52 protein-coding genes, 1 tRNA gene and 5 pseudogenes (2 of these 58 only partly in view) are annotated in these 56115 nt (G+C 68.8%); 32 read left to right on the top strand and 26 right to left on the bottom strand.

What is annotated here, in order from left to right:
• Both ACFVU3_RS29055 and ACFVU3_RS29050 read right to left on the bottom strand, forming a co-directional pair.
• Positions 1–408: the 5' portion of a hypothetical protein gene (locus ACFVU3_RS29055; RefSeq protein WP_390070778.1), read on the bottom strand. Its footprint begins 114 nt before the window's first position; the window shows 408 of its 522 coding nt (coding positions 1–408); the start codon lies at positions 406–408; its stop codon lies beyond the left edge, outside the window.
• Positions 409–892: 484 nt separating this feature from the next.
• Positions 893–2752: an FG-GAP repeat domain-containing protein gene (locus ACFVU3_RS29050; RefSeq protein WP_390070776.1), complete on the bottom strand. Its 1860-nt coding sequence runs from the start codon at positions 2750–2752 to the stop codon at positions 893–895.
• Positions 2753–4142: 1390 nt separating this feature from the next.
• Between ACFVU3_RS29050 and ACFVU3_RS29045 the strand changes: the two genes are divergently transcribed.
• From ACFVU3_RS29045 to ACFVU3_RS29035, 3 genes are all read left to right on the top strand, one after another.
• Positions 4143–5087: a S1 family peptidase gene (locus ACFVU3_RS29045; protein WP_390070774.1), complete on the top strand. Its 945-nt coding sequence runs from the start codon at positions 4143–4145 to the stop codon at positions 5085–5087.
• A gap of 102 nt (positions 5088–5189) precedes the next feature.
• Positions 5190–6083 carry a hypothetical protein gene (locus tag ACFVU3_RS29040; protein WP_390070772.1) on the top strand — a complete coding sequence of 298 codons (894 nt, stop codon included), beginning with the start codon at positions 5190–5192 and terminating at the stop codon, positions 6081–6083.
• Between the two features lie 879 nt (positions 6084–6962).
• Positions 6963–7226 carry a hypothetical protein gene (locus ACFVU3_RS29035; RefSeq protein ID WP_390070770.1) on the top strand — a complete coding sequence of 88 codons (264 nt, stop codon included), beginning with the start codon at positions 6963–6965 and terminating at the stop codon, positions 7224–7226.
• A 1223-nt stretch (positions 7227–8449) separates the two neighbouring features.
• Here the strand turns inward: ACFVU3_RS29035 and ACFVU3_RS29030 are convergent.
• The 4 genes and pseudogenes from ACFVU3_RS29030 to ACFVU3_RS29015 form a co-directional block, all read right to left on the bottom strand.
• Positions 8450–8947, bottom strand: coding sequence for a hypothetical protein (locus ACFVU3_RS29030; RefSeq protein WP_390070769.1), 498 nt, complete (start codon positions 8945–8947; stop codon positions 8450–8452).
• A gap of 504 nt (positions 8948–9451) precedes the next feature.
• Positions 9452–9566: pseudogene (locus ACFVU3_RS29025) on the bottom strand (IS5/IS1182 family transposase); the annotation flags it as partial.
• A gap of 277 nt (positions 9567–9843) precedes the next feature.
• Positions 9844–10842 (bottom strand): endonuclease/exonuclease/phosphatase family protein, encoded by a 999-nt coding sequence (locus ACFVU3_RS29020; RefSeq protein ID WP_390070767.1) that lies wholly within the window; start codon positions 10840–10842, stop codon positions 9844–9846.
• A 2344-nt stretch (positions 10843–13186) separates the two neighbouring features.
• Entirely contained in the window at positions 13187–14056 is an 870-nt protein-coding gene (locus ACFVU3_RS29015) for an alpha/beta fold hydrolase (RefSeq protein WP_390070765.1), read from the bottom strand.
• 122 nt (positions 14057–14178) lie between these two features.
• Between ACFVU3_RS29015 and ACFVU3_RS29010 the strand changes: the two genes are divergently transcribed.
• Together ACFVU3_RS29010 and ACFVU3_RS29005 are read left to right on the top strand one after the other, a co-directional pair.
• Positions 14179–14535 carry a TetR/AcrR family transcriptional regulator gene (locus ACFVU3_RS29010; RefSeq protein WP_390070763.1) on the top strand — a complete coding sequence of 119 codons (357 nt, stop codon included), beginning with the start codon at positions 14179–14181 and terminating at the stop codon, positions 14533–14535.
• On the top strand, positions 14495–14758 hold the full coding sequence (locus ACFVU3_RS29005) for a hypothetical protein (protein ID WP_390070803.1): 264 nt from the start codon (positions 14495–14497) through the stop codon (positions 14756–14758). Before ACFVU3_RS29010 ends, ACFVU3_RS29005 begins: the two co-directional genes overlap by 41 nt.
• Positions 14759–15801: 1043 nt before the next feature.
• Here ACFVU3_RS29005 and ACFVU3_RS29000 read toward each other — a convergent pair.
• A complete protein-coding gene (locus ACFVU3_RS29000) occupies positions 15802–16398 on the bottom strand; it encodes a TetR/AcrR family transcriptional regulator (protein ID WP_390070761.1) in 597 nt (198 codons plus the stop codon).
• A gap of 91 nt (positions 16399–16489) precedes the next feature.
• Between ACFVU3_RS29000 and ACFVU3_RS28995 the strand changes: the two genes are divergently transcribed.
• Positions 16490–17323, top strand: coding sequence for an NAD(P)H-binding protein (locus tag ACFVU3_RS28995; RefSeq protein WP_390070759.1), 834 nt, complete (start codon positions 16490–16492; stop codon positions 17321–17323).
• A 535-nt stretch (positions 17324–17858) separates the two neighbouring features.
• On the opposite strand, the gene ACFVU3_RS28990 is transcribed toward ACFVU3_RS28995, so the two are convergent.
• Positions 17859–18269 carry a hypothetical protein gene (locus ACFVU3_RS28990; RefSeq protein WP_390070757.1) on the bottom strand — a complete coding sequence of 137 codons (411 nt, stop codon included), beginning with the start codon at positions 18267–18269 and terminating at the stop codon, positions 17859–17861.
• Positions 18270–18707: 438 nt separating this feature from the next.
• On the opposite strand from ACFVU3_RS28990, the gene ACFVU3_RS28985 reads away from it, so the two are divergent.
• The 3 genes and pseudogenes from ACFVU3_RS28985 to ACFVU3_RS28975 form a co-directional block, all read left to right on the top strand.
• Positions 18708–19079, top strand: a complete 372-nt coding sequence (locus ACFVU3_RS28985; protein ID WP_390070755.1) for a hypothetical protein — start codon at positions 18708–18710, stop codon at positions 19077–19079.
• A 30-nt stretch (positions 19080–19109) separates the two neighbouring features.
• Complete coding sequence (locus tag ACFVU3_RS28980) at positions 19110–19802, top strand: hypothetical protein (RefSeq protein ID WP_390070754.1); 693 nt, start codon at positions 19110–19112, stop codon at positions 19800–19802.
• Positions 19803–20152: 350 nt separating this feature from the next.
• Positions 20153–20278, top strand: a pseudogene (locus ACFVU3_RS28975) (universal stress protein); the annotation flags it as partial.
• 161 nt (positions 20279–20439) lie between these two features.
• Here the strand turns inward: ACFVU3_RS28975 and ACFVU3_RS28970 are convergent.
• On the bottom strand, positions 20440–20643 hold the full coding sequence (locus ACFVU3_RS28970) for a hypothetical protein (RefSeq protein WP_390070752.1): 204 nt from the start codon (positions 20641–20643) through the stop codon (positions 20440–20442).
• A gap of 437 nt (positions 20644–21080) precedes the next feature.
• Here ACFVU3_RS28970 and ACFVU3_RS28965 point away from each other — a divergent pair, with 437 nt between their 5' ends.
• Positions 21081–21581 (top strand): hypothetical protein, encoded by a 501-nt coding sequence (locus tag ACFVU3_RS28965; RefSeq protein WP_390070750.1) that lies wholly within the window; start codon positions 21081–21083, stop codon positions 21579–21581.
• A 38-nt stretch (positions 21582–21619) separates the two neighbouring features.
• On the opposite strand, the gene ACFVU3_RS28960 is transcribed toward ACFVU3_RS28965, so the two are convergent.
• The 3 genes from ACFVU3_RS28960 to ACFVU3_RS28950 all read right to left on the bottom strand — a co-directional run bounded on the left by ACFVU3_RS28960 (position 21620) and on the right by ACFVU3_RS28950 (position 24015).
• Positions 21620–21693: transfer RNA gene (locus ACFVU3_RS28960), tRNA-Met, on the bottom strand.
• A 245-nt stretch (positions 21694–21938) separates the two neighbouring features.
• Complete coding sequence (locus ACFVU3_RS28955) at positions 21939–22298, bottom strand: hypothetical protein (protein WP_390070748.1); 360 nt, start codon at positions 22296–22298, stop codon at positions 21939–21941.
• Between the two features lie 1111 nt (positions 22299–23409).
• Positions 23410–24015, bottom strand: coding sequence for a helix-turn-helix domain-containing protein (locus tag ACFVU3_RS28950; protein WP_390070746.1), 606 nt, complete (start codon positions 24013–24015; stop codon positions 23410–23412).
• A 144-nt stretch (positions 24016–24159) separates the two neighbouring features.
• On the opposite strand from ACFVU3_RS28950, the gene ACFVU3_RS28945 reads away from it, so the two are divergent.
• From ACFVU3_RS28945 to ACFVU3_RS28930, 4 genes are all read left to right on the top strand, one after another.
• Entirely contained in the window at positions 24160–25146 is a 987-nt protein-coding gene (locus tag ACFVU3_RS28945) for an alpha/beta fold hydrolase (RefSeq protein WP_390070744.1), read from the top strand.
• A 49-nt stretch (positions 25147–25195) separates the two neighbouring features.
• Positions 25196–25501 (top strand): hypothetical protein, encoded by a 306-nt coding sequence (locus ACFVU3_RS28940; RefSeq protein WP_390070743.1) that lies wholly within the window; start codon positions 25196–25198, stop codon positions 25499–25501.
• 544 nt (positions 25502–26045) lie between these two features.
• The gene (locus ACFVU3_RS28935) at positions 26046–26396 is read left to right on the top strand and encodes a hypothetical protein (RefSeq protein ID WP_390070741.1); all 351 of its coding nucleotides are present in this window, start codon (positions 26046–26048) and stop codon (positions 26394–26396) included.
• 303 nt (positions 26397–26699) lie between these two features.
• Positions 26700–27218, top strand: a complete 519-nt coding sequence (locus tag ACFVU3_RS28930; protein WP_390070739.1) for a hypothetical protein — start codon at positions 26700–26702, stop codon at positions 27216–27218.
• A gap of 500 nt (positions 27219–27718) precedes the next feature.
• Here the strand turns inward: ACFVU3_RS28930 and ACFVU3_RS28925 are convergent, their stop codons facing one another.
• Positions 27719–28537, bottom strand: coding sequence for an MBL fold metallo-hydrolase (locus tag ACFVU3_RS28925; RefSeq protein WP_390070737.1), 819 nt, complete (start codon positions 28535–28537; stop codon positions 27719–27721).
• Positions 28538–28653: 116 nt separating this feature from the next.
• On the opposite strand from ACFVU3_RS28925, the gene ACFVU3_RS28920 reads away from it, so the two are divergent.
• Positions 28654–29262, top strand: coding sequence for a helix-turn-helix domain-containing protein (locus ACFVU3_RS28920; protein ID WP_390070736.1), 609 nt, complete (start codon positions 28654–28656; stop codon positions 29260–29262).
• Between the two features lie 449 nt (positions 29263–29711).
• Here the strand turns inward: ACFVU3_RS28920 and ACFVU3_RS28915 are convergent, their stop codons facing one another.
• On the bottom strand, positions 29712–30452 hold the full coding sequence (locus ACFVU3_RS28915) for an alpha/beta hydrolase (RefSeq protein ID WP_390070735.1): 741 nt from the start codon (positions 30450–30452) through the stop codon (positions 29712–29714).
• 240 nt (positions 30453–30692) lie between these two features.
• Entirely contained in the window at positions 30693–31250 is a 558-nt protein-coding gene (locus tag ACFVU3_RS28910) for a GNAT family N-acetyltransferase (RefSeq protein WP_390070733.1), read from the bottom strand.
• A 216-nt stretch (positions 31251–31466) separates the two neighbouring features.
• On the opposite strand from ACFVU3_RS28910, the gene ACFVU3_RS28905 reads away from it, so the two are divergent.
• Together ACFVU3_RS28905 and ACFVU3_RS28900 are read left to right on the top strand one after the other, a co-directional pair.
• Complete coding sequence (locus tag ACFVU3_RS28905; RefSeq protein ID WP_390070731.1) at positions 31467–31661, top strand: hypothetical protein; 195 nt, start codon at positions 31467–31469, stop codon at positions 31659–31661.
• Between the two features lie 713 nt (positions 31662–32374).
• Positions 32375–34126, top strand: a complete 1752-nt coding sequence (locus ACFVU3_RS28900; protein WP_390070729.1) for an FG-GAP repeat domain-containing protein — start codon at positions 32375–32377, stop codon at positions 34124–34126.
• A 125-nt stretch (positions 34127–34251) separates the two neighbouring features.
• Here ACFVU3_RS28900 and ACFVU3_RS28895 read toward each other — a convergent pair.
• A pseudogene (locus ACFVU3_RS28895) lies at positions 34252–34707 on the bottom strand (integrase core domain-containing protein); the annotation flags it as partial.
• A gap of 34 nt (positions 34708–34741) precedes the next feature.
• Here ACFVU3_RS28895 and ACFVU3_RS28890 point away from each other — a divergent pair.
• A complete protein-coding gene (locus tag ACFVU3_RS28890) occupies positions 34742–35650 on the top strand; it encodes an IS5 family transposase (protein ID WP_390070727.1) in 909 nt (302 codons plus the stop codon).
• 21 nt (positions 35651–35671) lie between these two features.
• Here ACFVU3_RS28890 and ACFVU3_RS28885 read toward each other — a convergent pair whose 3' ends face one another.
• Entirely contained in the window at positions 35672–36178 is a 507-nt protein-coding gene (locus ACFVU3_RS28885) for a DinB family protein (RefSeq protein WP_390070725.1), read from the bottom strand.
• Between the two features lie 774 nt (positions 36179–36952).
• Between ACFVU3_RS28885 and ACFVU3_RS28880 the strand changes: the two genes are divergently transcribed.
• From ACFVU3_RS28880 to ACFVU3_RS28865, 4 genes are all read left to right on the top strand, one after another.
• Complete coding sequence (locus ACFVU3_RS28880) at positions 36953–37204, top strand: hypothetical protein (RefSeq protein WP_390070723.1); 252 nt, start codon at positions 36953–36955, stop codon at positions 37202–37204.
• Positions 37205–37335: 131 nt separating this feature from the next.
• Complete coding sequence (locus ACFVU3_RS28875) at positions 37336–37761, top strand: hypothetical protein (protein ID WP_390070721.1); 426 nt, start codon at positions 37336–37338, stop codon at positions 37759–37761.
• 35 nt (positions 37762–37796) lie between these two features.
• A complete protein-coding gene (locus tag ACFVU3_RS28870; RefSeq protein WP_390070719.1) occupies positions 37797–38000 on the top strand; it encodes a hypothetical protein in 204 nt (67 codons plus the stop codon).
• Positions 37993–38250 (top strand): hypothetical protein, encoded by a 258-nt coding sequence (locus ACFVU3_RS28865; protein ID WP_390070717.1) that lies wholly within the window; start codon positions 37993–37995, stop codon positions 38248–38250. Before ACFVU3_RS28870 ends, ACFVU3_RS28865 begins: the two co-directional genes overlap by 8 nt.
• A gap of 202 nt (positions 38251–38452) precedes the next feature.
• Here the strand turns inward: ACFVU3_RS28865 and ACFVU3_RS28860 are convergent, their stop codons facing one another.
• Positions 38453–38974, bottom strand: coding sequence for a pyridoxamine 5'-phosphate oxidase family protein (locus ACFVU3_RS28860; protein WP_390070715.1), 522 nt, complete (start codon positions 38972–38974; stop codon positions 38453–38455).
• Positions 38975–39188: 214 nt separating this feature from the next.
• Here ACFVU3_RS28860 and ACFVU3_RS28855 point away from each other — a divergent pair, with 214 nt between their 5' ends.
• From ACFVU3_RS28855 to ACFVU3_RS28840, 4 genes and pseudogenes are all read left to right on the top strand, one after another.
• Entirely contained in the window at positions 39189–39626 is a 438-nt protein-coding gene (locus ACFVU3_RS28855; RefSeq protein WP_390070713.1) for an NUDIX domain-containing protein, read from the top strand.
• A 413-nt stretch (positions 39627–40039) separates the two neighbouring features.
• Positions 40040–40558 (top strand): hypothetical protein, encoded by a 519-nt coding sequence (locus tag ACFVU3_RS28850; protein WP_390070711.1) that lies wholly within the window; start codon positions 40040–40042, stop codon positions 40556–40558.
• Complete coding sequence (locus ACFVU3_RS28845; protein WP_390070709.1) at positions 40555–40806, top strand: hypothetical protein; 252 nt, start codon at positions 40555–40557, stop codon at positions 40804–40806. The genes ACFVU3_RS28850 and ACFVU3_RS28845 overlap by 4 nt, the downstream gene beginning before the upstream one ends.
• Before the next feature lie 91 nt (positions 40807–40897).
• Positions 40898–41385, top strand: a pseudogene (locus ACFVU3_RS28840) (transposase family protein); the annotation flags it as partial.
• A 55-nt stretch (positions 41386–41440) separates the two neighbouring features.
• On the opposite strand, the gene ACFVU3_RS28835 reads toward ACFVU3_RS28840, so the two are convergent.
• Entirely contained in the window at positions 41441–42010 is a 570-nt protein-coding gene (locus tag ACFVU3_RS28835) for an SMI1/KNR4 family protein (protein ID WP_390070707.1), read from the bottom strand.
• Between the two features lie 241 nt (positions 42011–42251).
• Between ACFVU3_RS28835 and ACFVU3_RS28830 the strand changes: the two genes are divergently transcribed.
• Positions 42252–43199, top strand: a complete 948-nt coding sequence (locus tag ACFVU3_RS28830) for a MerR family transcriptional regulator (RefSeq protein ID WP_390070706.1) — start codon at positions 42252–42254, stop codon at positions 43197–43199.
• Here the strand turns inward: ACFVU3_RS28830 and ACFVU3_RS28825 are convergent.
• The 7 genes and pseudogenes from ACFVU3_RS28825 to ACFVU3_RS28795 form a co-directional block, all read right to left on the bottom strand.
• Positions 43192–43329: pseudogene (locus ACFVU3_RS28825) on the bottom strand (IS256 family transposase); the annotation flags it as partial. The gene ACFVU3_RS28830 and the pseudogene ACFVU3_RS28825 sit on opposite strands and share 8 nt — an antisense overlap.
• A gap of 157 nt (positions 43330–43486) precedes the next feature.
• On the bottom strand, positions 43487–44251 hold the full coding sequence (locus ACFVU3_RS28820; RefSeq protein ID WP_390070704.1) for a DUF2993 domain-containing protein: 765 nt from the start codon (positions 44249–44251) through the stop codon (positions 43487–43489).
• Entirely contained in the window at positions 44248–45831 is a 1584-nt protein-coding gene (locus tag ACFVU3_RS28815; protein WP_390070702.1) for a protein kinase, read from the bottom strand. The genes ACFVU3_RS28820 and ACFVU3_RS28815 overlap by 4 nt, the downstream gene beginning before the upstream one ends.
• A 263-nt stretch (positions 45832–46094) precedes the next feature.
• Complete coding sequence (locus ACFVU3_RS28810) at positions 46095–47651, bottom strand: MFS transporter (protein ID WP_390070700.1); 1557 nt, start codon at positions 47649–47651, stop codon at positions 46095–46097.
• Positions 47652–47663: 12 nt separating this feature from the next.
• Positions 47664–48713: an amidohydrolase family protein gene (locus tag ACFVU3_RS28805; protein WP_390070699.1), complete on the bottom strand. Its 1050-nt coding sequence runs from the start codon at positions 48711–48713 to the stop codon at positions 47664–47666.
• Between the two features lie 230 nt (positions 48714–48943).
• The gene (locus tag ACFVU3_RS28800; RefSeq protein WP_390070697.1) at positions 48944–49735 is read right to left on the bottom strand and encodes a 2-keto-4-pentenoate hydratase; all 792 of its coding nucleotides are present in this window, start codon (positions 49733–49735) and stop codon (positions 48944–48946) included.
• A complete protein-coding gene (locus ACFVU3_RS28795; protein ID WP_390070695.1) occupies positions 49732–50364 on the bottom strand; it encodes a TetR family transcriptional regulator in 633 nt (210 codons plus the stop codon). The genes ACFVU3_RS28800 and ACFVU3_RS28795 overlap by 4 nt, the downstream gene beginning before the upstream one ends.
• A gap of 137 nt (positions 50365–50501) precedes the next feature.
• On the opposite strand from ACFVU3_RS28795, the gene ACFVU3_RS28790 reads away from it, so the two are divergent.
• The 5 genes from ACFVU3_RS28790 to ACFVU3_RS28770 all read left to right on the top strand — a co-directional run.
• Positions 50502–52103 carry a bifunctional 3-(3-hydroxy-phenyl)propionate/3-hydroxycinnamic acid hydroxylase gene (locus ACFVU3_RS28790; RefSeq protein WP_390070693.1) on the top strand — a complete coding sequence of 534 codons (1602 nt, stop codon included), beginning with the start codon at positions 50502–50504 and terminating at the stop codon, positions 52101–52103.
• Between the two features lie 8 nt (positions 52104–52111).
• Positions 52112–52975, top strand: a complete 864-nt coding sequence (locus ACFVU3_RS28785; RefSeq protein WP_390070691.1) for an alpha/beta fold hydrolase — start codon at positions 52112–52114, stop codon at positions 52973–52975.
• On the top strand, positions 52972–53979 hold the full coding sequence (locus ACFVU3_RS28780) for a VOC family protein (RefSeq protein ID WP_390070689.1): 1008 nt from the start codon (positions 52972–52974) through the stop codon (positions 53977–53979). Before ACFVU3_RS28785 ends, ACFVU3_RS28780 begins: the two co-directional genes overlap by 4 nt.
• A 331-nt stretch (positions 53980–54310) precedes the next feature.
• Positions 54311–54724 (top strand): DUF485 domain-containing protein, encoded by a 414-nt coding sequence (locus ACFVU3_RS28775; protein ID WP_390070688.1) that lies wholly within the window; start codon positions 54311–54313, stop codon positions 54722–54724.
• Positions 54721–56115, top strand: partial view of a cation acetate symporter gene (locus tag ACFVU3_RS28770; RefSeq protein ID WP_390070686.1) — the 5' portion only. Its footprint extends 246 nt past the window's final position; only the first 1395 of its 1641 coding nucleotides appear in the window; its start codon is at positions 54721–54723; the stop codon falls past the right edge of the window. The genes ACFVU3_RS28775 and ACFVU3_RS28770 overlap by 4 nt, the downstream gene beginning before the upstream one ends.

Below are 56115 nucleotides of genomic sequence, written 5' to 3'. Positions count from 1 at the left end.
GCGGTGCAGTGCTTTCGTCTCGGATGTCTTCACGAACAGATCGCACACCAGGGCCATGTGCATGCTCGTGTAGGTGCGCTCGTGGTGGGTGTAGTTCACCGACCAGGGCTCGTACGGGCGAATGATGCCTGACACGGAGCAGCCGCTGCGGCCGCCGTCCATGTAGCCGCCGCCGAGCTCGGTGAAGACCCCGCCGGCGCGTGTGGCCATCCACGGCCGCATGGTCGCCCTCAGCTCCAGGTGGATGAGCCTGTTCCACTTGATGACGCCCGGGGGCTGGGCGACTCCCTGCACATGGTGCTCGATGCCTTCCGTGGTCAGCACCAGGCACGAGCCCTCCCTGCGCTCCGGGTCCCCGATGACCCATCGGTCACCGACCCGTTCCAGCGGCCCCAGGTGTTGCGTCATGATCTCCCCGCCGGTCGTGTGTCCGCCTGAACCCGCGACCCATCATCCGGCATGCCTCGTCCGTGCTCCTGACCGGGTCAACACCCGCCGCCGAAGCCGCAGGCCAGGACTGCGCACCTGCTGCGCTCCCTCCCGGGGCATGTCCGTTCGCGCCGTGCATCGCTGTCAGGGTGCCCCGGCAACGGCCGGCCTGTCAGGGCACCCGTGGCACAGGCTGAGTGCGCCGGAGTCAAGGCACCAGGCTCGGTCACCGGGCTCCGCGAGTCCAGGGACGTGACCGGCGCCCCGCCGTCGGCGCGTTCGCCGGCTTCGTCTCGGTGCTCGACACCGGTGAGCTGTGGGCGGTGCGAAGGCAAGGTCCCGGCACCTGATCAACAGGTTCCGGGACCTCGTCGTGTCCGCCGCCCGGATCCGGCTCTGTGCGTGCGCATCAGGTGCTCAGCCGAGTTCGGCGGATCCATTGGTCTCCGGGGGAGCCTGTGGGTCAGCCGATCGCGGTGATCGAGTCCCAGCCGCTGTGGCTGACGACGGTCCCGGGCTTCGCCGGATCCGGGTACCAGTACAGGGCGCCGTACTGGTCGGTGGCCCACAGATCGGCGGCGCCGTCTACGTTCGCGTCTCCGCCGGCGATCAGCGGCCGGGTGCTCGTCTTGAAGCCGAAACCTCCCGTGTCCGATCGGCTGGCGAACGGGTTGCCGGTCGAGGGGTTGGTCTTGCCGCTGTATACGTAGACGACGCCGATGCGGCCCGTCTCATCGGTGCTGGAATTGCGGACGAAGAGGTCCGGGACACCGTCCTTGCCGAGCTCGGGGGCCTTGGTCGTGGCCGCGTCACCTGCGGCGGTGATGGTCATAGGGGTCCAACCGTTGAGTTCGATCGGCTCGGTCGGGATCTCGACGGCGGCGACACCGTTCTGGGGCGGCTTGCTCTTGTAGAGCCACAGCTTGTCGTCGGCGGTCACCACGGCGTCGGGCCACCCGTCGCCGTTCAGGTCACCGACACTGGCGACCTGCACCTTGCCGCCGTAGGGAATGTCGGCCAGTTTCTGTCCGCCCATCAGGTGACCGTCGGCCTTGGACGGGTACACACGCAGAACCGAGCCGGTCGTCCCGTTGGGGAACGCGGCGATCAGGTCCTCGCGGCCGTCCCCGGTCCAGTCGCCGCGGTGGCTGACCGAAGCCCCCTGCCAGCCGCCGCTGCCGATTTCGGTGCGTGCCGTGAAGCCGCCCGGGATCTCGTCCTCTCCGGCGGCCGCGCCGACGCCCGTGTAGGCGTACAGCTTGCCGTCGTCCGCGACGGCGACGAGATCCGGCTTGCCGTCGCCGTTGCGGATGTCGCCGGGCACCTGCTCGAGCGCCGGGACCTTCGCTGAGCCGAGGTATCCGATGACCGGGGCGTGATCGGACATCCCGTTCGGCGGAAGGGGAAGGTGTCTCTCTTCGGGAGCGTCGTTCGGGGTCGTGTCCATACGGGACTCGTCGATGTCGCATCCCGCGAACGTGTTGCCCTGGGCGGCCTTGGTGACCAGGATCTGGTCGCGCTCGGACCACAGGTGCTTCTTGTTGGCGATGTCGTACCCGTGGTGGGTGACACCGGAGATGCACTTGTCCCTGCCGGTCATGAGCTCTTGCATCTCGGGAACAGTGGTGGCGCGGTTCATGTCGCCGCCGAGCACCGTGGTGGTCGTTCCGTGCCTCTGCGCGTAGCCCTCGATGAACGTCTTGACCCTGCCGATCTGCCGGTAGACGTCATCACCCGGCGCGGTGGCCTTCCTCGGAAGCAGATGGGTGTTGCAGACGGCGGTGGAGCTTGCCACCACCGTGACGCACTGCACCGGAAGACGGGTCGGGTTCAGGGGATCCGCGGGCTCGTCGAGAGTCTGGACCCACTCCGGGTTGACTGTCTCGCCCTTGACGATGGTGAGGGTGCCGAGCCTGCCGTTGAGGACACCACGGCACCGGCTTCCCTCGCCGGGAGTCGCGGAGGTGTCACCGAGGTTCGTGGCCGGGGCGAAGTGGTAGCTCCAGGCCGGAGTCGGAAGCAGCTTCTTCAACGCGTACTCGTGCGTGCCGAAGTACTTCTTGCCGTCGGCACTGAGCGAAGGACCCTGATTCCCGCCGCAGACCTCCTGCAGCATGATCGCGTCCGCTGCCTGGTCGGCCGTGCTTGGTACACCGTCGTCGCCCGTGACCAGCTTGGCGATGTCCTTGACCTTCCTGGCGTTCTCCTCCACCGTGCCGCGGTTCGCGCAGAAGCCCTCTTCACCTCTCGGAGCTCCCGCTTCACCGCAGATGTTCCAGGAGATGACCTTCAGGGACGGGACCGCCGCCTCCGAGGAAGGCACGGCTACGCCGAGGATGCCTATCCCCCCGGCCAACGCCCCGGCCAAGATCCGGGTGAACTTCATTCACTGTCCTAGGTGTCGTGAAGGCCGTGCGTCTACGTCGTGTGCGCGTAGCCTGCCGGCCTTCTCTTGATCACTTGCCTGGCTTCATGACCCACGACGTCATCGAAAGGTTGTACGAGGTGGGTGTGTTGGAGAGAAGAGGCGCAGCACGGCAGGGCGAGGCCACGCAATGCATCTGGCCGAGGGGTGCCGGCGGGAGCTTCCCCGGCGGTCCGGTGAGCCGGGGCGCGGGCTCCGCGTCCGGATGAGGAGGACCGGTTGAGGAAGCTGTCCGTCGTCCCCGCAGCGCTGTTCGGACCGCCTTCGGTGCGGAGGCCCGCGACGTGCCCAGGCCCTTCGCGCCGGGTCAGGGGTGCCGGCGCATTCCCCGGGGCCGCGTGAGCCCCTGCGTCAGCGGGCTGAGCGGTCATGCACGGCCGCAACCTTGGTCTGATGCCTCAGGCCGGGATCGCCCGGGAGGGCGGCGGGAGAAGATGGCCCAAACGCCGTCAGGAGCCACCGGGCTGACGAGACTTCCGTGAGGAACCCGCTCGCAGTGCACGGTGTGGCCCAGGGCGTCTGTCTGTGACTGGAGCCGGTCGTGATCGCCTGACGCGCAGCGGACCGTGTTGCCTGGAGGGCCTGGCCTCAGTCATCAGCCGCTGGCGCTCCGGTTTCGTGTCCAGATGGGTCGGGCGTAGTACGCGCCGATCTGGCGTGCGTGGGTGGGGCCCGGCGTCCGGACGCGCTCTGGGGCAGCCTCGCCGGGCCGCTCTCTGCCGCCGTGGGCTCTCTCCTTCGCGCGAGCTGAGCCAGGACCAGGACTCGTGGTTCAAGCCCGCCGCAGTCTGTTCTCCCGTATCCGCATGCTTGCTGTGCGTGATGGAGCGCGCATCCGGACCTGACGGACTACCAGTGGAGCGGTCCTGAGCAGCGGGTGTCGTACGTGCGGTGTCGGCGTCGGTCTGAGTGGCGCATCGATGAGCCGCTGACCAGGGCACGTGGAGTCTGTGACGCGTCGGCGTCTCACTCTCTGAACTTCTCGTCCGGTCGGTTCGACCTCCGGCAACTCCCTTTCTTCTTCGGCTATTTGATCGATCGATGCCTTGTGGACACCTATGATTTCGCACGCCCTAATCGTGCAAGCGTTCCATTAGTATTCACTGAGTATGGGGGGTCCGAAATGCGTCACCGTAGGCAGAAACTCCTTTACATCCTTTCCTTCGTGCTTTTGGCGACCGTGCCTGCAACCGCCCCTGCGTCTGCTGAAGAAGCTCCAGGGCCACTCACCAGCCCGGCGCGGGCAGAGGCGCTGGCAGATTCGCTCGGCGATGACCGGTCTGCCGGCGTGTACTACGAGAACGGCCGACTTGTCGTCGCTGTCACCGACGAGGCGGCCGCGCGAGCCGTTCGGAGTGAGGGCGGCGTCGCGAAGGTAGTGGCCCGCAGTGCGGCTGAGCTCAAGACGGTTCACGGCAATCTTGACCAGTTGGGCAACGTTCCCAACACCACATGGGGTGTCGAAGCCAGCACCAACCAGGTGAATGTCGAGATCTTCGACGGAGCACCCGCCGACGCCCGTGCCCGGATCGAGAAGATCGCGGCGGCTCATCCGGGTGCTGTGCGCATCGACCGGGTCAACAGCGAGCTGGTGTTCAAGGACAAACTCCTCGGCCGCTTCGGCATCGTTTCCAACGGGTGGCTGTGCTCGACCGGATTCAACGCAAGGAACTCCGCCGGGGCGGAATACGTGCTCACCGCCGGCCACTGCGTGCCGGGCACCGGCAACGTCTGGTCCGTGAACTGGAACGGGGAGAGGATCGGCGTTCAGAACGCGTACGCCTACGGCAGCGGAACCAGCGGAGCGTGCGACGGCTCAAGCCGTGGCTGCGACTGGGCCTCGATCCGAGTGGACAGTGGAGCCCTCCAGCCGGTCGGAGGTGTGCAGTACTTCGACGGCACCATCAGGGACATCACCGGCTCCCGGTACGCGATGGAGAACGAGGACTCCGACCGCCTCGGGACCAGCAGTGAGGACACGACGGGCCACATCACCAAGACGCATGTGACCGTCAACATGGCCGGCAAGACCCTGTACGGGATGTACGAAACGAACCACTGCGCTCTGGGGGGCGACAGCGGTGGGCCGCTGTTCCACGGAACGATAGCCCTGGGCCTGCTGTCCGGGGGTACTGATGAGACGACCTGCAACTCCTCCGCCACCGGCACGTACCGCAACTACTTCACGAAGGTGCAGACGGTACTGAACGAGCGCGGTCTCCACGTGTACTGACACATCGCCTCGGCATTCGTGGTCGCTGGTGGAACCGTTCCACCAGCGACCGCGTCAGACGGACGGGCTCCCTGAAGCTCTGCCACCCTCGCAGGAGGTCACATGCGCATCGGGAACTCGAACTCCGCCGTACTGCTGATCGCGGCCGTCATCGTCGGAGTAGCGACCTCTGGTTGCGGCAGCCGGCCCGGCAAGGGCACCGGCGCTGACATGGATGCAGTGACCCAGCGTGCCCGCCAGGTAGCCGAGGCGTGGGATGGGTCGCCCGCGGCCGATAAGTGGCGCGCCGGCTACCACCCCATGAGCGATGTGATCCAGCCGCCTCGCGGCGGCCTGCAGAGCAATGCCGATGAACAGGCATACCGAGACCACAGCTTCGTTCTGCGAGGCAAGCTGCCCGCCGCTTGGCCGAGAACGGGGAAGATCGCCTGGGACGGTGGCGGCGACCTCACGCTGCCGTTGACGGGCCCGCAGGATTCGTACACGTCCCTGTCCTACAACCATCAAGGAAGCAAGCCACATCTCACTGTGACCAACGCCAAGCTGGGCACCATGACGCTGGTCACCAGTCGCGGACCCGCCACCGTGCCTGCCTGGCTCTACTCCCTCGACGGCTATGCCTCTCCTCTCAAGCAGGCGGCTGTCAAGCCGTCCAAGCTTCCCGCGTCGCCGATCGGACCAGCCGATGACACCCCCGTTCGGAAACTGAGCGGGTTGAGTGAGATCGCCGCGGACGGGCGATCAGTGACCGTGGTTGCTCTTCACGGGGTATGCGAGGAAGGCCCGGAAATAGATGTGCTGGAGACGGCGTCCAGCGTGGTCCTGTCCCTCGTCGAACAGCCTGAGAGCGGACGTAACTGCACCAAGCAGGCGAGAATCCAGCAAGTCAGGGTGGAGGTCGATCGCCCGGTGAGCGACCGCATTCTCCTTGATGCCAAGACAGGCCGGCCCCTGCCTTACACCCCAGAGAACGGCGCCTCCCCAAGCTGGAGTTGAGGGAGCAGCGAGTCTCCCCCATCCTCCGCTGGGTGGTGAATGGCAGGTCCGAGGGGGCCGGTGAAGCGGCAGGGATGCGCGTCGGTGGCGTGGTGATTCCACTCAGCGCACCGGCCGCGGCCAGAGACCAGATCGACCAGGTCCTATGCCGTACGGCAATCAAACCTTTGGCAGCGGCGTCGAATGCGGGACGGCAGCGAGCGCTCGGCGGAGACGCCGTTGATCGCCGAGCGGTACACCGACCCAAGCTCGACGCCCTGAGTGGCGCCAGGCAGGGCGGACCATCAGATCCCACAGGGCGAAGATGCCCCACCTCATTCACGCTGCCGGAGGGCTGAGAACCTTGGTGGCAGCGGCTGTGGCGTCAGCCCGAGGAGGAGCGGCGGTGCATGGGATCCTCCACAGGCGCGGGCTTCTTACGTTGGTCGGGCGCGGTGAACCCTAAGTCCCCGATGGGCAGGCTGCTGGTCCGGTGCAGCGCGATCCGGTACCTCCCTGGTGCCAGACGTCTCGCCGGAGCGCCACACCGCCCCGGCCGGCCTGCCGTTGTCCGCGCAGGCCGCCGGGACCCAGGGCCCGCGCCCGCCGTATCGCGGACCTTCTCGACCGTGCCACGGCCACGCGCGCGGCCGTCGAGGTCGGGGCGACCCTGAGGTGCCTGTATCCGACCTGCGTACGAGAGGCGGCACCGGCAGCGAATCGGACCGACGGAGCCAGAGTGTTTGGGCAGAGCACCGGTGCTCCCTTCACTGCCTCCCGCCGCTGGTGCCACGAGCTCATGGCCGCCTTCGGCTCGAAGACAGCGCCGGTACACCTCTACACTGCGATGGCTCCGGTGCTTTCTGTGCCGCCTTCGACAGCCGTGGAGGGCTCGCCACGATGAACCTTGCAGACGTCAAGAACCAGTTCCAGGACATCGTGGAGCGGCACCGTGACGGCATGCCGCTGGATGCCACGGCCCGCGCAGCTACTTTGGTCGAACTGGCTCGTACCTACCAGCTCGCGATGCAGAAAATCGACCGATTCACCGCCGAACAGCGCGGACGGCGGCCTGGATTTCTGCCGACGAATACACGGAACGGGCTGGTCGGCAAACTCGGCAGACTCTATTCATCCGCCAAGGCTGAACTGGGCCTCGACTGAGGTGTGTTGCACAAGGTTGCGTGTGGGCAGGTCAGAGCCTCTATCGGGCCCTGTCCGGTCATGCGGCAATTCCAAGATCGAGTATGTAGGCGACGGCCTTGACCTCAGCTGGAGGCCGATTCCGCGCTGGCGGCAGTCGCGGAGCATCTTGTATTGCTTCGTACGGGCGAAGGTGTGCCCGACGCGGGGCCTTGACCTTTCGGCGTTCGGCGTTGACCTCTTCCTCGCCGGGCAGGATGGCTCGGCCGGGGGGTTTGCGGTGCGGGACGACGCGCCCGGTGTTGATGTGGGCGCCGCCACCCAGCACCGTCACCCCTCACAGTGCCTGGCCAGGCAGGGGTTCCGCCGTGCCTTCGCGTCCCGCGGTGGTGCCAGGCACGGGATGTGCCGCGGCAATCGCGAGTTCGGCGTCGATGATGGCCTGTATGTTTGCGGAGAACCGCTAGTTGTGGGAGGCACTGCGGATCTGGAGGGGGATGCGTGGACGAGTTGGATGGCCTGCAACTGGAGCCAGTCTGGTTGGTGGCAGCAAATGTCGTGGCATGGCGCCGGTGCGGAGTTGGCGGCCAGGAACTGCGCCCCGGGACAAAGTGCTTCAAGGGTGGGGCGAAGGTGTACGTCGCCGGCGCGTACTGGGGGCCGGGAGGCGAGCGGATCACGACGGCGGGACGCGAGCGGCACACCGGGCGGTGGGTGGTCATCGACATGGCGACGCGTCATCTCCATAGCTTCCGGCCGAAGCTCGTTCACACGCCGCGAGTCCTGCGGCGACTCCAGGAGGCCCGGCGCGCAGGTGGGTTCAGCTCGGCGGATTACGCAGCGGATATTGCCGCGACCCTGGAACAGTACGCATGCCGGGATCGAGCCAGGACGGCGCCTTACGCTCCTCACCCGGACCGATGCCTATGTCACACCTGCCTCACCGGTGAGTTCGGGTGAGACGTGCTTCCTTGCTCCGGCTGCGTCCGTCTCTGTAGCCGGCGTCGTGTTCCAGATGAGGATGCTCGCAGAGGTAGTGCTGCCTGGCAGGTCACAGCCAGGCAGTCCCTCCGCACCGCGCGGCAGCGCCATGGCTGTAGCCGGATGCTCCCCAGCGCGGCGCGAGAAGGGTGAGCAGCCCTGGGCGTCCCCCTGGCCCGCAGTTCCTTTTGTGCGACCGTCTCCCATGGTGCGGCGCGAGGGGAGAAGGCCGGAGTCGCGGGCCAGGTGGACGTCGGGGTCCGTCAGGCGAGGTGGATCGTGAAGCGCCTCACGACCTTCGGGTCCGTGGCGATCGTCTCGGAGTGGACCGAGCCGCGCGCCTTCTCGTACTTCCCGGTGCCGCCGGTGATTGCGGAGTCGAAGGGACCCTGGGCGATGTAGTCGAAGTACACCCCCTGCGTGGTGAGCTGGCCGTCCGGGAGGACGTAGGTCACGAGGCACTGCTCCGCTTCGTCGGCGCCGCCCCGCGTGGTGGTGCAGGTGCCGTGGGTCTCGCCGACCTTGTTGTGCGTCTCATCGAACAGGTCCGAGCGGACGACGACCTGATCGCCCTGCGAGACAGCGCCGGGGGTGACGGGGAAGCGGGTCAGCTGCTGCACCTCGGCCAGAAATGTAAGGGTCCGGTCTTTACCCCTGGCCTGGGCGGAGCCGGCGTCCGTCGCACCGGCCGCGACGGGGGTGAAGGCGAGGAGGGAGACCAGCGTGGCCGTGCCGAGGCTGGCCGCTCTGATGGGGCGCATTGTGCGACTCCTGAGTTTGATGTTCGGGGATGACCGGATGGCGAATTTTCATCCGATTCCGTTCGATTCCCTTCATAACCTCGACTCGGCCGCCGCGCGGAGCACCCCGGCGCGAACCACCGGCACATCCAGCCGGTCGGACCATAGTCAGTGGTGACGTCCAGGGAGCGCGGGATGCCGACGAGCTCGCGGCGTGAGGCCGAGTCCAGACGGGAAGGCGGCTCGTCGAGGACGGGATATTCGGCTCCATGGAGAGGTCCGTGACGAGGGAAGGCCACCCGACCGGGAACCCTTGTTCGACCGCCGAGTGAACCGCCCGGTACGGCAACGGCTCCTTAGGCTGTGAATGACCACAGGTCATGAGGCCCTGGAGATCTCACGGACGAGCAAGGGGCGACACTGGGCACCTGTCTGCGTCGCCGGGGATCCGCTGCACCATCCGGACGATGGTGATCTGGCGCGCAGCCGCCGGCAGCTCGGCTGCCTTGGTGGCCGCCCGTCCCGCTTCGATGACCAGCAGAGCCCGGCACGCCAGTGGCAGACAGCATGGCCGACCATCGCCAGGACCGTTCCCGTCCCGTTCACGCACGACATTCAGTGGCCGTTCGAACTGCCGCATCCGCAGACCCGTGAACGTCTCCACCCACAACGCCTAAGCCCTCAACGCCCCACCCGTGCAGGGGAAATGCCCGCGCCGAAGCCCTCTGTAAGACGCTTGAGACACGATGAAGCCCGCCGCCAGACGGCGGCGGGCAACAGGGATGTGGAGTCAGGCGTCGACGTCCTCCTTGCGGGTCGTCGGGGGTCGCCCGGTCCCGGACTTGGCGGGCATTCTGGGCCAGTGTCCGGGCCAGGGTGTCCGGTGGCGCCTGGGTCCCCAAAGGGTGCGGAGCTTGTCAGCTGGCCCAGGTCGCTTCACCACGCAGGAGACGATGGTCGGACATGCCCGTCGTGCATGTCGCGGCATCGCCGGAAGGGTCCTTGAACGCCGGGCTCACGAAGATGTAGTCGAGCTTGATCGGCACGAAGTCGGGGTTCTGCGTGCTGCACGTGTCCGCGGTGTTTTCGCCCGTCCGGCACACCGGCTGACCCGCGCAGGAGGTGGTGAAGTACGCGGTGTCGGTCTCGTCGACCTCCTGGAAGACGCCGGTTCCTTGATTGTGGCGGTACAGGTAGGACAGGTTGTACGAGTGTCGTACCGGCTCGGGCCAAGCGGTGTTGGGCTTAGGCGGGTTGAAATCCCCTCCGAGGACCACGGCTTCGCCGTCAGCAACGTAGCCGTTCACCATGAGTGCGACCTGGCGGGCCTGATCCGTCACATTCGGCGTTTCGTAGCCGATGTGAGTGTTGCAGATCCGCAGGGGCTTGCCGGACACCGTGGCCTGGCCGCAGAGCAGGACGCGGTCCTCGCTTCCGGCCCTGTTCACGAGGGGGAAGACGGTGCGCTCAGAGTTGTTGATGGTCTGGTTGGAATCTCCCTTGACCAGGGTCACCAGGCCAAACCGCGTGTCGCCGATCGCGGTGCCGGCACTGTCCTTCTTCCACTTCTTGCAGTTGCCGACGTCGCTGAGGGTTGCGGTCCATATGGAGTCGTACTGGGCGCCGGTGGTGCGGTCCTGGAGCGCCGAACGGAGGGTGGTCCACTGGTCGTAGCACACCTCCTGCAGCATGACGACGTCGGCGTTCCAGTTGTCGATCGCCTTGACCAGTGTGTCCCGCCAGGCTGCGGGGTCGTTCTGGTAGATGGGGCATACGCCACCGCACACGTTGTAGGTGATGAACCGGGACTTGACCGGGTCTGCGGCCGCATCGGCCTGAGCGGGAGCGGTGGCGAAGGATATTCCCAGAGTGCAGAGCACCGCCAGGAAGACCCAAAAGATTCTGCGCACGTTCACGTGCCTTTCACTTGGGAACGGCGCGCATCGTTGCGTCAGATGATCTTGGATTCAACCACTCGATCGAACATATGTCATGTCGAGTGTTTGTTCTATGCTCTTACGTGACGGTAAGTCAGGAATATTCCCCTGACATATGCCTCAGCGGCGGGGTGTTGGCTGCCCAGCCGGGTGGAGTCGGCGAAATCACGTTCCTCGATGCAGACGGCACAACACATTGGCCTGCCTGGTGAGACCAGGCAGGCCGTCCTGGACAAAGCCCCGGCTGAGATCCCGGCCGCGCGGCAGGCGTACACCTAAGCGCTGGTGTTGATGTCCAGCGGCTGCATTCCTGTCGCCCAGATGCCCGGCCGGCTCGCGGCCGTCCCCGCCGACACCCGTACCCTCGGCCTTGCCGAGGCCGAGGACCGCTTCCGGTTCGCGACCCGCACCGAGCAGGCCGAACGGGCGCTGCTGATGACGTGGCTGCTGACGGGGCAGACCGTTGCGCGTGAAAACCGGGCGAGAGTCCCACGGTCGCCCCGGCCAGACACATAGCCCACCGGATCGACCCGAAGCTGCTGACCGCCGCCCGCCATGTACGGCTGCGCCACCGGTCCATCGCGCAGCCGGCCGCCAGCTAGGGCGGCCGCCGCGGGTATCGGCACCGGTGGATCGTCCGCGGGCACCGGCGTAACCACTACTACCCCTCGCGCCAGCACCACTGGCTGATCTGGACCGAGCGGCACCGTCAAGGCCCTGATGGTGCGCCGAACCCCGACCCCGGCAAGCCCGTGAAGAACCCCAGTCGCTGAGCACGTGTCCTGGGATCCCCGATGACGTGCCCGCGGACGGCACGGATGGCGAGTCCGTCGCACGCCTCTGGCCTCCCGTGGGGAGCCGGGAGGAAGAGGGGCGGCCCCGTCCTCGCGGGCGACGCGCGCCAAGTCCGGTGCGGTGTCGCATCGGGAGGATGTGGGTGGCCGGATTGCTCACACTGCCACTGGCTGGTGCGGCGCGCTAGAGACATGCGCGCACCAGCCCATGGCATATGTACCTAGGTGCAGCGGCGCCCCACCCGCCGCTGGTCCGCATGCGCCCCGCATCTTCTCCACCTTCGCCTGCGCGTCGATGGCGACCCCGCTCCTCGTTCTTGCGGGCGACTCGCAGTGCGGTGGTTCGAACCCGAAGTCGGACCGGAAATGCATCAGACCCTCACCGAACAGACCCGGCTGGTCTGGGCTGCATTGCGAGCCGTGACTCGGCCGGCCGTGATCGAGGCGCCCAACGGCCGCCGCACTTCGGGACTGAGAATTGGGCCCGCCGCCCATGACGAGGTGTTGCGCCGCCAGGTGCCGCTGGCGAGATCTGGCATCCAGCCGTATCGGCTCGTGTGATGGCGAGGGCCCGGCGGCCGAGGGCGCTGGGCCCGATGATCAGTAACGTTCAGGCCGTATCGTTCAGGGAGTCCTTCGCAGCGGGATGACAACGGGGCCGGTGGGCATGGCAGGGCGGGCGGCTTCCGGTGTGGCCGGCATGGCCACGATGGTGACCGGCTGCTGGCAGTGCGGACAGTTCTGGGCGGCGGTCGGCTCCAGAGGGGCGCGCTCGGGGACGGCCGGTCGGGGACCTGATCGTGGTGTGGATCTGGGTGGTGGTGGAAGGCCAGAAGGTGCGGGCGGCGCCTGCACCTCCCCGAGTCGGCGGGCGCGTTCCTCTTCGCGCTGGCGATCGCGCTGCTTCTCCGCCTCGCGCCGGCAGGCCGGTGAATGGGTGACGCCTAGAACAAGCCTGCAGCGTCTCAGCCAGCCCCTCCGAGGCGGCGGTCACTCGGAGGTGAAGGGCTCGCCGTCCTGGCCCAGCCCAAGGCTGACGGCGTTGTCGGCGAACCGGCGAATCCGTATCGCATAGCAATGTTCCTCCGCGCACGCCTGCGGCCGGGGCGTGCGCGGAGGAACGTGGAGGCCGGACCGGACGGCCGTGCCGCCCGCGGGCTCGAGCGTACGACCCGGTCAAGCCGACGACCCGGTCAAGCCGACGACTCGGTCAAGCTGACGACTCGGTCAGGTGAAACGCTCTGCACGTTCATCTGTACGCCGCAGACGGAGGAGTACGCCGATACCCGGGTCGCGCTCGTACGGCTGCAGAGCACTTCGAGGCGTGCAGGGCGGTGTCGTTCCACCACCGCGTCGCTCAGGCCGCCGAGTTCGTGCGGTCCACGGCCGGACAGTGCCTAGCCTGTCGGGGCGTGGTCGCGTGTTCGAGTCTCGTGCCATGGGCTGAGGCCGGGCAGGGAGGGCTTTCCTGTCGGGCCCGGCGCAGGGCATCCATCGGCCGGTGGATGCCCTGCGCCGCAGGGGTGTGATCAGCGGGCCAGGAAGGTGAGGATGCGCTGGTTGACTTCCTGCGGCTTCTCGGCGAGGAGGTGGTGGCCGGCGCCTTCGATCATGGCGCCGTCCGATCCCGGCGGCAGCATGGCGACGATGTCGGCGAGTGTCGCCTCGTCGACCACGGGGTCCTCGGTTCCGTGGAGGTACAGGGTGGGCTGGGAAGGCAGCTTGTCCAGCACGCGGATCATCTCCCACTGCGGGGTGCCGAAGGTCGCGGCGGGGAAGTTCTGCCGGTAGAGGTCCAGGCCGAGGCGGAGCCTCTCCGGCGTGCTGAGTCCTTCCTTCATGGCCTTGCGGTCCTCGGTGGAGTCGTAGCCGGGGACGTTTCCTGTCCAGTGGTCCCAGAGCCAGTCGAGGTAGGCGAGGTCGTTGGCCGCGACGAGCTGGTCGGCTATGGCCATCTGGAAGAAGTAGAAGTGGACGTACCGCTCGATCCTGGCGGGGTCCGTGCTGTTGCGGTCGTAGAACTCCAGGGGCGGGACGTCGTTGACGACGACCTTGGCCCACCGCTCGGGTGCGGCCGCGGCGGCGCCCCAGGTGGTGAAGCCGCCCCAGTCGTGCCCGATCAGAACGGCGTCGGAGCCGCCGCCGAGGGCCTCGTGCAGGCCGTTGGCGTCGGCGATCAGGTCGGGAAGGCGCATGCTGCCGTCCGGTGGCACCTGGGACGGGGCGAAGCCTCGCATGGTGGGGACCACGGCGTGGTACCCCGCCTCGGCCAGCGCGGGCATGAGGTACCGGTACAGGTGGGGTGTGTCGAAGCCGTGCAGCATCAGGGCGAGGGGCCCTTCGCCTGCTTCGACGTAGGCCAGGTCCAGGCCGTTGACGTTGATCCGCTTGTGTTCCATCTCCAGCTCCTCGTCTTCGAGAATCTCTAAAAAGAACGTTCTAACAAGCCGGAAGCTAACACGGCGTCCGCGCGGCCCACAAGCTAGAACGAACGATCTATCTATCCGGTACGCTCTGCCGCATGGCGAACACCCCGCAGCCAGGAACCCGGGAGCGCATCGTCCGTGCTGCCGCCCTGTCGATGCAGCGGCAGGCGTACGAAGGGACCGGCATCAAGCAGGTCGCCCAGGAGGCCCGGGCCACGCTCGGCCCGGTCTGCCACCTCTTCCCCGGCGGCAATAAGGCGCTGGAAGTGGCCGCGGTCCAGCACGCCGACCAGGAGTTCGCCGACCTGCTGTCAGCGCCGCTGCCCGGGGACGCCGGTCCGGCGAAGGCCATCGCCGGCTGCGCGCGGCGCTTGCCCGCCATCTGCGCGCATCCGAGCGGACGGCTGACCGATCAGCGCGACCGCGCTGGAAACCACTGGGCGAGTCCCTGATATCGGGCAGGCCGTCGCTCACGCCTTCCCGCACTGGCGGGATCTGGTGGCGGACACGCCTGGCGAAGCCGGATTCCCGGAGAGCGACACGTACGACCTGGCCACCACCGTCATCAGCACTCTCGAGCGTGCCGAGCTCACCGCGCAGGTCTTCAGGAGCGACACGCCGCTGACGGCCGCGGGTGAGCACCTGGCCCGTCTCATCGATGCCTGCGAGGAGTGAGAGCCACCGCTGTGCAGTGCCCGTTAGGAACCGGCCCGGACGTATGCGGCAGCCGGCCCTCACCGCCGGCCTCACCGCCAAGCCCCGGTCCGGGCCTCCGGCTTCATGACCTGACCGTCAGGTGCAGAGAGTCAGGGCGCTGCCGATGGTGCCGCCGGCAGAGGCTTGGGCACGTAACTGCGCAGGGCGGGGAAGGTGGTGACCGGTCGGCAGCGGGCGGGGGAGTCCATCACCTGTCCAGGATGATCAGGGTTCCACCGTTGTCGCCGCCGCTTTCCTTGAGATCGCTTGCGAGCCCGATCGCTGGCGCTGTTCCACCGAGAATCGGCCCAGGGTGTCCGGCGGGGCGCGGGGGTCGCGACGGGAAGGGCGGCGAAGGATGGTCGCGCACGTCATCACCCCTGGGACCGACGGTTCGGATGACAGGCACCGGCAGAGCTTGCGGGCGAGGCGATGAGGGTCCTCGGCGGTCCGGATCATGCCGGCCTCGTGGTGCTGGCCGGAGCTGCCGGACTGGGCTGCCGCGATCCAGGCTCCCTGCGAGGTCGCTTTCCGGCGTGACGAGCGGCTGATGTCAGTGGCTCACAGCGTTGGCTGCTGGCAGCCGCGTCCTGGCTGGAGCGGGCGCGACCCTCCTCGGTGGCGGCGCTCCTGGTCCCGCCTCCCGATCCCCAGGGACCCGTCATTTCCAGGTGGGGCCGAACCGGCGTTCCTGGGCCTGTCCGCTCGCCCTTTGCCGTGTCCGAGCCGGAGGCTCTCCGCGTCGGCGCCGCTCCTCACCCTGCGCGGAAAGCTGGTGCATGCCGCATCACAACGCCCTGCTGTCTCCTGGAAGGCGGCGCCGTCCGATCGGCCGCTGCCGGAAACGTCCGATCGCCCCAGAATGTCACGGAGGCGGGAATCGCCCTCGTGTGCACGTCGAGTGGGTCACCCGCTTCCGCGGCAGGGCGGATCGCTTCCGCTCAAGGAAGGTTCGGGACATCGTGCCCTCGTCTGGTGCTCGGAGCCGCACCCGTCCCTCGCCTCCTGGTACGAACCCTGGCTCAGGCGGCGTCGAGGGAGTCGATCCAGGCGATCAGGCGAGCGCCCTCGCGTTCCATGACCCCCGGGTCTCGCAGGGCGTTGGCCAGCAAGGACATGCCCTGATAGGCGCCCACCAGGGTGAGAGCCAGGCCCTCGGGATCCGGCTGGCCGAGCTCGCGGAACTGGCCCTCCACCCAGGCCAGCAGGAGCCGGACGACCCTGCCCGCTTCGGCGTCCAGGCCCCCCTGGTCGCGTTTGCCCAGCTCCGCAGCGAGAGTGCCGGTCGGGCAGCCGTAGCGGACGGCGAGGTCACGCTGACCCACCCATCCCTCGATCAGGGACTTGAGGCGCTCACGCGGATCCGGGAGCCGGCTCAGATGGCCGACGAGCAGGTTCAGATGCCGCTCGTGCTCGGACAGCGCGGCGGCAACGAGTTCGTCCTTGGTCTTGAAGTAGTAGTACACGTTGCCCACGGGCACCTCGGCCGCGTGCGCGATGTCGGCGATGGTGGTGCGCTCGGCGCCTTGCCGGTGGACAACGTCGGCCGCGGCTTCCACGAGTCGCTGCCGCTTCGCGCCGGCGACTCGTGCACGCGCAGGCTGCTTCGAGTGAGTCATCCGACTAACTATACGACCCGGCTCGTGCTACGCTCCGTCGAGTCAGTCAGTCAGTCAACTAACTAACAAACTCTGATTCGGGGACCCCTTCATGATCGTTGTCACTGGTGCCACGGGAAATGTCGGCCAGACGCTCGTCCGCCTGCTGGCCGAACAGGGACACGAGGTGGCCGCAGTCTCGCGCCGCATCACCCAGGCCGATGTCCCGTCCGGCGTGCGCGCCGTCGCCGCCGACCTCGCCCGACCGGCCGCCGGCCTGCCCTCCACGGCGGACGCGGTCTTCCTGCTCGTCGGCGGAGACCTCATGATGACCGGTGACCCCACCGACGTCGTCGCTCCGTTCGCGAACTACGGCAAGATCGTCCTGCTGTCCTCCCAGGGTGTGGTCACCCGACCCGACTCCCTGTCCCACGGACATGCCTTCGCCGCCTATGAGCAGGCCGTCATGAACTCCGGCACCGACTGGACCATCCTGCGCCCGGGCGGCTTCGCCTCCAACGCATACGCCTGGGCGCCTTCGGTCAAGGCGAGCCGCACCGTCGCCGCGCCATTCGGTGACGTCGGCCTCCCGGCCATCGACCCCGACGACATCGCCACCGTGGCCGCCGCCGTCCTGACGAGGCCCGGCCACACCCAGGCCAGCTACGAACTCACCGGCCCCGCCCCGACCACCCCGCTCCAGCGCGCCGCTGCCATCGCCGACGCCATCGGCGAGCAGGTCACCTTCATCGACCAGACCCGAGAGGAGGCCCGCGCCCATATGCTCACCTTCATGCCCGCCCCGGTCGCCGACACCACCCTCGACATCATCGGCACCCCCACCCCGCGCGAGCAGGCCGTCAGCCCTGACGTCGAGAAGATCCTCGGCCGCCCCGCCACCACCTTCGCCGACTGGGCCAAGCGCAACGCTGCCGCGTTCGCGTGACCGACGACGCCGGCACGCGCCGGGACGCCTGCGGGCACTGACACAGTGCCCGCAGGCTCGGCGCGGGCGGGCAGCCGCTACCGCACGACGAGACGACCGGCTCCACGAGGAGGTGCACACGTGACGGCCGGACCGCTCGTCCCCTGGACGTACCGCACCCCTGCCGCACTTCACGCGCGGAGGTGAGGGGCCGCCCGGCCTCTTCCGCCTCGTCGAGAAGGCACGCCGTACGGTGTGGCCGGAGTGGAACGTCCGGCGAGCCGCTCCCGTGCGTCTGACCCTTCGGCAGGCCGGTCGGGCCCCCTTGTTCCAAACAAGATCAACGGGCCACGGCCTGTGCCGCATCTCCCGGTGCGGTAGGCAGTCCGCGCCCGACGGCCTGCGGCTGTCGGCGAGCTTTTCGGGCTGACAGTGCCGGCCAAGAGCTGGACGGCCCTCAGGCGACGATGACGCTCCTGCCAGGCGACTCCTCTATCAAGATCGCCTGCGTCTGTCAGGAGCTTCGCGTGCTTGTCTGCCCGTCCTCGATGGATCGTCAAAGCTGGAGCAGGATGGCGGAGGCTTCTTCTCGAAGGCTCCCGTCGAGGTCTGATGCCAGCTCCAGGCAGAACTGTTCCAGCTGCGCCACGCCTGTGACGGACTGACGGCAGACGCTGGTGATGGCGTCATCGAGTTGATCGGCAGTGTCATCGTCGGCAGCGGCCAAGGCTTCCAGGACCAGGCGCAAGCCGATGACGTCCCGACGTTCCAGAAGCGCTTCCGCCGTCTCCTGAGTGACTGCTGTGTCCCATTCGTCCAGCAGAAGGCGGCGCAGGGCATCCACGGCGCCAGGCGCGTCTGCTGAGGCTGCCAGGCGCCGCCCGGCAGCCGCCCGGACCGCCCACGACAATGAACTGGCGTCGTGAAGAGGTCCACGCAAGCTCGCGCCATAACTGGGTTCGATCACATCATCATCCTGGCATGGAGGCCGTGGAAGCCGCCGTCACGGAAGCACGGTCAGGAAGTTCTCGGCCGGTGTGGGCGTAGGGTGCGGTCATCCAGAGCAGTAGGTCGACGATTGCGCCCCCTCAGCCAGCCGGTTCGGACCGGTCCCGGCCCTTTCCGTTCGTGCGGATTCCAGCGGTTTTCTCATGCGGATTCCAGCGGTCGTCGCGGCGCGAGATCGATGGTGCACTGCTGGAGGGCGACACGGAGCGAGGTCGAGCTGACCGGCCGCGAGGTATGGATGGTCAGTTCCTTGAGGACGTCCAGAACCAGGGACAGTAGAACCGACCGCCGGTCGATCAGCAGTACCTCCGGTTCGCCCCCCGCGGCGGAGCCTGCTATGACGATCAGCGGTTGCGGGCGGCTACTGCAGGACGATGCGACATGGCATGCTCGGTTCATGGCTCGCACGACCTTCCATGGCGACATCGCGACGGACAGCCACGAGGTGGTGATCGCGCTCCTGCGTGACGGGCTCGTGCGACCGGAACTGTCGATGGCCGTGCGGCGGAAGGGATTCGAAGCGACCTGCCGCGACGACACCATCGGGGTGTACTGCTACGAGGCCGGCGCGCCCGACTCCGGGGATTCCTTCTCCGGGGATTCCTTCTCTCTGCTCGAGGAAGTCGTGGAGGCGGAACCGGCCAGGGCAGCGGAGCGGCCGACGGCGCTCGCCGATGCCTGCCTGGTGGCCGGACTGGGCTGCTCCATCGATGACGCCGAGGTCGACGCCTCGGGCGCGGCGATCGGCGTGGAGTCGACCGTCGAATGAGATGGGCTGGGGTGCATGGTCGGAGACTGGATGCCTGAAGAACCCGCAACCGGCGCGGAACTACGCCGGCTCGGCCTCATGCTGCTCGCGCAGGTGCGGATCATTGCCGCGCACGTCACACCTACAGTGGTGATCTCTGAGTCCGCACTGCCAGAGGCGCCCGAGGTCGCCGAGTGGACCGAGCCGCTGCGCTATCGGTTCGCGCTGCGGGTGCAGATCGGCCTCGACGCCGATCTCTCCGCCGATGAGATTGTTCGCCGTGCCGTCGAGGCTTTCTCCACCGGCGGTTTCGACATCGTCGAGGAACGTCGTACCGGCACGGTCGCGGCGCGGGTTGTGGTGACCGGGAGCCGTGCCGGGTTCCGGATCGCTATGAACGTCTGGCCCGCGACGGGTGATGTTGTCTATGCCGGTGCCACGCCGGCAGTGGCCCTGCGGGCCCCACGAGCACGCCCCGCCCCCGTTGGCACGGCGGAAACAGTCGAGCCGGGTCACGTGCTCTGCTACGAGTGCGACGGGCTCGGCTGGTGCCCGGCCTGCTACGGCTTCAGCTGGGTAGTCAATGACACCGGACTGCGGCAATCGTGCCCGGAATGTCAAAACTACCGGATCTGCCCGATCTGCCGCTGCGCCGGACAGCTGCAGATCGCCCGGCTGCGCCGGGCCGAACGGGCCTTCTACCCCGAGCTCGCCGATCCGGTGGTGAGTGAGGACGAGTCGTGACGACGGCATCCTGGCCCGCAAAACCCTTCGCATCCAGACTGGGAGCGATTCGACAAGAAGCGGATCAGCATCGGGCATGACCGCGAAGGAAATGCAACGCGAGGGCACGCTGCACGCAGCGACCTGGATCCGTACAGCAAGATGCCATCCGACCGGCCTGCGCGATGGCGCAAGGAAAATGCGCCATCGCCCCGTCCGGACCACTCTGGCCAGAGGTTTGTGCCACCGCGTTCCCGCTGTCTCCGCTCCACCGGGAGGCGTCTTGGCCGTGTTTGCTCTGCTCCTGCCGACACTGCTCGTAGTGGTGAGCGGCAAGGCGCGTGAGGTACTGACTCGAGGCAAGCAGGGCGGCTCACCTACTGGTGGTGGATGCCCGCGGGCGCAGCGGTATCGCCGGACTGATCCTGGGCTCGGTGAGCCGGGCCTCAATGACCCACGCACACTGCCCGGTCGTCAGGGTTCGCGGGACGCCGTGAGGACGAAACGCCCGGGAGATCGGGTACTTGAGAATCGAGAGCGCATCCTCGTCGCAGAGCGACTGATCGACTCTCCGCAGGGCCGGACGCACCTAAACGGAACTGGCCGTACCAGCCTCGATCCTGCGCGGAGCCCCTGTGCGTCGACGTTTGACATGTGATCAGGATGCGTGCCGGTAGGCGGGCGGCCAAACCACGGGGTGGTCCCAGTGGGCGTTGAGCCGGTCGAGGACGGGCTCGATGCGGAGCCTCGGTTCTCTTGCGGGATCGAGGGACAGCTGGGTTTCGGGGCCCTGCTCGGCGGCCGCGAGATCTTCGGCGGTCAGGACGATCCGCCGGGCCCGGGCGCGCTGGAGCCATGCCATCGAGGATCCGTCGCGTTGCGGAGGTCCTCGGTGTGCCCGGACGTGGCTGGCAGCGCCCGGGTCCTGGTGACGCTCGCCCCGCCTGCGAGTCCCACGGTGAGGGTGACGTTGCTGGGCGACCTGGTCGCGGCGCCGGATCCGTTCCCCGACGCTTGTGCCCTTTCGCAGGAGTGCCGGAGCCGGTCAGGGCGGGCGGGGCGACGGGCTCCCACACGGAATCGGAGACGTAGGCCCAGGCGGCGTCGGTGTGCCGGCCGAGGTGGAGGCGGACGTCGCGGGCGAGGCCCTGGCGCAGGCAGCCGACCAGGAGCAGCCTGGCGTGGCCCGGGCCGGCGGTCCGCTGTGCGCCGAGCGCGGCGAGGGCGCGGGTGGCGGCGTGCCAGTCGGCGGGGGTCCAGTGGTCGTCGGGCGCCGCGGAGGGTGGAGCAGATGAGGCCGTGGAGGTAGTACGGCCACAGGCCGAATGGGCTCTCGCTGACGAAGGGGGGTCGATCAGGCGGCGGGCGGCGGGCGGCGGCTTGGTGGGCGAGGCTGGTGGTCTGGGTGACGGACCGCAGCAGGTGGCGTTCGGCGGGTGTGAGGCGGGCGAGCGTGCGGGCGATCAGGGCACCGAGGTCGTGCTCGAAGTCGGCCGGATGAGGGGTGTGGCCGGGTTGGCGGAGCTCGAGAAGCCGCATGACGGCGAGGCCGAGGTAGAGCGGCAGTCCGTGGGGGCGGACGGCGATCACGTCACGGACAGGTCCGGGGATGAGCGGGGCACCGTCGGCCTCGAGGCGGCGGGCCAAGGGTCGCCACAGTCCTCGGATGCGAAGTCGACGACCAGTACCTGTCGGGCTGCGGACGGGTGCGGCGTCGGGGAGGTGTCCGCGGGCGTGAGGGATGCCGCCGGGCCGGACCACGAGCCGGACGGGCAGCTTGAGATGCCGGCGCACGCATGAGGCCCAGATCCTGTGGATCCGGGCCTCATGTCATTCAGTAGCGGGGACAGGATTTGAACCTGCGACCTCTGGGTTATGAGCCCAGCGAGCTACCGAGCTGCTCCACCCCGCGTCGGTAGGCCCAACTCTACGTCATTCGCGGCACCGTCCAAAACCAGGTCGCGTGGCCCTCTCAGTCGTCCGTACACCGAAGCTGGGGGCGGAGGTCTACGAAACCCAGCGAGAGACGTTCGAGGACCCGCCGGTCTTCTCCCTCAGCGAGCATCATTGAGCACCGCTCCCCGCGTTCAGCCACTCGGCGAGGACCTGCCGGCGCTCGGCTTCGGCGAGCACCAAGTGTTGCGGGCTCCCGCCAGCTCAGCTCACGGAGACGTAGAGCTGGTCGTCATTGGTCAGGCAGGCGCTGACCCTTAAGAACTGCCACATGGCGACCATGTGTTTCCCACACCCTTGAATGGCCTGGTCCACGGCCGCGAACTCTTCCAGAGAGGGCAGCATCGGCGTCGAGTCGAGCACTTCCCGGATCGGTCCCCAGACCGGGCCGAGGATGTCGCGGGCGGCCGCTTGGTCCGCGAGTCCCTCCCGAATCAGAGCGTTCCCACCCGCTTTCTCCGCGGCATCAGCGTGCGCGATCAGCGTGAGGACCCCGCACGTGCCCAGGAGCAGCTCCCTGTACAGCTCGTGCAGGTCGATCCGATGGGTCTGGAACGCCAGCATCAAGGCAGGCGAGCGGGGGTGCACCTGGTCGAGGAGGCCGACGAAAGCCTCGCGGTAGCCCTCGCCTACGCGGCCGGAGAGGGCTGCCGACCGGGTCTCTCCGACATCGCCCGTGACGGTGGCCCACCTCCGAAGGAAGATGCTGGAGATCCGGTCGCACCGGAACTCGTCGGCCGCCCCGTACGCCCAGATCGCCGCACATTCTTCGGGCGTCTTCGAACGGGTCGTCTTGGGGGCCCGGTTCCGGCTTCATGCGAGCGGCCACCGACAACACGGCGGGCCCGGGACCTCACACGAACCACCCGGCGGTCGGACGACGCGTGTGGACGGCGGCAGGACGGGGGAGCATCTCACCGCTCCACCTGTGCGACGAGCGGGCGGACAGGGCAGGGGCCAAGACGGAGTGAAGGGTGACGACATGCCCAGGCACGCCCCTACACCGACGAAGGTGTATGTCTGCTCTGAGTGCGGTACCAAGACCAAGGCGAGCCTGCGCAGCGGTCGCCTCTACGACCATCCGATGCCGGGACAGCAGAGGGCCGGCAGCCCCAGATCCTGCCCACAGTCCGGGGTCGTGGTCCTGTCCGCCAAGGACCTGGAGAACAGTTACGAGTGCGCCTGCGGTAGCTGGGCCCGTGTCACCTTCAAGAAGGCACTTGCCCAGCACCTCATGCCTGAGGGCGGACGGTGCCCTCTTTCCGGGGAACCGCTACAGGCCCCCGCTGCACGTCCCGTCGTGGATGGCCTGCTGCGCATGGTGCCGCCTGCCCCGACTCAGGGATGGGCAAAGCCAGTCACGACCAGGAGCGGCTCCAGCGTGTACGCAATCCCCGCCGGGCTGCCTGGCCACGGACGACGCCGCTAACCACCCCCGCACCGCGCCGCCCACGGACCTCGGCCGGACGATGGCGCCTGGACCCGGTGTCCCCAGGTGGTCGGGTGAAGGGTGAGAGTCAACACGGGGTTCGTCCCGCTCCAGCAGCAGATCTGCCCCTCCGTCATCCCCGGGCCGGACGCCACCGGGGTCAGCGTGAGGTTGGAGAAGGCTCAGTGCGGTTGTCACCAGCGAGGCGCGCGGCTTGTCACAAATACTCGTTCAGTAGCCTCTCCGTCACCAGTTCCTCGACGACCAGCTGCGCGGCCGTAGACGCTCGCCCTGGGGTCCGAACATGATCAGGTACTCGACCGGTCCGCCGGGGCTGGCGTTCGCCACCCCGTGCGGGGTGCGGGTGTCGAACTCGGCGACATCCCCCGGGGTCAGGATGAGGTCCTGGTCGCCGATGGCGAGCCATAGTCGCCCGTACAGGACGCACAGCCACTCGTGGCCGTCGTGGGAGACCTGACGGGGCCGCGCGGGCGGAAGCTCGAGGGCGGGCAGGACGTGCTTGTGGGCGTGCAGGCCGCCGACGTACCGGGTCAGCGGTAGCACCGCCTTGTCGTCGCCGAAGCTCAGCGGCGCCGTAGCACGCGGCTCGGCGGCCCCGGGGCCGGGCGCGGTGCCGGCCAGCTCGTCCAGGGAGACGCCGTATTCCTTCGACAGGTGCAACAGCACCTCCAGGGTGGGCTTGCGCCGGCCGGTCTCGATCCGGGACAGCGTGCTGGCCGAGATGCCGGTCGCGCGGCTGACACCGGCGAGCGTCGCACCGTAGTGCTCGCGCGCGGCCCGCAACCGGGGCCCCATCGCGGCCAGCGTGCCGTCCACGTCGTCGACTGCCACCCTTCCCGCTCCTTCCAGTCGTGCCGCTCCAGCGCTCTGTCCTGCGACCTTGCCAGAATGGCAACGCTGATCGCGCCGAGAGGCCGCCGCGCCGCATGATCGATGGGTACCCGACAGCCGCCCGCGAACCGAGGAGCAGTACCCATGCACTCCGAGCCGACCGCCGCACTCCGCCACCGCATGGTCGAGGTCCCTGCCGGACGCCTGCACCTGGTCGAGCAGGGCACCGGCCCGCTGGTCCTGCTCGTGCACGGCTTCCCCGAGTCCTGGTACTCCTGGCGCCACCAACTCCCGGCCCTCGCTGCGGCCGGGTACCGGGCGGTGGCGATCGACGTACGCGGCTACGGCCGCTCCTCCAAACCGGAGGCGATCGACGCCTACCGCATGCTCGACCTGGTGGAGGACAACGTCGCCGTCGTGCGTGCCCTCGGCGAGGAGAGCGCGGTCGTCGTCGGCCACGACTGGGGCTCCAACATCGCCGCCGCCTCCGCCCTGCTGCATCCCGGGGTCTTCCGCGCGGTCGGCTTGCTCAGCGTCCCGTACGCGCCGCCCGGCGGCCCCCGCCCCACCGACATCTTCGGCCAGATCGGCGGCCCCGAGCAGGAGTTCTACGTCTCCTACTTCCAGGAGCCCGGCCGCGCCGAGGCGGAGATCGAGCCCGACGTCCGGGGCTGGCTCGCGGGCTTCTACGCGGCCCTGTCCGCCGACACCATGCCGGCCGAGGGTGAGCCCGACCCGCACTTCGTCGCCCTCGGCCGTCAGCTGCGCGACCGCTTCCCCGCCGGCCCGCTCCCGGCCTGGCTGAGCGAGGAGGACCTCGACTTCTATGCCGCGGAGTTCGAGCGAACTGGCCTGACCGGCGCCCTCAACCGCTACCGCAACATGGACCGCGACTGGGAAGACCTCGCCCCGCACCGCGGAGCCCCGATCAGACAGCCCGCCTTGTTCGTCGGTGGCGCACTGGACGCATCCACCACCTGGATGGCCGACGCCATCGACGCCTACCCCACCACCCTCCCCGCCCTGTCCGGCTCCCACCTCCTGGACGGTTGCGGCCACTGGATCCAGCAGGAACGCCCCGACGAGGTCAACAGCCTGCTGACCGACTGGCTCGCCACCATCCAGGACTGAACCAGACGGGCTGTCTGGGCAATTGGGGGGCGTTTCGGAAGGCGAGGGCGTGTACCGGATCGCTCCCGGAGGGGACGGCGTGCCGGTGGCGTGGCAGGTGGCGAGTACCGGCGGACTGGCCGTGCCGACGCTGCGGGGCGCCGGCGTCCCGGCCGTCATCGACTTCGGCAACCGGAACCTGGTGCTGCTGTCCTGGCATCTGAGCAGCACCGATGTCTCCGCGGCCGTCTCCCTCGCCCACGTGGTGACCGGGCGGACCGTCTCGCTGAGACTCTGCTCTTCCGGGGCACTGTGGCGGAGACGTGGCCTGGCGTGTCTGGCAGCGGTGCGCCCGCCTCCAGCGGTCCCTGCCTGACGTCTGAATGCCAGGCCGCGCAACGGCATCGGACCGTTCCTCGATGCGACCCGGTATCTTCCGCGTGCACTGTGCCGCCGTCCCGCACGACGTGAACGGCAATGGCCTCTCTCCGACGTCCTGGGCCTCTCCGGGGACGGCCGTACCGATCTGGTGGCCACCGGCAGGGCCGGTGTCCTGTGGTTGTACAAGGGCACCGTGAGGGCCACCGCCCCCTTCGCGGTCCGCACCCGCGTCGGCGGCTGGAACGCCTGCAGTCGCATCTGCCGCGGCCGGGAACCACGCCGGCGCTCCCGGGGCGTCCTTGTGACCCGCGACCACGCCGGTGACCCCCTCGCCGGCGCCGGGCGCACCACCGTGTAGTCCTCCGGGTCCAGCCGCAGGTAGCTGTTGGAGGGCGTCCACAGCGTGGCGGGGGTCGTTTCTTCTCGTGTGGGGAACGGGGCGTGTGATCCGGCCGCACTTGTTGTGAACGCGAGCGGTGTGCTTGTCCCCCCGGTGAGGATGAGTCGCATGGCGTCGATGAGTCAGACCGGAGGTTCTTGTGGCGGACACTGGCGATGACAGACAGGACGGCGGTTGGGATGCGCTGTGGGCCGTCCTGGGAGGGCTGGCCGGATTCATCCTGATGATGAAGTACGCGGAAGCAGCTGGTGTCTTGAACACCGGGCCGGCGCCGGCGAAGGAAACCATCATCGGGTTGGCCCTCCTCCTGGCTCCCGCTGCTGTCTTCGGCGCCGCTGGCGGTCGGATTCGGGACGAGGTGGCGAAAGAGAGAACCACCTGGGCGACCTACTGGACGACGACGGTGACTGTTTTCGTGGCCGTGTTCGCGCTTCTGGGCATTACCACCATCGACGACCTGACTGAGATGCTGGACCGATGGGGAGAGTAGTCCGCCGTCCCCCTTGGCGACCGCCATCTGTGGCAGCGTGAAGTCTGGGCCGGCGCGGACTTCAGGGCATCAGACGGTAGTCAGGCACGTAACGACGGCCGTATGGGGTCGGTGCGGTGCGGTGCGTTCGCGTCCGGGGCGGGCCTTCTGGGAGGTGTCGTCAAGATGTCACGCTCACGTCAGGAGCGAGGGTCACGGCTGCTGGTAGAACTGGACCGTGCCCGGTCCGGAGCCGGCACGGATGACTCCCTTGCCCAGCGGCCGCGTCCTCCCTCCGCCCGGGCCTTCACCATGGAGCCCGCTTTGCCCCTGCGGACAGGTACGGCCCGCCCGGTATCCCTGCTCCTGGCGGTCGTGCTCGCGGCCGTGACGCTCACCGGCTGCGCCCTGCCGGAACTTGCCAGGGACTGCGAGGGGACCGGCGACCGGGTGAAGGAGACAGCGGCGCTCGGCATCCTCGACTCCCGGCCCGACGGGGCCGCCGTAGCCCGGGGCTTCGAGGAGGCGGACGCCGGTTGCTGGGCGGACAGTGGCGATGTCGTGGTGTACGCCGGCCGGACGTACACCTTCCCCGGCGCACAGGCCGAAGTGACTGAGCACTACCGGACGGCGGCGGTACGGGACGGATGGAATCCGGACCCCGAAGCCTTGCCCGGCGACCTGTGCTTCACCAGAGAGGGCATGGCCCTGTCGATTGTCTTCCTGACCGCCGAGCGCCTCGCGGAGGACGGTCACGGAAGCCGCCCCGACCTCACCAGCGGGGCCGGCTACTCGGTCAGCGTCGACTCGTACGTGAACAGCGGCGCCGAGGCCGGCTGCTAGGTTCTGCCGTCCATGCGATCTCGGCGGGTGGCTCGTGGCCGGGTGATACGTCGTCATGAACTGGCGGATGCCGAGTGGGATTTCGTGCGGCCATTGCTGCCTCGGACATCAATGGGGCGCCCTTGGCTGGATGACCGGGCGATGCTCAACGGGATCGCGTGGACGTTCCGTGCACGACGGAAACAGGGGTGGCCTGACGGGACGTGCCCGAGCGGCACGGATCCTGGGCCGGCCTGCATACCCGCTTCCGCCGCTGGGCCACAAACGGCATGTTCGACCGGATGCTGCAGAGCGCGCAGGCGGGCCGCCGTGGGGGCGGCCTGGCCTCGGCCGGGGGAGCGAGGGGTCTGCGGTCCGGCTCGGACCCGCACGGGCCGGCCGGCCCGTGCGGTGTGCGGTGGGCATCACTGCCGTGCCGGCGCGGGCGCCGTGGGGGTGGTCTCTGGAGCGGGGTGAGGGGGCTGGAGTGTGTGGGTGCGGACCGCGGCCGGCGGGGTGGGTCAGCCGATCGGTGGTGCGAGGTATTCCAGTGCGTAGCTGTTGCCGGAGGGGGTGATGCGGGCGATGCCGGGGGAGTCGAGGTGGGCGCCGGCTACGAAGTGGTGGGGTCGGGCCAGTTGTTCGAGGAGTGCTGCTCGTGCGGCGCGTGCCTGGGGCTGGTCGCCGTCGAGTTCCCAGGACACGTTCGGCTGGCCGATCTGGAGGGTGGGGACGTGGACGGTGTCGCCCCAGGCGAGAAGCCGGCCGGTGCCGCTTCTGACCTCGTAGACGGTGTGGCCGGGTGTGTGGCCGGGTGCCGGGATCGCGGTGGTCCAGTCGTTGACCGCGGTTTTCTCCGGCACGGGTACGACTCGGTCCCGGATCGGCTCGAGCCGTCCCGTGAACACCGAGGTGTCGCCCGCGCCGATCCATACGCGCTCGAGTCCGGTGAACGCCTCTGTACCGTCCGGCATGATCAGGCCGCCCACGTGGTCCGGGTGCCTGTGGGTGATGGCCACGTCGGTGATGCCCGCGCGGTCGATTCCCGCTTCGTCGAGCGCGTCGTAGAGCAGCCCCATGGTGGGGTCGTGCCAGGCATCGGACGCGCCGGTGTCGATGAGGACCGACCGCGTGCCGTCGGCGACGAAGAAGGCGTTGACCGACAGCCTCAGGTTGTCGCCGGCCAGCGGGACGGCGGCCGGCAGCTCACCGAGCGTGCGCCCGTCCTCGTCGCGCAGCCGTGTCGGCGGCATGTTGATGTACCCGTCCCGCAGCGAGATCACCTGCAGATCGCCTAATGCAAACGTGGCATGGTGCCGGCCGCTCGAGATGAAACGCATGGAACCCCTCCGTAGTGTCGGGCACACATCACGCATCTCCGATAGGAGACGAAAGATCTTCTATCGAAGAAACCCTACACTGTGGGCATCGCGATACACATCGATCGAGGAGCACGGTGGCCAGGCAGGACGAGAACGCGGCCGGACCGCAGTACGGTGACGACCTGGCCGGCGCGTTCGGCAGCAACGTGCGGCGCCGCCGCGAGGAAGCGGGCCTCACGCTGGAGCAGCTGTCCGCACAGTCGACGGTCAGCCGCGCGATGCTGTCCAAGGTCGAACGCGGGGAGAAGAGCCCGACGATCGGCATCGCTTCCAGGATCGCCCACGCGCTCGATACGTCCCTCTCGGACCTGATCGGCGCTCCGGCCGCAGCCGCGTCCGGAGCGGCCGTCGTGATGCGCAAGAGCGAGCGCCCCGTCTTCCGTGACCCGGAAACCGGCTTCGAACGACACATCGTGTCAGCGGCCCCCGGAGCGGGGCGAGCCGAGATGATCGTCCATCACCTCCCCGCGCACGTCTCCACAGGACTGCTGCCCGCGTACCCGCCGGGCACGGAGAAACAACTCGTAGTGCTCCAAGGCACCCTCACGGCCGCGGTCGGCGGGATCAGCGAGACCCTGAACGCAGGCGACTCCCTGTTCCTCCAGGCCGACGCGGACCACGGCTTCGCCAACCGGACGAACGCCCCGTGCGAGTACATCATGGTCATCTCGCGCAGAACCTGATCCGGCCACACCGCACTCCACGGCCTCAAGATCAGCGCACTGCCCTTCTGTGCCCACCCCGGAGCCGGCGCGAATCGACCGTGATGCGAACGGGGGGCACCTTGCGCCGGCTTCGCCCGCTCCGGCCACGAGAACGGGCCCTGGCGCAGCTTCCGTGACGCCGGACCCCCGACCGCACCATGGGCCCGCCAGGCGGGGGCGCCAACAGGCCGGCACAAGTCGTGCCAGAAGCCTCCGAACCGACCGCACCTGTAAACGAGTCTGGGCAGTACTCGGAGCCCTGCTGAAGCCGGACGGCTCATGACTTCAGGCAGCACGGGCCCCTGCCGGGAGTTCGACAGGGGCCCACGGTGCAGACAGCCGCGGAAGGCCGGGACCTGTCCTCGGTGAACGGCCTGGCGGCTGGCATCACCTGCCGTCTACCGCCTGCCGCCGGTCTTACGGCCCGCTCACGTCAGATGACGGGTGAAGAACCGGGCCGCGGCGTCCCCCGCGAACTGTGGGACACCGGTGTGCCCGCCCATGCTGGCGTACAGGGACTTCTCCTCGGAGCCGAAGGCGTCGAAGAGATCCAGGGCCGCCTGCCGGTCGTTGCCTTCGTCGTCCCACTGCAGCAGGACATGTACCGGGATGGTGACCTGCCGGGCCTCCTGGAACATGGCGCGAGGCACGAAACTCCCGGCGAAGAGAGCGGCAGCCGTGATGCGCGGCTCGACCACCGCAAGCCGGACACCGATGGAGATCACTCCCCCCGAGTACCCGACCGGGCCGCAGACCCCGGGCAGCGAGAGCAGGGAGTCCAGCGCGGCCTGCCACTCCGGGACGGCCTTGTCGACGAGCGGGAGGATGAGCGCGTCGACGATCTCGTCGCTGACAGGCTCGCCGGCCTGCAAGGCCCGGCGCATGCCGGCGCGGGCAAGCTCGGCGGCAGGCCAGCGGGGCCGCTCGCCGCTCCCGGGGAGCTCGATGGTGGCCGTGGCGAACCCATCCGCCGCGGCGCGCCGGGCCCGGGCCACCAGACGGGGATACATCGTGCGCAGTCCGAGCGGGGGATGACCCAGCAGGATCAGCGGGACCGGCGCGGACTCGGATGCGGAACCAGGCGTCCACAGGATGCCGGGGATCTCACCCAGGGTGAATTCACGCTCGAGGACACCGTCGTCGAGCCGCTGCTGAGAAGCGAAATGCATGGTCGTGCCTTTCGGGAGTGCACAGAACGGCGCTCCCGGACGACCTATCGCCCGACCGTGACCCCGGAGGGGAGCACCCACGTCGAAACGTTCACGGGTACCACCTCCTCGATCTGCTGCACGGCCTCCGGAAAACTAGCAGCGATCGCCATGGCCCGCCAACAGGTTTTGCGGTGATCACCGAACACGACGCACTGCCGACAAGACAATGTCAAGAGTTGTGGCCTGGGGCGTTGCCGTCTACCGCTGTTCCCACTCGGTTCGGGTGAGTTCATACTCGACTTCACCGTGCTCGGAGCCCTTGATCGCCTCCGGCCAGTCCCCGGTGAAGCTCCGGAGGAAGGACAGGCCCGACTTCTCCATGACGCGGCGGGAACGGGTGTTGACGGCCATCGTGTTCGCCGTGACCCGCTCGACTTCCAGGTCCGTGAACCCCTTGTGAATCAGGGACCGGGACCCCTCGGTGGCGTAGCCGTGCCCCCATGCCGCTTGGTTCAACCGGTAGCCGAGTTCGACCACGGCGGGGCTGTGCTCGTCCAGCGGCCGGAACTCGAACCAGCCCAAGAAAGTGCCGGTGAGCTTCTCCTGCGCGGCCCAGTAGCCACGGGTCCCCCAGCACGGGTAGTCGTGCACGAGTCGCGGCAGGACCCGCGTCTCGATGGTCTCGCGGCTGGTGGGGCGGCCTCCGTTGATGAAGCGCATGACCTCGGGGTCGTTGTCCAGGGCGAGCAGGTGGTCGGTGTCGGCCGTCGTGAACGCGCGCAGGACGAGCCGGGCGGTCTCCAGGAAGTTGGACATGCCGAGATCTTCACCACGGGCTGGCCGGGTCTGCCACCGGATTTCCGGCCGGCGGCCGTCGGTGGTGTTCATGCCGCGCGGGTCGCGGCTCTCTCGACGATGAGGCCCCGCTCGAAGCCGGCCCCGGCACGGACCAGTGCGACGAGGTGGGGTGCGTTCACGGCTCGCCACCGCCACACCTGTCCCCGCTTCACACGCGGGTCGGGTGGGGGAGGGGTGGTCGGGCTGGGCGGTGTGGAGAATTGCCTGCTGTTGCTGATCTGGCTGTTCGGTTTCGTCGCTCTGTCAGGGGTGATCCTGGAAAACGCGATGAGCATGGTCGTGGTCCTCTTCGCGCCTCTCGTCCGTGTCGCTGCGGTCCCGGCCGCCGTCAACCTCTTCGCGGGCAGCCTGCTGGGTGCCTGGGCCTGAGCGTCCCGGGCGGTCCGGATGCGGTCCGCGAAGGTCCAGGGCGCGACCGGTCGATCTGGCAGCTGGCCGACTCGGACGAGCAGCTCGTTGCCTGGCGGCCGATGGCCGAAGACGACGCGGGTGAGGCCGAGCAGAACCTCATCGACGAGTTCAGAGAACACCACGGGGGAGCGCTGCCGTTCGCCAACCTCAGGAACAACGGCCGAAAGGCTCCGCAGACGGGCATCAGCCCCGGCCGACTCTGGGCGGTACAACACGGGGAGAGCGATGCTGACTCGGGGTGCTCCTCGGGTCGGCCTCGAGGTCGAAGCGGCTAAGCGGGCGGGCTGGGGAGTCCGCTGTCGTGAACGGCTTGAGCATGCGATCGAGCACCAGGACGGTAAACGGGGCGGCCACGCCGTCGACGGCGACCTCGACGGCTTGCCATGACACCGGACACCGCACGAGAACCCCCGGCTGGGACCCTTCCCGGCCGAGGTTCCGATGTCAGCCCACTGTCAGTTCCGCGAATTCCTCGGGCTTCGGAAGGCGGTCCCTGCGGTTTGGTTCGGTTATGGACCAGGTGGGCCGTGGGCGTCTTCTCTCCTGCGGATCGGCGAATCTTGACGTTGACCTCGTCAAACGCCGAAGATGCAGCTCGTCGGGCGCGCCCTGCTGCGAAGGGTGGGAGCGGCGCCGGCCCTTCACTTTCTTAGTTCCGGGGGGAACGAGTCTTGAGCAAGCGCATGCGTCGTGCGGCGGCGATGTCGGGGGTCGTCGGCTTGTTGGCCGTGGCCGGTGTGACTGCGGGGGTGGGGGTGGGGGCGGCCGTCGCGGCGGACGAGGTGCGGTTTTCCACGCAGGACATGGTCATACCTCCTGGTACGAACCCCCGCCTCGGCCCGTGGCTGGAGTCCGGGACGGCGGACGGCAGGGTCGTGATCGCTTTGTCGACCAAGCCGCTGACCGGGCTTGCGGGCGACGGCGCGGGGGTCCCCAAGGGATTCACGGTGGACCCGCTCAACTGCACGGAGGCGCCGGGCGTCACCGCCGTCTACCTGTGCCGGAGCGGTGGCATGTTCCCTCAGGTCACTGCACCTCTGAACGCCCCGAACCTGGCCACCGTCCATTGGGGTTTCGCGTACGTCCCCCAGGGCGGGAGCCTGGCGGCGGGCATCGAGGCCGCGCGCACCGCGGGAGCGCGGCCCGCGGACGCGACCCATGGCACGGGCATGGCAGTCGTCAAGACGGCCGCGCACGCGGCGCTGAACACCGTCGGCTACGAGTTGCCGGATCTCTCCCCGGGCAGAACGGTCCACCATCGGCTGCGGATCCACTCCAACGACGCCGGACGGCTGCGCCTGGGATTCAGGCTGACCGAAGGGCAGGAGTCAGGTCCCGTTGCGATCGGCGGTCCCGCGAACTTCACCACCAGCTCCGGTCTCTCGTGCCGGCTGGACCACAACGACGTGATCAAGAGCCTGATGGGGACGTTCATGTGGTGCAACGCCGAGGCGGGCGACCACACCATCGACTACGACGTGACAGCCCGCGCGGACCTCCGGGCCCGGAAGGTCGAAGTCTGGACCGCGTACGGCATCTACGACTGGGCCGGCTACGAGTACGACGTGATCCGGACGGGGACGTTCGCGACCCTGGGGCCCTCGGTGCGGCCGGCACACTTCCTCCTCGCACGCGACTCCTCCGGCACCCTGTTCCGCTATTCCGGCACGGGCGTGGCCACCGCTCCCTTCGGCTCGCGGACCGAGACAGGCGACGGTTGGCAGGGCTACACCGCGATCACCGCCCTCTCCCCGCTCAAGAGCGACCCCGTCTACCGCGACATGAAACCGTCCGCGGTCACGCGGGGCCGCGGCGACACTGTCGCCCGCGACGCGTCGGGAACCCTCTGGTACTACGACCGCCAGTTCGTATCCCACCAGTTCGACTATCCGTTCGCGCCTCGCGTCCGCGTCGGCACCGGCTGGAACGTCTACGACCGCGTCGACGGCGCCGGTGACGTCGACCGGGACGGGTACGTCGACCTCCTCGCCCGCGACAAGGCCGGCGTGCTGTGGTTGTACAAGGGCACGGGCCGGCTCGTCGACGGCAGCCGGTTCAAGACCCGGGTGAGGGTCGGCGCGGGCTGGGGCACGTATGACCGCCTCGCCGGCGGCGCCGACCTGACCGGCGACGGCCGGGCCGACCTCCTCGCCCGCGACAAGGCCGGCGTGCTGTGGCTGTACAAGGGAACCGGCGGCGGCACGGCTCCGTACACCACCCGCATCCGGATCGGCGCGGGCTGGGGTGGCTACGACCAGCTCGTCGTGGCCGGTGACCTCACCGACGACGGCCGCGCCGACGCGGTCGCCCGCGACCGGGCGGGCGTCCTGTGGCTGTACAAGGGCACCGGCCAGTCGACCGGCCCGTTCACCAGCCGGACCCGGATCGGTGCCGGCTGGGGCGGGTTCAACCGCCTGTTCTGACCCCGCCGGCTCCTGTCGAGTGCCCCTGCCCTGATGGGGGCACTCTTGGCTTCCCGCTTCGTGCCGCAGCCCTCTGCTTGGTACGCCGCGGTGTTCCGTGCCTGCATCCGCCGACAGGAGACGATCTAGGTGTGTTGTCCGGACAGGTTGGTGCCGCGACTGGCGGGTGTTTGGCCTGCGATTCCGGTGTGGGGTCGATGGTAGTTGTACCAGTGCAGCCAGTGGGTGAATGCTTCCTGCCGCTGCCGGTCTGAGGTGTAGGGCTGCTGGTAGGCCCATTCCTCGAGCAGGGTGCGGTGGAAGCGTTCGACCTTGCCGTTGGTCTGCGGGCGCCAGGGCCTGGTCCATCGTGGGCTGATGCCGAGATCACGGCAGGTGTTGCGCCAGGTGTTCTTGCTGTGGGCCCAGGCGTTGTCGGTCAGGACCCGTTCGATGCGGATGCCCAGGGAGGCGAAGTAGGCGGTGGCCCGGACGAGGAAGGCCGCGCAGGTCGGGGCGGTCTCGTCGGGAAGGTCCTCGGTGTAGGCGATGCGGCTGTGGTCGTCGAGGGCGGTGTGCAGGTAGGCGTATCCGGCGCCGCCCCGGTGGTCTTTGTGCTGTGCATGATCATGGTTCATGGGTCGGGGAGATCTCACGGGCGAACAGTGGGCGGTGCTGGAGCCGTTGTTGCCGAAGGGCGCCGGAGCAGGGCGGCCGCCCGTCTGGTCTCGGCGGCGGCTGATCGACGGCATACGGTTCCGGGTCCGGACCGGTGTGCTGTGGCGGGACGTGCCCATCGAGTACGGACCGAGGAACCGGATCTACGACCTGTTCCGACGATGGCAGCGCAACGGCACCTGGCACCGCATTCTTGCCCACCTCCAGTCCCTGGCCGACGCGAAAGGCGCGATCACGTGGGACCTCAGCATCGACTCCACGGTCTGCCGGGCCCATCAGCATGCGGCCGGGGCCCGCAAACAGGGTGACCTGCAAAAGGAACCGCCAGGCGGTATCTTCACCGAGCCCCGTGATCACGGGCTGGGAAGATCACGCGGCGGATTTGCCACCAAGCTGCACCTGGCCGTCGAACAGGGGCAGAAGCCCATGTCGATCGTGATCACGGCGGGACAGCGCGGCGACTCGCCGCAGTTCGAACCCGTGCTGAAGAAGGTCCGCGTGCCCCGCATCGGACCGGGCCGGCCACGCGTCCGCCCCGATCGAGTGCGGGCCGACAAAGCGTACGCCTCCCGTAAAAACCGCGCCTACCTACGCCGCCGCGGAATCCGCTGCACCATCCCGGACAAAGCCGATCAGGCACGCAACCGCCAGAAGCTCGGCTCCCGCGGCGGCCGGCCGCCACACTTCGACCCGGTCGACTACCGCGAACGTCACGCGGTCGAGTGCGGCATCAACCGCCTCAAGAGGAACCGTGCAGTGGCGACGAGATACGACAAACTCGCGGTCCGCTATGAGGCAACCGTCCTCATCGCCGCCATCAGCGAGTGGCTGCAGTCCTCGTGCGCCTGCCGCTCGTGGAACACCTGAGATCGACTGCGCAGCACTGCGTCACCTGCCGATAAAACCATCGGCCTGCTCACGGAGGATGTCGGCATGGCCCGCATGGCGAGCTGTCTCTTCGATCATGTGCACCAGCACCCACCGCATCGATCGCACAGCCCCTGCTTTGCCTGCAGCCCGAGCACACGGACGGTTCAAGTCGTCACAACGCTTGATGATCTCGTTGGACCGTTCGATGGCACTGCGATAGGCGGCGAGAAGACTGCTCGCGCTGTCCCCCTCAGAGAGATCCATGCTGAAGTCCGGATGGTCGACATCGGCACCCTCGAAGGCCCAGGCGAACCAGTAAAGTTCTGCCGCGGTCAGGTGCTTGACCAGGCCGAATATGCTGGTGCCAGAGGGTACTCCAGGCGTTCGCCCCTGCCCGTCGTCAAGGCCCTGTGCCTTCGCAGCCACTGCTTCACGGACGTAGTTCAAAAACGCGAGCAGTGTCGACTTCTCGTCGGAGTCGCTGCTGGGAGGGCCTACGTCGCGGCGTCGTTGCGTCTCTGTCACCGAGGCACCCTAGCTTGATCCACTTTCAAAACACACCCTACAAGCGAGGCGGGTGCAAGGTGAAGCCCTGGAGCCTCCGGCGCAAGGCCGTCATCGCCATGACCCGGTGTTCCTGCTGCTCGCGGGAGGGCTGTCTGGCCGGGATCTCCGAGCGGCAGGAGCGCATCGACCTCTCGCGGATCGCCGGCACGTGTACCGGTGATGGCGGAGCTCGGGTGGAGGTCGCTGAGAAGAGAGACCAGACTGTACGCAGCGTTGGACACCTCATCAGGGCCTTCCAGCTGGACTCGGGCGGTGGCGGCCTCAAGCGTGGTCATAGCGACCCGCAGGGCACTGGGCTCGCCATGAGGGGAATCGAGCTAGCTCGATCACAGAAGGCTGGTTGTGCCGATCGGCTGCTGCCGTACAACCTCGACGTAGGCGTCTGCGGCAGTCATCAGCTGGATGTATGCCTCTCGTCGCCGCTCAGTCACGCGGGCTCGCCATTGTTCGTCGAGCGTAGCCTGGACGGTGGAGATCAAAACCGCTGCCTGCGCATTCCCTGCGGCCTCCGCGGCGGCGGCCTGTCGGTGGCCGGCCTTCCACGCGGAGAACCCCGTCACACTGCTGCCCAGGATGGCCGCGCCGGCGACGATCAGGGTGATCCCCCCTCACTCATACGGTGGATCCTCGCACCCGCCCCACCCGTCACGACGGCCGAATTCGCGCCCTTGTGGCCGAACCGCGCGGCCCGCCACCTTCGGGAGCGACACCCGTGTCGACGAAGGGGACCCGTTGGCCAACCCGACCGCACCCGAACCCCGCCCCCTCACTCTGTGGACCGGCTGGGCGCTCCTGCACTGGGCGCGCCTCCTCCAGAACACCGTTGCCTCCCACGACCGCCGCCAGGCGCTCGTCGCCCGCCGCAACGCCGCAATGCGCGCCGCCCACAACCGCGGCGTCGACAAGGACACGATCGCCCGCGCTGTCCGTCTGAGCCCGGCCCATGTCGGTCAGGCGCTGCGCGGGGAGCCTACCTCGGAGTAGCGGGCGATCCCGGGGGCCGGTGGTGGTCGCGGATCTGGCGATCGTGGCCACCACCCACGAGTCCGCGGTGGAGCGAGAACGAGGCTTCCGGCTGTCATAGTGACGTCTCTGATCTCACGGAGGCTCCGCACATGACCCTGCAGGACGGCTACGACCGCTGCACGATGGCCCAGATCTACAGCCGGGGTGGGCGGTCGGCGATCGAGGAGACGCTCACCTCGTACGCCCGCCAATGCACTTGGGCTGAGCTCATCCACGCAGAGGACATGGCCGTCGCAGTTATGGAGGAAGCGAAGAGTTCGCTGGTAGCTCGCCACGACCAGCTTGAGGCAGAGACCGCACAGCAGCGCTCCAAGCTCGCCCGCCTCGCAGAGGTCGAATCCGTCCCGGCTGACTTCCTGAGGCCGGTCTCGGCCATTCTTGACCGGCTGGAAGCCGAGGTGGAGGAGCTGTCCAAGGAGATCGACCGCAGGGACGCCGAGATTGAGTCCGTCTGCTGCGCGTCGCTCGGCCGATTCGACGAAGACCCCGAGTCAGGGAACGTTCCGCTGCGCTAGCCTCAAGGGCGTACCCGACCATCGAGGGGGCCACCGTGGCGCACCTGACCTTCAGCGAGGCCGAGCAGCGTGAACTGCGCGAGGCCGCCCGCAGTGAGTTCCCCGGGAACCCGGCGCTCGCCTACGTCCTCGAGAACCTCGCCTCCGAGGGCATCGACCTCGACCGGTGCCGGGACTGGGACGACGTCCGGGTGGAGCAGGGCCTGCCCGAGCGGGAGGAGGCCGCGGACGTTGCCTAAGCACGCGCGCGGCCGCCGTCCCAGGATCGTCGTCATCGAGCCGGCCGAGACCCAGGCCCGCACCCTCACCATCGAGCAGACCGCCCGCGTCGATGCCGCACTGAACGTCGTGGCCGCGGCGTTGGACGAGGTGAAGCAGCACGCCACTGCCTCAGCGCTGGGGGACTACCAGCATGACGGCGTCCGCCTGATCTTCTACGCCACGGCTCTCGGCAGCATTCTGATCGTCACCTACATCGAGGCCGACTGACGGTCTCGTCAACGTGCTCGTCGCCCTCGGTGCGCGTCTGTCGCTCTTGCGCGTGGACGACCACCGGAACGGCCCGACCCCCGTCGGCCTGCGGCTACCGCGGGTCTCGGGGGCTGGCTGCGCGGGGGTGCCGCCCCCGACCTGGTCGGCGGCCATGTCCGTCACGCCGCGTCCCCTGTACCGTCTCCGGTTCGGTCTGGTGTCACGTGCCGGTGAGCTTGTCGGGGTCGGGGGCGTAGACGGTCATCCAGTGCGGGTTCAGCCGGTAGTAGACGACCTCGCGGTTCCAGTCGAAGGCGTCGTCGTTGCCGTAGAAGTCTTGCAGGTAGGCGAGGAGTTCTGGCCAGTCGGCGGTGGTCTCGGCGTCCTTGGGGTTCATCTCTTCCACGGTGCCGTGGGTGAACACGCCGAGGTCTTCGCCGCGCATGTGCGCGGCGCTGGCGGCCGGACGGGCGGCGAGATGACGGGCCTTGGCGGCGTTGCGTGCCGTGCCGAAGTGCCACCGGCCGTGCAGGAAGTGCCCGTCGGCTCCGCTGATCCGGGGTTCGCCCTTCGCGGTCACGGTGGAGAGGGAGAGCGTGCACATGCCGGTGAGGACCCTGGTGAGCTGCGCTGCCGTGATGGTGTGGCCCTCGACGATCGAGCGGAGGTGTGTGGTCGAGCCGGAGAGGGAGGAGTCGAGGAGGGACTGGAGTCTGTCGAGTTCTTCTGGGGTTTCGCGCATACGCCCCATCGTGGGCCTTAAACCCGACATCCTCTGTCGTCATTGTTGAGCAGCGGTGAGGTTGTGCGTCCCGCGCCGAGGCCGGCCCGAGGACGCCGCGGCCCTGGTGACGTTCCACGGGGCCCCTCAGCCTCGTGCACCATGGGGCCGCCCGTCCCCGTCGACGGCGGCTGGCTGCTCCGCTGACCGTCAACACCCAAGGAGACGAACCAAAATGATCGAACGAGTCCGTGCCGTCCTCGTCACCGCAGACAACACGATGCTGGTCATCCGCCGCACCAGGCCCGGCATCCCCGAGTACTGGGTCCTGCCCGGCGGCGGTGTCGAACCCGGCGAGGCCTCCCGGGAGGCCGCCCTCCACCGGGAGATCCATGAGGAGATCGCGGGGAAGGCCGACATCGTCCGCCTCCTCCACACCATGGAGACCGCCGGTGAACGCCAGTTCTTCTATTTTGCACGGATCGCCACCTGGTCCTTCGGCGACCGCACCGGACCCGAGTTCAGCGCCGAGGGCCGCGGCGAGTACGCGCTGCAGGAGGTCCCGCTGACCGTGGAGGGTCTCGACGGCATCGACCTCAAGCCCGAGGAGATCGCCCACGTCCTGCGGGGAGCCATCAGCGCCGGAAGCCTTGAAGTCGGGGTGCCACGCTGACCTCCGAGTCCACAAAGACCCTCCCCTCCCCGCCCAAGTCTCCCCTTCGGGCGGGGCAGGTGGTGATAGCGATCTCAGATCGCCACATAGCGTTTCCGCGGCTCCGTGGGGGGCCAGTGGTTATACCGGTGCAGACTGATCAGTACCGGGCGGGCATCCGGCCTGATGCCCGCTCGCCGAGGATTGACCACGGATCTCCATCGCAATTTTGACAGTTCGTGGCGGTGTGCGAAGTTACAGGTGAGCCCAGTTGCGGACGCATTGGTGTCCCCGTCAATCAACCTCATAGGCGCCGTGTGCGCTCGCTCGTCGGGCCCCACCTGCTTCTCAACAGCGTCCAAAGCCAGCAGGCTTCCTGCGTGCGATTCGAGTGCGGAACGCATCCTCTAGGGAGCCGTCAACTCGGCCTCAGCATGAGCCAGCTCGAAGGCTCGACGAGCCGCCAGGACATCGTCCACGGCGTCCACCTGGTACTGACGCTCTACAGACTCGGCATACTCGCCCGCTGCTCGCAGGTACACAGGGGTCACTGTCCAAATCCGTTGCTGGGTCGCTTGGGCGATCGCGGCTTGAGCCGCAGTGACCGCGGTGCCGCGGGCAGCCGGGGCCTCGGCGCGGCCACCGCGAGCCTGCAGCCAGGCGCCGAGGACGGTCCCGCCTACGGTGACGGCAACCCCAACGACGGCCGCCCCGACCTGATCGCCCGCGAGGCAGCCACGGGCAAGCTGTGGCTCTGTTCGGGCAAGACCGGCGCCCATGGCTCCCGCGTGCTCATCGGCGGCGGCTGGGTCTCCATTGGCCACGCTCCTCTCCGTCGGTTAGTGCTGCGGGAACCACGAGCCCGGCTGCACGTGGTTTCCCTCCTCCGTATGCGGCCGGTCACGCGCTCGCCCCGCCCGGAGGCACGCCTGGAGGAGGGGCTGGATGGATGAGCACGACGCCGATCATCGTTCACCGGTATTCCCCGTTCACCGGTCCTCGCCATGCGGGGCCTTTCGACGGCCCAGCAGGGCAGGCCGAGGACGAGGGGCGGGTGACCGCGCGCCGGCGCGGTCACGACGCAATCCCCGGCATGGCCTGTTCGGGCCACGACCTGGCGGTCTTCCTCGACCGCGCGGCCGTCCCCGCCCCTGAGACAGCCATCGATGACCCGGCGTGGGTGGAACGGCTCGTCTGCTGATCAGGTAACGGGTCAGCGTCCCGCAACTCACGAGGCCCCCGCGCCGTTGAGGACGTGCTCGACGTCCCAACTCAGCAGCGCAGGTGCCTCGTTGGTTGCCCGTTCTGCCGCACTCGACCTGCCGCACGACCTGGTCGAGTGGGTATCCATGCTTATCGTCCCCGTGAGGGTGACCGACGCTGCAAGCCGCCTCATCAGCGTGCTCTCGTCGGCCGGGTCCACCTTCGCCGCCACGACACGCTCGCGCAGATCGCCGCCGGCTTCGGCATCTCCGCCGGGACCGCCCATGCCTACGTCAAGGCCGCCGTCGAGCATCTGTCCCGCAGAGCACCCGGCTTGCTGTGGGTCCGGGTCCCGCGTGAGACGGATCCCGATCACGTCCTGCTCTACGGGACGCTCACCGAGTGCGGCCGGGTCGGTGACAGCCGGGCCGACTTCGCCCAGAAGCACCGCCGCCACGGCATGAACGTGCAGGTCATCACCGATCCCACCGGCAAGCTGCTGTGGATCTCACTCGCGCTACCCGGCCGCACTCGCAGCCATCCTCACCGTGGAACGTCCACGCTGACGAGGCGCATGGCCGCTTCAGGGTGAGGGCGGCTTGGCAATGGCCGTCATCCAGTTGAGAACCGTCTCACGACCAGACAAGTCGGCCTTCGGTGAACCGACAGACCGGGGAGCTTCCATCGGCGATCCTCGCCAGGGTCTCCGCCACGGAGGCGAAGTACTCGGCCATCGATTCGTACTCGCCCGTAACTGTGGGGGCACCCACGAACCAGCTGCCGACGCGCCCGTCCCGCACATCGATGAACATTCCCGTCCAGCCGTCCTGGTCCGACAGGAACGGGATCCACTCGTTACGCCAGAACGGGTAGTCCGGCTGGTCCGGAGGGTCGAATCCGCAGGACGTGGAGCGGTTCGAGTAGAGCCTCTCCATCGCCCGGATGCCCAGAAAGAAGCTTCCCTCGTCGGGGAATCCGTCGAAGCCGCAGCACATCACGTCGTCGTCGAAGTCTTCCTCCGGCAGATCCAGATTGTTCCGCAGCAGCCACGTCCGCAGGTCCCCGTGCAGGGAGATCCCCATCCGCTCTTCGGCTGCCGCGAGCATCTGTTCCGTAGCGGGCCCGGGCAGATCCGCGTGATCGGCCGGCGCGTGCTCTCGAAGAAGACTCATCACACGCGACCAACTCTCAGTCACACTCATCGCTCTGTGCCCTCTGCCCTCTGCCCTCGCTACAGGGATGTCTCCGTCCGACTGCGCCACTGTGGAGGTTGGGAAGTATCTGCCGGAGAACCCTGCAGGGATGGTACTTCGAGCGTGTGCTCCATTCCTCCCCACGGGAGTAATTGTCAAGACCTGTGGATCGGTGACCCAGTGGGGGTGGAAGCGTCAGCAGGGAGACTGGGCTTGAGTCTCCCGTAGGGGGAGGCACGAAGGTGCAGGCATGGACGGCGACACGCTCTTCACGATCGGGGCCCTGGCCCGGAGGACCGGGCTGACGGTCAAGACCATTCGGTTCTACTCCGACGCCGGAATTGTGCCGCCGACGGACCGCAGCCCGGCTGGCTACCGTCTCTATGACATCGGCGCACTGGCGCGTCTGGATCTCGTACGCACCCTGCGTGACCTGGGGCTCGACCTTGCTGTCATCCGGCAGGTGCTGGACCGGGAGGTCTCGGTGCCCGAGGTCGCGGCCGCACACGCCGACGCCCTGGAGGTGCAGATCCGCACTCTGCGACTGCGGCGCGCGGTGCTGCGAGCGGTGGCCAAAAGGGGCTCCACCCCCGAGGAAATGGACCTCATGCACAAGCTTGCCAAGCTCACAGACGACGAACGACGACGACTCATCACCGACTTCATCGACGACACCTTTGGCGGGTTCGACGCCAACGCCGACTTCGTCGACATGATTCGCTCGGCCATGCCCGAACTGCCGGATGACCCCGAACCCCATCAGGTCGACGCCTGGGTGGAACTCGCCGAGCTCACCCAGGACCCCGACTTCCGCGCCGCTATCCGCCGCATGGCGGAGTACCAGGCAGCCGAGCGCGCCCAGGGCGACGTCACAGGCTTGCACCACGACCTCACCGAAACGGTCCGCGACAGTGTCGGCCGCGCGCTCGATGCAGGCATCGCTCCGGCCTCGGCCGAGGCCGCACCCATCATCGACGCCCTAACCGTCCGTTACGCGCAAACCTTCAGCCGTGCCGACGACGCCGGCTTGCGCCACTGGCTGCTGACACGCCTGGACATCGCTGGCGACCCCCGAGCGGAGCGCTACTGGCATCTGTTGGCCGTCATCAACGGATGGCCCGTCCCGCCCAGCCTGGCACCGGTGTTCACGTGGTTCACAGAAGCACTGCGCACTCACACCCCGCGGCAGAGAGCTTGAAGACCATGCCCAGGATGGCAGCCGCGCTGCCGGCGCCTCGCGTGACCCGTGTTCGCAGCCGGACAGTGGCGAAGGTCGACTCGATCGGGTTCGTGGTGCGTAGGCGGATCCACTGCTCGGCGGGAAATCTGGACCGGACAGCCCCTCACCGCCGATCTCGGCCTGCTCGACTTGCCGCCTTGATCGACGCCGGTACGTCGGCCTCCGCGCGACCGGCTGGTTCGCTCGACTGGACTGCCTGCGAGGCTCCGTCGCAGTGGCCGGGGCAACTTCTAGGTGGTGCGCGGTTACAGGTCGACATCATTCCCGGCCATGAGGGCAACGATTCCGTGGTCGGTGACGGCCACGGACCGGAGTGCGAGCCCTTCGGGCAGGTTGTCGAGCGGGGCTTGGCGCTCCAAGGCGCTCTTCAGCAGGGTGCGTGCGGTAGGAGGTACGTTCTCGGAGAGCCGGACAGCGGCGACTCCGATGGCTCTCGGCCCGGCGACGCCGACGCGCGCGGAAGCCGAGACCTGTCCGAGCAGCGGGACCCTGGCGGTCGCCACCACTTGGTCTTCGCCGTTGCCTCGGTCGACGGCGACCCCGTAGAAGGCCGAGAGGTCGTCGTACGCGATGGTCGCCGTGACCTCCGCTTCGTCGGCCCGCTCCTGTCCGCCCTGCTCCTGGTGGACTCCGCGCAGATGGATGGCGAGTTCCTGAATGGTCAGGACGCGGTCGTTCATGGTGGCCGGAACCTGCGCGGCGTCGATTTCCGCCTCAGCGATCTTCTTCCGAGCCAGCTGCAGTGACACGGGAAAACCGTTCACGTGCACCCGGGGAGCGGAGGCGAGGCCGATGCCCCGCTGGACCGAGGCGGCGATGCGGTCCTGTGCGTACTGCGTGGCCCAGATTTCGCCGCCGCCGGCGGCGGCCAGCAGCGCCAGGGTGACCGCGATCAATCCGTTCCGGCGGCGCGTGCGCCGTGTCGCCCGACCGTTCTCCGGCCCGTTCATGCTCTTCCCTTCCAGAGACCTCTTGACTGTGCGCCGTGCGTCGATTGCGTTGGTTTTCATGGAATTTGATCACTCATCAGAAGAAGGTCGCGAACATGGCGGTCGGTCGCGACGGCGTCGGCCCGTCGGTGAAGGATCGCTGGTCCGCGATGGTGGATCACCGGTCCTGTCTCGGTGGTCGTAGGCGACGCCGAGGCACTGGGGCCGCTGGTTGCCGATCCGCTCGCCGGAGGAGCGCTGGCTGGCGCCTCCGTAGCGGTCCGGGTGGCGAGGAGTACGGTGTCGCCGCGGCTCAATCGCATACCGGCAGAGGGAACGGTTGCCATGACCGTGCTGGTGCTGACGCCACTGGAGCGCGGAGTGAGTGCGATGTTCAGGTCCAGCCCGGCCAGGTCCGCTCTGGCTTGTGCGAGGGTCTTCCCGACCAGGTCTCCGGGGACGGCGACAGCCGGCGTCGTGGGCTCCGTCGATGCGCGCGGACTCATCGGGCTGGTGTTCTTGGTCGGACGGGTGGTGCTTTCCGGACGACTGGCGGAGGGCTCTGGCCCAGGTGAAGGGCTTGCGGAGGTGGATGGTGAGGTCCGCGTACCGGGACCGGCGGCGTGCGTCGCATCCGGAGCCGCGGCGATGACAGCGGTGACGACTGCGCCTGCGCCGAGGAGGGCCAACGCCGCGAGTGCCGTCCGTTGGGGACCGCGGGGCCCCCTGGAGGATCTGAGCGCCGTTGTCGCCGCTTCCTCCGGGAAGGCCGGTACTCCCGCGAGCGTAGTGTCCTGAGAAGGCACGAAGTCGTGACTTCCAGGGGCGAGCAGTGCGTCACGCATGGCCGCCGCGTCGGCGAACCGGTCGTCGGGGCTCTTGGCCATGGCGCGGGCAAGAGCCGCCTGGACGTGCCGGGGCAGTTCCACCCCGAGGTCCCGCGGGGCCGGCGGGTCTGCGCACATGTGCTGGTAGGCGATGGCGATCGGGCTGTCCCCGGTGAAGGGCCGGCGCCCGGTGAGGAGCTCGTAGAGCATGCAGGCGGTCGAGTAGAGGTCGGAGCGGGCGTCGACGGGTCGGCCCTGGGCCTGCTCGGGGGACATGTACGCGGCGGTGCCGACCGAGATGCCCGTGCCAGTCACGCTCTTGTCGTGCCCATCGGAGATGTGAGCGATCCCGAAGTCCATGACCTTGACCAGCCCGTCGGCGGTGATCATGACGTTGGCCGGCTTGATGTCCCGGTGGACCAGCCCGGCCGCATGGGCGCAGGCGAGTGCTTCCAGCGTTCCCGCGACCCAGGCGACCGCTTCCTGCGTCGAGGGCGGGGCCGACCTCAGCCGTTCGGCAGCGGTGTGTCCGGTGATGTGCTCCATGACCAGGAAGGGACGCGGGGGCGCTGTCGGAAGCCAGCCCGCGTCGTAGACGGCTGCGACGCATGGATGGTTGAGGGAGGCGGCCGCGCGGACCTCGCGCTGGAAGCGGTTCTGGGCGACGTCGTCGAGGGCGAGCTGTGTGTGCATCAGCTTCACGGCGACCGCGCGGCGCAGGACCAGGTCGTCGGCCGACCAGACCTCGCCCATGCCGCCGCGGCCAATCATCTCGCGCAGCGCGTACCGGTCGCCGATCAGGCCGGCCCACGGGGCGTGGAGGGGGTACTGCATGACGGGTACCTGCGGTCCTTCGAGTGGTCTGGCTGACAGGGAGGGGTGCGGTAGGGTCCCCGGCTCGGGCTGCCGGAAGGCGCGTGGGGCTGTCTTCCGATCGGCAACGGGAGGAGGCCGCACGGGCCCACCGCATCTCGTGCGACGCCTTGGATGGCGCCATTGGGGTGAGCGAGAGCAGCCGAGGTGCGGCGTTGCAGCAGCGGGCGGCGCCGAGGGCCCTGCGCGACGAGGGGTCCGCAGGGCGTTCGGTCGCCGACGATTCAGTCCGACGTCGGTGGTGTCTTCGGCGCGCGGAACAGGCAGCCGAGGGCTGCGGCGAGGACGATGACGCCGACGGCGACGAGCGAGGCGGACAGGCCGTCCATGAAGGCGGACTTGACGCCGTCCGCCAGGGCCGTGCCACGGGCGCCGAGCTGGTCGGCGACGTGCAGGCCCGCCGCGGCGGAGTCGCGTGCGGCCTCGGCGGCTTCGGCCGGGAGCTGGTCGAGGGAGTCGGGCAGGTTCGAGCGGTAGTGGCTGCCGTAGATCGAGCCCATGAGGGCGATGCCGACGGCCGAGCCGACCTCGCGGGTGGTGTCGTTCATCGCGGAGGCGACTCCCTGCTGGCCGCGGCCGAGCGAGCCGGTGATGGCGGAGGTGCCCACGGCTCCGGACAGGCCGATGCCGAAGCCGGCCAGGACGAGTCCGCCGAGGAACGGCAGGTAGCCGGAGCCGACGTCGAGCCGGGAGATGACGAACAGGCCGGCGCTCAGCAGGAGCAGCCCGGCGGTCATGGTGGCCTTCATCCCGACCCGTCGCACCAGGTGGGGGGTGGCCTGGGAGGTGGGCAGGACGACGACGGCGACGGGTACGAGGGCCGCGGCGGCCTTGAGCGGGCTGTAGCCGAGGATGAGCTGTAGGTACTGCAGGCCGACGAAGAAGAACCCGAAGACGGCCATGAACTGTACGAGGACGACGATCGCGCCGGCCCGGAAGCCGCGGATGCCGAACAGGGCGGGATCGAGCAGGGGGTGCTCACGCCGCAGGCCGAGCCAGGCGTACGCGGTGAAGGCCAGGACCGTGACCATGAGGGCGGCGATCACGACGGGCTCCGTCCAGCCCTGCTCGTTGCCTTCGATGATGGCGAAGACGAGGGTGCCGATGCCGACAGCGGTGCAGACGGCGCCGGGCACGTCGGGTGGGGAGGGGTGCTCGTCCTTGGTGTCGGGCGACAGGAGGAGGGCGGCGGCGGCCAGGAGGGCGGTCGCGGCACTGGCGATGAAGATCGATCGCCAGGAGAACCACTCCAGCAGGGCCCCTGCGGCGAGCATGCCGATGATGGCTCCGGCGGCGGCGAATCCGGACCAGGTGGCGACGCCCTTGACGCGCTGCTCGGGAGGGAAGGCGGCGGTGATCGTGGACAGGGTGCCCGGCATGATCATCGCGGCGCCCAGGCCCATGACGACTCGCCAGACGATGAGCGTGGTGGTGGAGTCGGCGAAGGAAGCGGCCAGGGAGGCGATACCGAAGACGACGGTGCCCGCGACGAGGACATTGCGGCGCCCGATGCGGTCGCCGATGGCACCGAGGGGCAGGACGAGGGCTGCCAGGGCGACGGTGTAGCCGTCGGCGATCCAGGTCAGTGAGGCGTTGGTGGCCGACAGGTCGATGGCGAGGTCGGGCAGGGCGAGGTTGAGCGCGGAGACGGAGGCGACGACGAGGACCAGGGACAGGCACATGGCGAACAGGACGCCGTTGTGGCCGGCCCGGCCGGTCGCGACGGCGGCCTGCCGGTCTTCGGGCTGGTCGTCGGAGGTGCGGTGGGGGCTGGTGGACATGAGGAACTCGTCTCAGTCGGTGCCGGGCTGGAGCAGTTTGAAGACCAGGCGAGCGGCGGAGCGCTGCACCGCGTGGCGCAGGCGCACCGGGGCCGGCAGGGCCGGGGGCGGCGTCGGGGGAGTGGCGGCCAGGCGGGGGAAGAGTGCTTCGGCGTTGGTGCGGTTGACGGCCGTGAGTGTGGCCGTGTCGACGGTGCCGTCGAGGCCGCCCGCGAAGTACTGCCCGGCGGGAGTGGGGGCGAAGGGCCAGTCGCTGCCGAAGAGGACGTGTCCGGGGCGGGCGAAGGCGAGCAGGGTGGGCAGGGCGGCGGGGCTGGAGGACAGGGCGGTGTCGAAGTAGAAGGAGCGAAAGTCGTCCAGTACGTCGAGCGGGCTGCGCGCGGTGTCGTTGGCGATGGTGAGAGCCATGCGGTGTGAGGAGTACGGCACGAAGCCGCCGGCGTGGCTGAGGATGAAGCGGATGTTCGGGTAGCGGCGTGGGATGCCGTTGCGGACCAGAAGATAGGTGGCGCGGGTGGTGTCCAGGAGGAAGTCGGCGGCGAAGGCGGGAATGCCGTCGACCGGGGGAGCGGGCAGCTCGGCCGGGTGTATGAAGACCACCGCGCCGCGGTCGTCCAGCGTCCGCCACAGCGCGTCCTGGCCGTCCACGCCGAGGTAGGTGCCCCGGCTGTTGGCGAGCAGGGTCACGCCGTCGGCGCGCAGCTCGTCCAGTGCGCGCGCGGCCTCGGTGGCCGATGCGTCGGTGTCGGGCATGGGCAGGGTGGCGAAGAAGCCGAAGCGGCCGGGGTGGTCGCAGACCAGGGCCGCGGAGTGGTCGTTGAGGCGTCGTGCCAGGCCGGCGGCCTCGGCGGGTTCGGTGAGGAATCCGGTGCCGGGAGTGGAGACGGAGAGGATCGACGTGGTGGTGCCGAGAAGTTCCATCAGTTGCAGGGCGGACTCGGGGTTCCAGGCGGGCAGGGCGCGGCCGCCGGCGTCGGCGATGCCGGCCTCGGCGAGTTCGTCGCGGTAGAAGTCGGGCACCACGTGCTGGTGGACGTCGATGCGCTGTGCCGAAGGGGACATGAAGCGGCCTTTCATGCGTTCTACGGGTCATGGCGGGGAGTTCTTCCGGCCGACGACCGTGCACTGCCGACCCAGCCGGCGCTCTGGGCATCGGTGTCCGGGGGCGAAGGAGCCCGGTTCGGCGGTGGCGCCAGGGCCTTTGGGTGACCGGAAGGAGAGACCGGGGGCAGAGCGGATGGTCAGAGAGTCGCCGGTGTGGTTCGCGACGTCTCGGAGGGGGCGGGCCGTCGTCAGATGAAGGACACCGACACGGAGCCGAGGGCTCCGAAACGTGCCTCTGCCTTCTGGCCGGCGCCGATGAAGGGGGCTGTGGTGATGGCTCCGGGCAGGATCACGTGCCCGGGGTCCAGCCCTTTGCCGTAGGCGGTGAGAGCGTTGGCCAGCCAGGCGACCGCGGCGGCCGGGTGGCCCATGACCTCGTCGCTGCTGCCGGTTGCCACGCGGCTTCCGTCGACGAGCAGGTCCACGGTCACCGCCGCGAGGTCGGGTGCGCACGCCATCGGCGTCCAGGACCCGCAGACGAGTCCCGCGGAGCCGGCGTTGTCCGCGACGGTGTCGGCCAGGGTGATCCGCCAGTCGCGGATGCGGCTGTCGACGATCTCCAGTGCGGGCGCGACCGCATCGGTCGCGGCCAGTACGTCACTGAGGGTTACGCCAGGGCCGTGCAGCGGCCGGGCGAGGCGGAAGCAGATCTCGGGTTCGACGCGTGGGGCACAGTATCGGGCGGCGCGTACCGTCCCGCCGTCGCGGTGGACCATGTCGTCCAGCAGATGCCCGAAGTCCGGCTCGTGCACGCCGAGCAGTTTCCGCATCGAGGCCGAGGTGAGACCGACCTTGTGGCCGATCACCGTCGAGCCGGTGGCCAGGCGGTGGGAGATGTTGTCCTGCTGGACAGCGTAGGCGTCGGCGAGGTCGAGAGCGGGCCACGTCGTGGTGAGCGGTTCGACCGGTGCCGTGCGGCGTTCGGCCTCGCGGAGAAGTCGGGCGGCCTCCACGTGTCGAAGGGTGGCCGCCGGCCTCATGTCTCGCTCCTCGCCGCCATGCGCGTCGCCGCTTCGTAGACCAGCTGGGCGTGCAGTTCGAACATGGCCACGAGGTCGACGTCGTCACCGTTGATCTCCCGCTGGACGAAGAGCCCGTCGGCGCCCGCGACGGCGTAGGTCGTCAGGGCGTGCATGGAGTCCTCGTCGAGGTCCGGGACGAGTTCCTGGGCCATTTCGGCGATCTTCGCGCGCGCGATGTCGCGGACCTGGAGGAACACGGTCCGGCCGCGGGGTTCGGCGGGACGCCGTTCGAGCGCGAGCATCAGGCCGAGACGGAGGAAGTCGGGGGCGTCGATCAGCGACTTGCCCACGTTTCCCGCCATGGCGGTGACCCGTTCCAGCGGGGTCCCCGTCTCTTCGCTCGGAAGCTCTACGGCGGCGAGCCACGTTTCGAAGCTGCGCTCGATGACCGCGGCGATCAGGTCGTCCTTGTCCTTGAAATGCCAGTAGATCGAGCTGGCGGGCAGTCCGCATTTGGCGCTGACGGCCGCGATCGATGTGCCTTCGTATCCCCGCTCGCCCGCGATCTCCACGGCGGCGTCGAGGATGCGTTGCCGCGACTCCACTCCGTTCGCGCGCTTCTTGCGGGTCGTCTGCGGCTTCGTCATGGCAGGTGCCCCTCTGGTGTGCGCTTCTCGCCGGCTGCTTGACCCTATCCGGCAATGAGCCTACCGTAGCACTCATTCCAATTGGAGTGAATACTACGGTAAGGATCCTGCAGCATGATCGACAGTGAGGTGGCCTGATGAGCGAGACCGCGGCCGGAGCAGAGGCCGAGGACAGTGGCTACGACGTGGCGGTGATCGGTTACGGGCCCACGGGCGTGACCGCGGCGAACCTGCTGGGTGCGATGGGGCTGCGCGTCGTCGTCCTGGAACGGGACGCCGAGATCTTCACGCGCGCACGGGCCATCTCCACAGACGAGGAGGTCGTCCGCATCTGGCAGCGGATCGGCCTGGCCGAGCGCCTCAAGCAGGACATGCTGACGGAGCGGCCGGTGGACTTCGTCGACGCCGACGGCCGTGCGTTCCTCAGCGCCTCCCCCACATCACGCGGCCACGGCCACCCGCCGCAGATGTTCATCTACCAGCCGGCCCTCGAGCAGGTCCTGCGTGACGGTGTCGACCGCTACCCGAACGTGAAGATCCTGCTGCGCCACGAGTGCCTGCGCCTGCGCCAGGACGCCGACGGGGTGGAGCTGACCGTGGTCGGCACGGCCGACGACTCGGTCCACCGGCTGCGCGCCTCCTACGTGATCGCGGCCGACGGCGGCTCCAGCCTCACCCGCGCGCAGCTCAACATCGGGTACGAGGGGCGGACGTACGAGGACCGCTGGATCGTCATCGACACCAAGATGCTCAAGCCTTGGCCCGACCACGACAAACTGCGCTTCCACTGCGACCCGGCCCGCCCGGCCGTCGACTGCCCGACCCCACTGGACCACCACCGCTACGAGTTCCCCCTCCTGCCCGGAGACGACGAGAAACACCTGGTCACCGAAGACGCCGTGTACCGGTTGATCTCCCGGTACGGGATCGGCCGCGACAGCGTCAAGGTTCTGCGCGCCACCGTCTACAGCCACCACGTCCGGTTCGCCTCGCGCTTCCGCGTCGGCCGGGTGTTCCTCGCCGGCGACGCCGCGCACGCCATGCCGCCGTGGATCGGCCAGGGCATGGCCGCCGGCGTCCGGGACGTGGCCAACCTCTGCTGGAAACTGAACTCCGTCCTCCACGGTGAACTGCCCGAAAGCGTCCTCGACAGCTACGAGACCGAACGCAAACCGCACGTCAGGGAGGTCACCAAGCGAGCCGTTTTCGTCGGCCGCATGATCACTGAACGTCGGCGCCCGGTCGCCCGCGTCCGCAACGGCGCTTTGCGCGCCCTGGACCGCATACCGGGCTTCGGCGACTGGCTGCAGGACTCGAACTGGATTCCCGTGGCCCGCTACGACGCCGGCCTGCAGGCCGGCCCGCGCACGAAGGCGACCGGGCACCAGATGCCGCAACCCTGGGTGACCGGTCCCGACGGCGAACGCGTACGGCTGGACGACGCGCTCGGCGGCCGCTGGCTGCTGCTGTCTCTCGGCCGGCCCGCCTCGCAGCCCGCGTGGGAGCGCCTCGGCGTCGAGTCGCTGGCAGTTCTGCCGGTGGGCTCGCGCCCGGCCGACGGCGCGGTCGTCGACAGCGACGGCGTCCTGCTCCCCTGGCTGACCGAGCACGGTGTCACCACCGTGGCCCTGCGCCCCGACGCCTACGTCTACGCCGCCGCCCCCGCCGGTGCCCCGCTCCCGCCGCCTCCGGCCGGATTCGCCCCCGCGTCACGGCCGGCCACGACCACCGCTCAGTGAGGACTACCATGACCACACCCACCGAAGTCCCCGCGATGACGGAGCACCTGCTCGACATCGAAGGCAAGAAGATCTTCGTCGCCGAGACGGGGCAGGGAGTGCCCGTCCTGCTGCTGCACGGCGGCGGCCCCGGCGCCTCCGGCGTCTCCAACTACAGCCGCAACATCGCGGAACTGTCCCAGGAGTTCCGGGTCATCGTGCCCGACCTGCCCGGCTACGGCCGCAGCAGCAAGGGCATCGACCTCGCCGACCCCTTCGGCGCCCTGGCCACCGGCATCCGCGGCGTGCTCGACCGGCTCGGCCTGAAGAAGGCCCACTTCGTCGGCAACTCCTACGGCGGAGCCTGCGCCCTGCGCCTCGCCCTCGACACCCCCCAGCGTGTCGACCGCATGGTGCTCATGGGCCCCGGCGGCATCGGCACCACCCGCGCGCTGCCCACGCCTGGCCTGAACAGCCTCCTGAACTACTACACGGGGGACGGGCCCTCGCGGCCGAAGCTGGAGAAGTTCATCCGCGACTACCTGGTCTTCAACGCCGCCCACGTGCCCGACTCGATCATCGACGCGCGCTACCGGGACAGCATCGACCCCGAGGTCGTCGCCGCCCCGCCGCTCAGGCGCCCGAAGTCGCTCGGCGCGCTGAGGAAGATGGACTTCACCCGGGACAATCGCCTGAAGCGGCTGGCCGTGCCCACCCTGGTGCTGTGGGGCGCCGCGGACAAGGTCAACCGGCCGTCGGGCGGTCGGATGCTGGCGGAACGCATGCCCAACTGCGACCTGTACGAAGTCGCCAACACCGGCCACTGGGTGCAGTGGGAGCGCGCCGAGCTGTTCAACCGGCTCTGCGCCGACTTCCTGGCGGACCGCCGATGAACACCGCGCCCTCCGTCTTCGGATCCGTCCACCTCGGCTACGTCGTCATCGAGTCCAACCGCTTCGCCGACTGGCGCCGGTTCGGCACCGACGCCATCGGCATGCACCACGACGACATCTCCCACGACGTGATGCGCTTCCGCCTCGACGACCACGAGTGCCGCTTCCTGATCCGGCGCGGCCCCGCCGAGGACGTGGTCGCGATCGGCTGGCACATCGACGACCACACCTCCTTCGAGCAGATCGAGGCCCGCGTCCGAGCCCACGGCGTTCCTGTCGTGCGGGGCTCCGACGAGGAGGCGGCCCTGCGCGGCGTGGAACGCCTGCTGCGCTTCCCCGGGCCCAAGGGCATCGTGCAGGAGATCTACACCACTCCGCTCATCTCGTCCGAGCCGGTGAGGATGCTCGCCTCCGGCTGGGTCACCGGCGACTCGGGCATGGGACATGTCGCGATCACCTCCGCCAAGCCCACCCTGATGCGCGGCTACTACAACACGGTCTTCGACGCCCGCCTGACCGACTACATCGACGAGACGATCAGCGGCGTCAAGCTCAAGATCCGTTTCCTGCGCGTCAACGAACGCCACCATTCCATCGCGATCGCCGCCCTCCGCGGCCTGCCGATCGACCCGATCCGCACCCGCGTCCAGCACCTCAACATCCAGGCCGACAGCCTGGACGACCTGGCACGGAGCTACGAGCGCGTACACGAACTCGGCTTCGACATGGCCCTGTCGGTGGGCCAGCACACCAACGACAAGGAACTCTCCTACTACGCCCGCACCCCCTCGGGCTTCGAGTGGGAGGTCGGCTGGAACCCCCTCGTCATCGACGAGAGCACCTGGGAGCCCTCCACGCACCTGGGCATCAGCATCTGGGGCCACAAGCCCGTCGGCCAGACGATCGTCGACAAGCTCGACCAGTTCCGGCTCGGCGCCCGCTCCCTCGTCCGGCCGGAGAGGACCGTCCCCGCCCTCAGCGGCGCCGGCATCCCCGACGACTGAACCGGTACGGTCACTCCGCCGCCCGGCGGGGTGACCGTACTCGCTCGATCCCCGGCAGGGCGGCGGAACACCGCCGCCGGCCCTCTCGCCCGGTCGCACATCCGTCGTACCGGGGTTTCACAGGCACACGGCCTCACGATCCGATGACGGTCGAACTCTTGCGGGCCCGGCAATCCCGGACACCCGCGGCTCCCGGTGCCTGCCCGTAGCCGTCCCGCACTGCTCGGGCCGTTCGGCACTCCGCTCGTCGTGCTTCCCGTCACGGGACGCCGGGAACCGCGATGCCGGGCCCCGGTGAGTGAACATCCACCTCGCGAGAGGACCCCGACCCATGTCCGTTCCGCCTCCCAGGCCCGACAGCGGGCCCCCACGCGACCGGTCCCATGAGGCTGCCGCGAGCGCTCTGCAGGAACTGCCTCGCGCACTTTCCGAAGCGCGTCGGCGGTTCCTGGCGGTCAATGGCGCCGCCTTCCTGCTCACCGCATCGCTGTCCGGCACGGCCGGTGAGCTGTTCGCCACCCGCCTGGTGAGCAGGATGCCTCTGGGCATCGTGCTCGGCACTCTGCAGCTGGCCGTTCTGCTGCTGTCCTCATGGTGGTACGACCGCACGCTCCGTCGCGGCGCCGACCCACTCGTCGACCTGATGCGACGTCGTGCCGAGCTCGTGCGCCCGTCACTGCCCCAGCCGGGCCCTGCAGGGGCCGTGTCCCGATGGCCGTACTCGTCGCAGGGGAGGCGGAGATGACCGAGCTGTCGCTTGCCGCGGGGTTCGAGTCGGTCTGGGGTGGTCCCGGTGACCGGCCGATGGTGCTGATCGGCTTCCTGGCGTTCATCGTCCTGTCCCTGTTGTTGTGTGTTCTGGCCGGCCCCGAGGACGACACCGCGGCCGACTTCTACACCGGCAACCGGTCACTGACGCCGGTGCAGAACGCGCTGGCGCTCACCGGGGACTACATATCGGCCGCCACGCTCCTGGGCGTGTCCGGCCTGGTGGCCGTGGTCGGGTACGACGGCATCTCCCTGGCGGTCAGCAGCTGCCTGGCCGTCGGGGTGTTCCTGCTCCTCGCCGGTCCGCTGCGCAATGCCGGCCGCTACACCCTGGGCGACGTCTTCGCGCTGCGTTCGCCGGGTTCGTCGTCCCGTATCGCCGCCGCCACGGCCACCTTGGCTGTCTGCCTGCCTTTTCTCGTCCTTCAACTGGCCGGAGCCGGCAGCGCCACGGCGCTGCTGCTCGGACTGACCAGCTTGGGGGCCGAGCAAGTGTGCACCGTCTTCGTCGGAGCGCTGATGATCTGCTACGCGGTGCTCGGCGGCATGAGAGGGACGAGCCTCGTCCAGATCGTCAAGGTGGCCGTGGTGTTCACCACCATGGTGCTTCTCGCCCTTCTGGTCCTGCGGCACCACGACTTCGACCCGGGCGCCCTGCTGACCGCGGCCGAGCGGGGGAGCGGGCTTCACGACCGCTACTTCGAACCCGGTCACGCGCTGGGGAGCAGCGCGGTCGGCCGCGTCGACTTCCTGAGCCTGCAACTGTCCGTCGTCCTGGGCGGCGCGTGCATGCCGCACGTCCTGATGAGAATCAACTCGGCCGCCGACGGCGCCGCCGCCCGCCGAGCGACCCGCTATGCCATCGTCATCATGGCCGTCTTCTTCCTCTGCGTCGTCATCGCGGGCCTCGGTGCCGCCGGCATCGTGGGAGGCCAGAGGATCCGGGCCGTCGACAGCAGCGGCCAGACGGCCCTTTTCCACCTGGCCGGGGAGCTGGGAGGTGGTACCTCGGGACTTGCGGGCAGCGTGCTGTACACCGCTGTCGCGTGCTCCGTCTTCGTCACCGTACTGGCGGTGGTCGCCGGCATCGCCCTGAGCGCCGCGGCCGCCCTGGCGCACGACCTGCACGCGCACGTGGCACGCGGGGCGCGCATGTCCGAGCGTCGGGAATTCCGATCGGCCAGATGGGCCGTGGGAGCCGTGGGCGGGATCGGCATCTTCCTGGCGGCGATGGCCCAGGGGCGGGACCTTCAGTCCCTGACCTACCTGGCACTCGCTCTCGCCGCCTCCACGGTCCTGCCCGCCTGTCTGTACGGACTGTTCTGGAGCCGGTACAACCGGACCGGGCTGCTGTGGACCGTGTACGGC

Source organism: Streptomyces sp. NPDC058052, from assembly GCF_042885515.1.
Lineage (GTDB): Bacteria > Actinomycetota > Actinomycetes > Streptomycetales > Streptomycetaceae > Streptomyces.
This window is presented reverse-complemented; position numbering and strand designations above follow the sequence as displayed.

Coding starts and splice junctions, on each gene's coding strand:
- ACFVU3_RS28815 (WP_390070702.1), bottom strand. CDS start 45,831: ATGCAGTACCCCCTCCACGCCCCGTGGGCCGGCCTGATCGGCGACCGG.
- ACFVU3_RS28850 (WP_390070711.1), top strand. CDS start 40,040: ATGAGCCAGCTCGAAGGCTCGACGAGCCGCCAGGACATCGTCCACGGC.
- ACFVU3_RS28980 (WP_390070754.1), top strand. CDS start 19,110: ATGCCTGAAGAACCCGCAACCGGCGCGGAACTACGCCGGCTCGGCCTC.
- ACFVU3_RS28845 (WP_390070709.1), top strand. CDS start 40,555: ATGAGCACGACGCCGATCATCGTTCACCGGTATTCCCCGTTCACCGGT.
- ACFVU3_RS28995 (WP_390070759.1), top strand. CDS start 16,490: ATGATCGTTGTCACTGGTGCCACGGGAAATGTCGGCCAGACGCTCGTC.
- ACFVU3_RS29015 (WP_390070765.1), bottom strand. CDS start 14,056: ATGGAACACAAGCGGATCAACGTCAACGGCCTGGACCTGGCCTACGTC.
- ACFVU3_RS29000 (WP_390070761.1), bottom strand. CDS start 16,398: ATGACTCACTCGAAGCAGCCTGCGCGTGCACGAGTCGCCGGCGCGAAG.
- ACFVU3_RS28945 (WP_390070744.1), top strand. CDS start 24,160: ATGCACTCCGAGCCGACCGCCGCACTCCGCCACCGCATGGTCGAGGTC.
- ACFVU3_RS28795 (WP_390070695.1), bottom strand. CDS start 50,364: ATGACGAAGCCGCAGACGACCCGCAAGAAGCGCGCGAACGGAGTGGAG.
- ACFVU3_RS28955 (WP_390070748.1), bottom strand. CDS start 22,298: ATGCTGGCGTTCCAGACCCATCGGATCGACCTGCACGAGCTGTACAGG.
- ACFVU3_RS28875 (WP_390070721.1), top strand. CDS start 37,336: ATGACCCTGCAGGACGGCTACGACCGCTGCACGATGGCCCAGATCTAC.
- ACFVU3_RS28925 (WP_390070737.1), bottom strand. CDS start 28,537: ATGCGTTTCATCTCGAGCGGCCGGCACCATGCCACGTTTGCATTAGGC.
- ACFVU3_RS28810 (WP_390070700.1), bottom strand. CDS start 47,651: ATGTCCACCAGCCCCCACCGCACCTCCGACGACCAGCCCGAAGACCGG.
- ACFVU3_RS28855 (WP_390070713.1), top strand. CDS start 39,189: ATGATCGAACGAGTCCGTGCCGTCCTCGTCACCGCAGACAACACGATG.
- ACFVU3_RS28970 (WP_390070752.1), bottom strand. CDS start 20,643: ATGGCATGGCTCCAGCGCGCCCGGGCCCGGCGGATCGTCCTGACCGCC.
- ACFVU3_RS28915 (WP_390070735.1), bottom strand. CDS start 30,452: ATGCATTTCGCTTCTCAGCAGCGGCTCGACGACGGTGTCCTCGAGCGT.
- ACFVU3_RS28805 (WP_390070699.1), bottom strand. CDS start 48,713: ATGTCCCCTTCGGCACAGCGCATCGACGTCCACCAGCACGTGGTGCCC.
- ACFVU3_RS29035 (WP_390070770.1), top strand. CDS start 6,963: ATGAACCTTGCAGACGTCAAGAACCAGTTCCAGGACATCGTGGAGCGG.
- ACFVU3_RS28985 (WP_390070755.1), top strand. CDS start 18,708: ATGGCTCGCACGACCTTCCATGGCGACATCGCGACGGACAGCCACGAG.
- ACFVU3_RS28785 (WP_390070691.1), top strand. CDS start 52,112: ATGACCACACCCACCGAAGTCCCCGCGATGACGGAGCACCTGCTCGAC.
- ACFVU3_RS29040 (WP_390070772.1), top strand. CDS start 5,190: ATGCGCATCGGGAACTCGAACTCCGCCGTACTGCTGATCGCGGCCGTC.
- ACFVU3_RS28790 (WP_390070693.1), top strand. CDS start 50,502: ATGAGCGAGACCGCGGCCGGAGCAGAGGCCGAGGACAGTGGCTACGAC.
- ACFVU3_RS28835 (WP_390070707.1), bottom strand. CDS start 42,010: ATGAGTGTGACTGAGAGTTGGTCGCGTGTGATGAGTCTTCTTCGAGAG.
- ACFVU3_RS28775 (WP_390070688.1), top strand. CDS start 54,311: ATGTCCGTTCCGCCTCCCAGGCCCGACAGCGGGCCCCCACGCGACCGG.
- ACFVU3_RS28910 (WP_390070733.1), bottom strand. CDS start 31,250: ATGTCCAACTTCCTGGAGACCGCCCGGCTCGTCCTGCGCGCGTTCACG.
- ACFVU3_RS28830 (WP_390070706.1), top strand. CDS start 42,252: ATGGACGGCGACACGCTCTTCACGATCGGGGCCCTGGCCCGGAGGACC.
- ACFVU3_RS28860 (WP_390070715.1), bottom strand. CDS start 38,974: ATGCGCGAAACCCCAGAAGAACTCGACAGACTCCAGTCCCTCCTCGAC.
- ACFVU3_RS28890 (WP_390070727.1), top strand. CDS start 34,742: ATGGGTCGGGGAGATCTCACGGGCGAACAGTGGGCGGTGCTGGAGCCG.
- ACFVU3_RS28780 (WP_390070689.1), top strand. CDS start 52,972: ATGAACACCGCGCCCTCCGTCTTCGGATCCGTCCACCTCGGCTACGTC.
- ACFVU3_RS28820 (WP_390070704.1), bottom strand. CDS start 44,251: ATGAAAACCAACGCAATCGACGCACGGCGCACAGTCAAGAGGTCTCTG.
- ACFVU3_RS29030 (WP_390070769.1), bottom strand. CDS start 8,947: ATGCGCCCCATCAGAGCGGCCAGCCTCGGCACGGCCACGCTGGTCTCC.
- ACFVU3_RS28800 (WP_390070697.1), bottom strand. CDS start 49,735: ATGAGGCCGGCGGCCACCCTTCGACACGTGGAGGCCGCCCGACTTCTC.
- ACFVU3_RS29010 (WP_390070763.1), top strand. CDS start 14,179: ATGGCGAACACCCCGCAGCCAGGAACCCGGGAGCGCATCGTCCGTGCT.